Here is a 55140-nt window from a genome sequence, read left to right as displayed (position 1 = left end):
CTGCAACAGCCCGTTGGGATTGGCGAATTGCGCGCGGATGGTCTGCGACCCGGTATTGGGATCGACCGTCACGTCGGCAAAGCGCAGCGTGCCTTCGGGCCCATAGATCGAGCCGTCCTCCAGCTTCAGCTTGACGCGCGCCTGCCCTTCGCTCGCCACCTGGCCCGACAGGATTTGCTGCCTGAGTTTGAGCAGGTCGGCGCTTGATTGCTGGATGTCGACATATATGGGATCGAGCCGCGAGATGGTGGTCAGCGCATCGGCCTGCGACGCGGTGACCAGCGCACCGGTGGTATAGATCGACCGGCCGATCCGCCCGCTGATCGGCGCGCGAATGGTGGTGCGGGCGAGATCGATCGTCGCGCTGCGCAGTGCCGCCTGCTGCGCGGCGACATCGGCGCGCGCCTGGGCGGCACTGGTCAGCGCGTTCTCGTAATCCTGGCGCGAAATCGCGTTGATCTTGACGAGTTCGCCGTAACGACGCGAGAGCGCGGCGCTCGAGGCGATCGCCGCTTGCGCCTTGGCCAGCGCCGCGCGGGCATTGGCGACCTGGGCCTGATAGGGCGCCGGGTCGATCCGGTAGAGCGCCTGGCCCTTGCTGACCATGTCGCCTTCCTGGAACAACCGGGCGAGGATGATGCCATTGACCTGCGGCCGCACGTCCGACGTTTCGTAGGCCGTGGTACGGCCAGGAAGCTCGGTGGTCAGCGTCACCGGCTGCTCCTTCACGATCACATATCCGACCGGCGGCGCGCCCTGTCCCGGGGGCTGCTGCGCACCCTGTCCGCAAGCGGCAAGCGACACGAGCGCGATCGCGGGGAGCGCGTTGCGGATTAGTGACATACCGACCCCATTGATATATGCTGTGTGAGTGAACGTTCACTCACAAAAAATGCTGCTACTGCGAACAACTGATGTAAGTCAAGCCGAGGATTGAAGAATGTCGACGATGTTGGACTGCTGGGGCCTGTTGCCCACCGCCACCGCCGGACGGGCGGCGGAGCGCCGGCAACTCATTCTCGACACCTCGCGCCGCTTGTTCATCCAGAACGGATTCCACGGGACCGGCGTGGCGCAGATCGCGGTCGCATCGGGAATCAAGGTCGGCCAGATCTATCGCGATTTCTCCTCGAAGGAGGATATCATCGCCGCGATCGCGTTTCGCGACCTCTCCCAATTCCTCGACGAAGCCACGCTGCAACGCGCGATCGACGCCGGCGACATGGCGGCGATCCGCGAATGGATCCTGGCCTTCGTTTCCTGCGACGAGGACATCGAAGGCTATCGGTTGATGCCGGAGATCATGGCAGAATCGTCGCGCAATCCACGCGTCGCGCGGCTGCAGGAGGACATCAGCGCGAGCGTGAAGAGCGCGCTGACGGCCGCGCTGGCGGCATGGGCACCCGGGGAGGACCGCGAAACGGCCCGGTCCGAACTCGCCGACCTGATCCTGACACTGGGCGGCGGCCTTTGCCAGACGATCGTCATGGAAGCGCAGCGGGGCCGCGATTATCTTCCCCTGTGCGAGCGGTTGCAGGGGATCGTCAGTCGCGAACTCGAACTGGTCCGCGATACGGAGGGTAGCTCCCGCCTGTCGGCCTAACGACGGCCTGCCCATTGCCGATCAGTCAGACCAAGCAATATTACGACTGGCGTCAACGCATCGAATAAAAAATTCCGACGACAGTGTCGATTTTCGCCTGCTTCGCTCGTCGTTCGAATGCCGCTCCCCCAGGGGCGGCATCGACGAGGAGGCAGGACGATGCGTGTAATGAGATTCCCGAACGCCGCCGGCGACAATGGACGCGGCTGGTTAAAGGCGACCGCGAAGAAGATGGCGAGATCGCTGGGCAGGCTCGCGGCCATGCTGACGATCACCGCGCCCGCGTTGTTCGCCGTGTCGGCGGGCACCGCAGCGGATCAGAAAACATCCTATCCCCGCATGGCGCCTGTCGACGCCTACCTCATGGACCGTAATCAGGAGATTGCCCTGGCAAGGAGCGCGGCGCCCGAATCGATTTCCAAGGACGCGACCATCCTGGTCCTGACGCGCTCCGGCTATGAAACCGCAGTCACCGGCTCCAACGGCTTCGTCTGCATGGTATCCCGCAGTTTCAGCGGCGCGCCGGATTGGCCCGAACGTTGGAACCCAAAAATCCGCGCCGCGGAATGCCAGAATCCGCAGGCAGCCCGTTCGATCGCGCCGCTCGCCAAACTCCGTACTGCCATGACGCTCGCCGGCCGGACCGATGCTGAAATCATGGAGCGCATCAAAACCGCACTGCGCACCAAGGAGATCCCGCCGCTGGCGCCGGGCGCGATGTCGTACATGATGTCGAAATCCTCTTACCTGTCCGATGACGGTGACCACGATATGGCGCACGTCATGTTCTTCATCCCCTTCAAGGACGGCGACACTTGGGGCGCCAACGCGCCCGGTTCGCCCGTCTTCGGCGGCAATTACCGGTTCGCGACACCGGACCACGCAGCCGAAACCGCTGCCCTCCCGCCCTTGTCGGTTCTACTGCTGGGAGCCTGCACATGGTCCGACGGCACACCCGCGCCAACGCACCAGATTTAGGCGCGCCTCGGCCGCACGCCGCTCCGGTTGCGGCCCCCTGCCCGCCCCGCTAAGCCCCGCGCATGTCGCATGGCGCCCCACTCACACTCTACAACAGCCTGTCGCGCTCGCTCGAGCGTTTCGAGCCGATCGATCCCGCCAATATCCGCGTCTATTCGTGCGGCCCCACGGTCTATAATTACGCCCATATCGGCAATCTGCGCGCTTATGTGTTCACCGATACGCTGAGCCGCGTGCTGACGTGGAAAGGCTATCCGCTCACCCATGTCATCAACATCACCGATGTCGGCCATCTGACCAGCGACGCCGATGCCGGCGACGACAAGATGGAAGCGGCGGCGCGCAAGAACGCGACCAGCATCTGGGACATCGCGGCGCATTATACCGCGGCGTTCAAACAGAACCTAAAGGACCTCAACGTCCGCGAGCCGTCACGCTGGTCGGTCGCCACCGACCACATCCAGGAGATGATCGCCTTCGGCGAGAAGATCGCGGCGAAACATTGCTATCAACTCGATAGCGGGCTCTATTTCGACGTCTCCACGGTGCCCGATTACGGCCGGCTGGCGGGCGTGCAGGAGGATGTCCGCGAAGGCCGGATCGACACTGTCGAGGGCAAGCGTCATCCGCAGGACTTCGCGATCTGGCGCACGTCGGCGCCGGGCGAGAACCGCCAGATGGAATGGGATTCGCCCTGGGGCCGTGGCGCGCCGGGCTGGCATCTCGAATGCTCGGTGATGAGCGAGAAATATCTCGGCTCGCCGTTCGACATCCATACCGGCGGGATCGACCATCGCGAGATCCACCACCCGAACGAGATCGCGCAGAACCAGGCCTATTGCGATTGTCCCGAGCAACCGGACTTCACCGGCGCGCGCTGGTGGATGCACAACAATTTCCTCGTCGAACGCGCGGGCAAGATGTCCAAGTCGTCGGGCGATTTCCGGACGCTGCAGAAGCTGATCGACGCCGGCGTTCATCCGCTCGCCTATCGCCTGATGTGCCTGTCGGCGCACTACCGGTCGGAGCTCGAGTTCAGCGAGGAGAATCTCGCCGCAGCACTCACCCGGCTGAAGCGCCTGGCGATCACCGTCGCTCAACTCCGCGACCGTCCCCCCGCACCCTCGGCCAAGTCGACGCTGGGCTATCGCGAACGGCTCGACGAAGCGGTGTCGGACGATCTCAACACGCCCAAGGCACTGGTCGTCCTCGACGAGTTGCTCGGCGACAAGTCCATAGCGCCGGCCGATCGCCTCGCCGCACTCGCCGATTTCGATGCGGTATTGGGACTCGATCTCGCTGGCCTCAGGCGCGAGGACCTGCGCGTGCGCCCAGCGGCCGCGACCATCACCGAGGCCGAGATCGCCGCACGGCTCGGCGAACGTCGCGACGCCCGCGCTGCCAAGGACTTTGCCCGCTCCGATGCGATCCGCGACAAGCTCGCCGCTTCGGGGGTAGAGGTCATGGACGGCGACCCGCTCGGCTGGGATTGGCGACCAACGCTCGCTTGAAAGCCCGCGCCAGGCGGCTAATCTCCGCGCCGGACAATCAGAATCGGGGACGGGCGATGCGGGGACGCGTGCTGGGTTGGGATAATTCGGCGAGCCAAGGGCAGATTTCGGGCGAGGATGGGCAGCGTTACACCTTCACACGGCCCGACTGGCGCGAAAGCTATTGGCCGGCGCGCGGCCAAGTCGTCGATTTCGAAGCGACCACCGACCGAGCCGGCAACATCTATGTCCTGCACGGTTCGGGCGTTGCCGGAGTGGCGCCGAAGGACAAGGTCGCGGCGGCCTTGCTCGCCTTTTTCCTCGGCTGTTTCGGCGCGCATAAATTCTACCTCAACAAGACCGGCGCGGCGGTGACGATGCTGTTGTGCGGGACGATCGGTTGGCTGCTCGTGTTGCCCGGCCTGATCACCGCGACCATCGCGTTCATCGAATTCATCATTTACCTCGTGATCGACGATGCCGAGTTCCAGCGGCGCTACGTCCAGGGCAATCAATCGTGGTTCTGAACGCATGAAGGCCGTTCTGCCCGCCTTGGCGCGACCGCTGCTTGAGCCGCAATTGCCGGCCGGCCTCGACGTTGCATGGTTCGCGTCGCCGGCCGAGGCCAATGCGATGATCGCCGATGCCGACATCGCCTGGGTCGACATGCAGCCGACCAGCCTGACCGCGGAAGCGATCCGCCATGGCGAGCGGCTGAAATGGGTGTCGACCATCTATGCCGGGCTCGATGCCTTCCCGCTCGACCGGATGCGCGAGCATGGGACGATGCTGACCAACGGCGTCGGCATCAACGCGCTCGCGGTCGCCGAATATGCGGTGATGGGCGTGCTGGTCGCGGCCAAGCGCTTCGACGAAGTGGTTCGTGCGCAGGACCGTCACGAATGGCCGAAGGACGCGCCGGGCAAGGTCGAGTTGTTCGAGACCAAAGCGCTGATCGTCGGCATGGGCGCGATCGGCACATTGATCGCAGCGCGCCTGGAAGCGTTCGGTGTCGAGGTGACGGGCGTCACACGGTCGGGCCGGGACGGCACGCTGACGCCCGACCAGTGGCAGGAACGGCTAGGTCATTTCGATTGGGTGATCCTCGCCGCGCCCTCGACCGACGAGACCAAGGCGATGGTCGGCCCGGCCGAACTCGCGCGGATGAAGCCGTCGGCCTGGCTGATCAATATCGCGCGCGGCGACATGATCGACGAGGAAGCGCTGCTTGCCGCGCTCCACGGGCGCAATATCGCCGGCGCGTTCCTCGATCCCACGCATCCCGAACCGCTGCCGGCCGATCATCCCTTATGGTCGGCGCCCAATTGTATCATCACGATGCACCTCTCGGGCCGCAGCCAGACCAAGATGTTCCCCCGCGCCGCGGCACTGTTCCTCCGCAACCTGGACGCGTTTCTGAATGATCGGCCGATGGAAAATGTGGTCGACCTGGTGCTGGGCTATTGAGGGTTCAACGTCCCGCTTCGCTGATGAACAGGTCGTAGTCGCGGATGTAGTCGTCGGCGTCATAGGTGTGCGACGCCGCGACCAGCAACACGCCGTCCGGGCTGAAATCGTATTGCGTCCCCCATGTCATCGGCGCGAGGTACAAACCGATTGTCGGATCATCGAGCCGAATCTCGGCGCGGGTCGCACCGTCGTCGATCGACACCGACAGTGCACCGTGCGCCGCGATCATAAACTGTTCGCAGGCGCGATGCGCGTGTTCGCCGCGGATGCTGCTTCCCGGCACGTCGTTGACCAGGAATAGCCGCTGCGGGGTGAACGGGACGCCCTTGCCCGCCTCAAGCGGCACCAAGCTCCCACGCGAATCGACGAAGTGCGGCAAACGCTCGACGAAGCAGCCCTTTACCGGAAGATCGAGCCTCGAGCCCATGGCCTGGCCCAGCACCCCGCCCCGAACCATCCTGTCGGAAGCAGGCCGTACCTCGCCCCGCTTTATCACCCTCGCCGGATTACCGACTACCGTCGCATGGGCGGGAACGTCCCTTGTCACCACCGCGCCCGCCCCGACCATCGCCCCGCGGCCGATGCGGATACCGGGCAGGATCGTCGCATTGGCACCGATCGATGCGCCGTCGCCGATCACTGTTTCGGCGAAAGTCTCGGGATATTGTTTCGATCTCGGGTGAAGGTCGTTGGTGAAGGTCGCGTTTGGGCCGATGAATACGTTGTCGCCGATGCGTAGTCCGTCCCACAATTGAACGCCGCATTTGATTGTCACGGCATCGCCGACGACGACGTCATTCTCGATGAAAACGTGATCGCAGACATTACAGTCGCGACCGATCCGGGCGCCTGGTAATACATGTGCGAACGCCCAGACGCGCGTGCCGCTGCCCACGTGCGTGCTTTCGCACAACCCTGCCGGATGAACGAAAGGAGGTGCGTCGCTGGTCATAGATCTGTCCCGCCACCATCGACGATCCGCGCGACGATGCGCAGCGGACGCCGCTTGGTGTTCTCGAAAGTCCGCCACAGATAGGATCCGATGATCCCCTGCACCGCCAGCACCGCGGACCCGAAGAATGTGATGAGCAGGGCCAGCGTCGTATAGCCCGGCTCGGTGATTTCTCCCGTCAATCGCGCGATCGCCACGCCGATGCCGAACACCAGACTGACCAGCACGCCGATGACGCCGACCCACAGCACCAGGATGATCGGGAGGTCGGTGAACGAGAAGATACTGTCCATCATGTAGCGCAATCGGCGGCCTACTCCCCACGCGCTTGTGCCGATCTCACGCGGGCGGCGCTCGTAGGTGACGAACGACCGACGGAAACCGATCCAGAACAGTTGCGCGATCAACGAACTGTTGGGCTCCTCGATCGCAAGCAGTTCCTCGCGCGCGGCACGATTGCAGGCGAAGATATCCACCCCACCGCGCGGCACGCCCGATATCACCAGCTTGCGATACAGCCACCAGAAGGTGCGCGACAAGGCATCCCGCACCGGTGCATCGTTTCGCTTCACGCGCTGACCGAATACGATATCGCATTCGTCGGCTTCCAGCGCCTCGAAGAACCGAACGATCAACTCGGGCGGCTCCTGCAGATCGGCCGCCATTACGGCGAACAGCCGACCAGACGCATGTTCGAGCCCGGTGCGAATAGCAGTGAATGCTCCGAAATTACGACTGTGAAAGATGACGCGCGCGGGAAACGGCATACTCGCTTGCGCGCGGACGAGAAGTTCACCCGACGCGTCGGGAGAGCCATCGACGACGAAGACGACTTCCAGATCGCGGTCGAGCGCGCGGTGCATTTCGGTGAGGGCCGCCAACAACGAGGGGATATTGTCCTCGTTAAGATAGACCGGAATGACCAACGAGCGCGATGGAGCCGCCATGGGCGTTCTCCGTTCGTCGATAGGCTGCGTACTCATGCCGAATAGGATCCTAATGCGTCGCACACGTGTGCGATCTCGTCGTCGGACATTTCCGGGAAACACGGCACGCTGAGAATGCGTTTCACCGACCTGCGGCTGACGTCGATCCCTGCTGGCCCGATGCGCTGTACCGCGCCCGCCCACCCCGTCTGATCGCAATCGAGGATCGGAAAGTGGATAGCAGTCGCCACGCCCCGTGCGTTCAGATGTTTGGCCAATCGATCGCGGTCGTTGGTAAGGACCACGGCAAGATGGCCGACATTGCCGTGCGGGCTCGACACCCATTCGATGCCGTCTGTGCCCGCCGCGCGATAGGCGTCGATGATCGACAGCCGCCGTTCATTGTCTGCTTCAAGATGCGACAACATTGCCGCTAGGAACGCCGCCTGTAACTCGTCAAGCCGCGAGTTGCGGCCACCGTTTGTTACGACGTCATATTTACCATCCCATCCGTACATCCGCAGGCGGGCGACTTGTGCGGCAAGCGCGGCGTCATTGGTCAAGATCGCGCCGCCGTCGCCCAGCCCGCCAAGATTCTTGGTCGGGTAAAAGCTGAACGTCGCCAGATCGCCAAAGGCCCCAGCTCCGGCCCCACAGCCGCGCAGCCCGTGTGCCTGCGCGCAATCTTCGATGATCGGTACGCCGCTGAATCCCGCGCTGCGCAATGCCGCGCGCAAAGCCGGAACGTCGACCAGTCCGCCGTAAAGATGGGTAACGACGACGGCTCCGGTCGCGGGCCCGACCGCCGCGACCGTTTGATCGATCGCTACCAATTGCGAGGCCTCGACAACATCAACATAGACCGGCGTCAATCCGATCAGCCGGCACGCCGTCGTCGTGTAGCCGCCGGCATTGGCGACCGTCACCACTTCGCGTCGCGCCGGATCGGTGACCACGCAACGCAACGCGATCTCCAGCGCGTCGCTGCCATTGCCAACGCCAATGCAATACGCGACGCTGGTCGCCGCGGCGAATTCTCGGCAGAAAGCGGCGTTGTGGGGTCCGCTGATCCAATTGCCCGAGGCCAGCACATCGCGCGAAATGCGCAACAGGTCGGCCTCGTGACGGAGATAGCGCCGGCGCAGATTGTTCATCGGAATCGATGTCATTGAACGGTGCCCAGCAAGCCGATCACCTCGACCGCCAACCGCGCTTGCCGCACGGAATAGGGTGTGGTGTCGATGCGAACGCCGTTCATCGAAACACCAGAAAGCGCATCAGGACGAAGGTGAGGCTAACGGTTACGGGCAGACATGCGAGCTGCGCTAACAACGGGCCGAGGCCCGCCCCTTCCACCAGCCTCAGCAACATCAGGTTCACAACATAGGTCAGCGCATAAACCGCCACGAACCGCGGCAACCGGGTCGGATCGCGGCTGTCGAATACCAGGCGCCCGAGAGTGAAGAAATTGAACATCACGCCGATCACCATCGCTATCGCCAGCGCAATTCCGCTCGGCAGTCCCGCGAGGATGCCGGCGGCGAAGACTACATATCCGAATGCCGTGTTGAGGACGCCCACCGCGAGGAAGCGGCTCGCCTGCCAGATATCTGCCCTACCGATTGGCAGACGGAACTCACCCCCATCGCGTCTATCTTGTGACATGCTAAATAGGCTCTGCGAAAATTGCGGGCGTGGAGGGGACACGCCAAACTGCCGCGCTAACGCTTCATATCCTCACAGCCAACATTGGAGTCTAACAGCGCGTATCGACCGCTCCAAAATGGCATGTGAATTCGTCCTCCGCCTCATCGGCCAGCCGGCGCCGTTGATCCCCGCAACGCGGGGTAAAGCTAATCCATGTCCCGCGCAACGTCGACAGAGCGGTGCAGCACTCTGGTGTAGCAGGGTCGTCCGCCATCGGCGGATCAACTTGTAACTCCTCACCCACGCAGATATCGCCGGTCATATGAAGGGAATCATTCTCGCGGGGGGATCTGGTTCGCGGCTATTCCCAGCAACGCTCGCGGTGTCGAAACAGATGCTGCCGGTGTTCGACAAGCCGATGATCTATCATCCGATCTCGACGCTGATGATCGGCGGGATCCGCGACATCCTCATCATCTCGACAGCCCGGGATCTGCCTTTGTTCCGGCATTTGCTCGGTGACGGGTCGGCGTTCGGCATCAATCTGGGCTATGCCGAACAACCGCAGCCCAAGGGGTTGGCAGAGGCATTTGTCATCGGTGCCGATTTCGTAGCCGGCGGCCCGGCGGCGTTGATCCTAGGTGACAACATCTTCCATGGCTCGGGACTCGGCGCGCTATGCAAATCCGCGAGCGAACGCGAACGCGGCGCAACCGTGTTCGCCTATCAGGTAGAGGATCCGGAGCGTTACGGCGTGGTGACCTTCAATGCCGCAACCAAACGCGCGATCGGCATTGAGGAGAAGCCGGCCAGGCCGCAATCGCGCTGGGCGGTAACCGGGCTTTATTATTACGACAGCGACATCACCGAGATCGCGCGGTCGATCCGCCCCTCCGCGCGTGGCGAACTCGAGATCACCGACGTCAACACGGTCTATCTCGAACGTGGCGACTTGTCGGTCGTACAACTCGGTCGCGGCTATGCCTGGCTCGATACGGGGACGCACGACAGCCTGCATGACGCCGGGTCGTTCGTGCGGACGATCGAACATCGCCAGGGGATCAAGATCGCCTGTCCTGAAGAGATCGCGTTCGACATGGGCTGGATCGATGCCGACGCAATGCTGAAGCGCGCCGACCTGCTCGGTAAGACTGATTACGCGACCTATCTTCGCCGCCGCGCGAGCACCGATTGGTGAGAACTATCCTCGTCACCGGCGGCGCCGGATTTATCGGGTCGGCTGTGGTGCGGCTGCTGGTCAGCACCGGCACGCGCGTCGTTAACCTCGACAAGCTGACCTATGCCGGCAACCTCGCCTCGCTGTCGTCGGTCGCCGATGCCCCGAATTATCGGTTCGTCCATGGCGATATCGCCGATCGCGACCTGGTCGGCGCCTTGCTTCGCGAGGAGAATGTCGATGGCGTGATGCATCTCGCCGCCGAGAGCCATGTCGACCGCTCGATCGACGGCCCGGAAATCTTCGTCGTCACCAACGTACTCGGGACCGTTCGGCTGCTGGCATCGGTGACGGAATATTGGCAGGGCCTGGCCGCCGATCGACGGGAAACGTTCCGATTCCACCACATCTCGACCGACGAGGTGTTCGGCGACCTTCCCTTCGACAGCGGCGTGTTCACCGAGACTACGCCTTATGCGCCATCCTCGCCCTATTCGGCGTCGAAGGCCGCGTCGGATCATTTCGTCCGTGCCTGGCACGACACCTATGGACTGCCGGTCGTACTGTCGAACTGCTCGAACAATTACGGGCCGTTCCACTTTCCCGAAAAGCTGATCCCGCTCATCATCCTCAACGCGATCGACCGCAAGCCGCTGCCGGTTTACGGCCGGGGCGAGAATGTCCGCGACTGGCTGCACGTCGAGGATCATGCCCGCGCGCTCGAACTGGTGCTGACCAAGGGGCGCATCGGCGAAAGCTACAATATCGGCGGGCGTGAGGAGCGCACCAACCTGCAAGTTGTCGAGGCGATCTGCGACCTGGTCGACGCGCGGCTGAGCATCGACGGACAGCCGCCGCGACGATCGCTGATCACTTTCGTAACCGACCGTCCGGGGCACGACCGCCGCTATGCGATCGACCCGGACAAGGCCGAACGCGATCTGGGCTGGCGCTCTCAACACGATTTCAGCAGCGGGCTGGCACAGACGATCGATTGGTATCTCGGCAATCGCTGGTGGTGGGAGCCGATCCGCAGCGGCCGTTACGCCGGCGAGCGACTAGGGCGCGGCTGACCAGCATCCCCGGCTCAGACCGAAACGGTTTGTCTTGCCACGTCTTCGAATGCGTCGAGGATGGTCGGGATAAGCGCGTCGGGCAGATTATGGCCCATGCCGGGCACCTCGGTGATCCGCGCGCCGGGGATGGTCGCCGCGGTATCGCGTCCGCACTCGACAGGACCAGCGGGTCGTCGGCGCCGTGGATCACCATGGTCGGCGCCTTGATGGTGGCGATCGCCGCGCGACGATCGCCGTTCGCCACCACCGCGGCGAGCTGCCGACCCGGCCCGGCCGGATAATTCATGCGCTCGAAATCGCGTTCGACGCGGGCGCGGATCGTGGCTTCATCGCTCGGATAGGCAGGACTGCCGATAACCAGGTCGGTCCGGACGCCATGCGCGATCACAGCTTCGCGCTCGCCGCTGGTCGGACGCGACATCAGCACCGCCATCGCCTCGGGCTTAGACGGCGGCAGATTGGGATTTCCGGTCGACGACATGATCGACGTCAGCGACAGCACGCGGTCGGGATATTCCGCCGCGACCAATTGCGCGATCATCCCGCCCATCGATGCTCCCATGACGTGCGCGCGCCCGATGTCGAGCGCGTCGAGCAGACCGACCGCGTCCGCCGCCATATCGTTGAGCGTGTAGGGCACGTCCGGATTCTGCCCGGTCATCATCGCGCCGATCAGCGCGGGCAGCTCGGGCACCGGCGCGTTGTCGAACTTGGTCGACAGGCCGATATCGCGATTGTCGTAGCGGATCACGAAATAGCCCCGAGCGGCGAGGTGCTCGACGAACTCCAGCGGCCAGCGCGTCAGCTGCGCGGCCAGGCCCATGATCAGCAGCACCGGCGGGTCGCTCGGCTCGCCGAACGTCTCATACTCGATCTCGATGCCGTTCGCCTGGGCCTTCATCCGGTTTTCCTCTCTGCGTTCGACGTCATCATATGCGCATCGATCACCGCGTCGATCGTCTTGTCGTCGACGTGCAATTGCCCATCGATGATCAACATCGCGAGACCATGTGCCACCGACCAGGATTGCAGCGCGAAGACACGCGGCTCCATCCCGGGCGGCGCGAGCTTCGCAGCGTTCTCCATCAAGAAGCGCATCGCATTGTCGGGAGAGTCGGCGAGCTCGACCACTTTGCCGGTCGGCGGATTGGCGAAAATCAGGCGGAACAAGGCGGTGTGGAGCAGCGCGAAGCGGACATAAGCTGCGCCGGTCGCGTTGAATCCGGCAACCCCGCCGCCCGCGGCGTCATAGGCGGTGTGCTGCACCTGGCTCAACATATCGAGCCCTTGGGCGGCAAGCGCGGCCATCAGCGCCGCCTTGTCGGGAAAGTGGCGGTAGACCGCGGTCGCGCTGACCCCCACGCCCCGCGCCACTTCGCGCAGCGACAAATCCTCGGCATCGCGATCGGCGAGCAGGCGCAATCCCTCAGCGATCAGCGCCGCGCGCAGATCGCCATGATGATAGGAGGTTTTGGCCTTCACCCCCCGCTCCGTCACGTCACGTTCCAAAACATGTTGACACTGTTACCATAGCTTTTATGTTGACGCCATAAACATCGAGTCGGAGACCAGTCATGGCGAGCGTGATCGAAAATGCAATCCGCGGCACCGTCACCAAAGGCATCGGCGTAGTCGCCGAATTCAACCGCAAGCGCATGCCCGATCAGGATCATCCGTTCCTGACCGGCATCCATCGGCCGATGGACAGCGAGATCACGCTAGAGGACCTCACCGTCACCGGAACGATCCCGCCGGAACTCGATGGCCGCTATCTGCGCATCGGGCCCAACCCGGCAAAGCCCGAGGCAAAGGGCTATCACTGGTTCACCGGCGACGGGATGGTCCATGGCATCGCGCTCCGCGACGGCAAGGCGCTGTGGTATCGCAACCGCTGGATCCGATCGAAAACGGTCGAGGCGGACACAGGGATGAAGCACGCCCCCGGGCCGCGTCATGGCGGGTTCGACACGGTCAACACCAATGTGCTCGGCATCGCCGGCCGTACCTGGGCGCTGGTCGAGGCGGGAAGCTATCCGGTCGAACTCTCGGACACGCTGGACGAACAGACCTATAATCCGTTCGACGACACGCTGGCCGGCAGCTTCACCGCGCACCCCCATCTCGACCCGAAGACCGGTGAGCACCATGCCATCTGCTATGAGGCGATGGATCCCGACGCGGTACGGCACGTGGTGCTATCGCCCGAGGGCAAGGTGACCCGCGAACTGAGCATCAAGGTCGAGCACGGCCCGTCGATCCACGATTGCGCGATCACCGATCTTTATGCGCTGATCCTCGACCTGCCGGTCACCTTTTCGATGAAGTCGCTGATCGGCGGACACAGTTTCCCGTATCGCTGGAACCCCGAGCATCAGGCGCGGGTCGGCTTACTGCCGCGCGCCGGCCAGCCGGAAGACATCGTCTGGGTCGATTGCCCGCAGGTCTACATTTTCCACGTCGCCAACGCCTATGACGCGCCGGACGGCAAGGTCGTGATGGACGCCTGCGTCTATGAAACGATGTTCGCCGAGGCGACGGGCGGACCGTCGGGCAAGTCGCTGGGGCTGGAGCGCTGGACGATCGATCCGGTGGCGAAAACGGTCGATCGCCGCACGATCGACGCCGCGCCGCAGGAATTTCCCCGTCCCGACGAGCGCTTTTTCGGCCAGCTCTATCGCTATGCCTATACGATGGCGCTGCCGGAAGGCGACTTCGCGATCAGCGCCACCAGGCTCTACAAGCACGATCTCGAAGCCGGCACCCGCGAGGTCCACGAGTTCGGCGAGGGCCGTTATCCCGGCGAGTTCGTGTTCGTGCCGCGCAGTGACGAGGCCCCGGAAGGCGACGGCTGGATGGTCGGGCTGGTCATCGACCTGCCGCATGAAACCACCGATCTGGTGATCCTGGACGCGACGCGGTTCGCTGAGCCGCCCGTCGCCAGCATTCGCATCCCGCACCGCGTGCCGCCGGGCTTCCATGGCAATTGGGTGGCGAACGGCTAAGGTAACGGGACGTAGAGCCTACCAGCGCAAGCCCAGGGTTAGCGCCGCCGCGCCGACCGTTCTCGCAGCGCGAGTCCATTGGTTGAGATAGCCGATCTCGACGCCGACCCGTTTGGTCAGCGGCACGCCGAACCCCATGAAGTTGCGCGCGCGGTCGTAGCCGCCGCGCTGGCCGGCGCCCCCGCCCAGATTGACGAAGCTTTCGTGGCTGGCGAGCAGGTGCAGTTCGCCGGTGACGGGCAAGGTCAACCGGACGAACGGTCTGATCCGCACGCCCGTCCCGCTCGATCCGTCGCGCCAGCGTTCCTCTACCCGCAGCCGTGCGCCGATGGCGAGCGGACCGATCGCAGCGAGGTGATCGACACTGAAGTCTTGACGCGCACGCTGTTCGATCGCCGCGCCACCGCCACGATAGACGATATCGCGGACATATCCCGCGGCCAGCGTCGCATGCTCGAAGCGAAAGCCGAGCATCGCGCTATTCTCGCTCTCGTAGAGACCGCCTTCGTCGTCGCGGCCGAACCGTTCGATCGTCTCGACGCCAAGTTCCACCCGGCCAGCGACTGGACCGCGGGCGTTGGCGCCGAGCCAAATTTGGCCGTCATCGGCCTGGGCGGCCGAAGGCAGCAGCATGAGCACTAAGGCGCCGATCGCCAGATGACATTTCCATGACATTTTTGTGTCATGGCAGAAGTGATCGCCACATGCATCCCTGCGCGTTGGGCGGTCGCAATCAGGCCGCCGTAGCGATCCTCAAGCCTTGGGCGGAGAAGGACCGGAAAGTGATCGACCACCGCGTCTCATCCATCGGCGCGATGCTGTGTTCCCAATCGTGCCGGACTTCTCCCGCTAAATGATAGAGGCAGCGCGGCTCGAGCAGCACATTGACGCGGCGCCAGCGCTCGCCCGCTTTGCGGCGGAACCGCATTGTCGCAGGAGCACCCAGCGAGATGCCGACGACCTGATCGTAGATGGGCCGGTCGCGATGCCAGCCGATCCCCGCGCCGGCGTCGTAGCGCAGCAGCAGCGCCTGGACGAGCACGTCGGATGCCAGCCCGGCGGCATCCGCGGCACGGTCGCGGATCGGCAGCAGCCAGTCGGGCATCGGCGCACCGCGGCCGAGTTCGCCCGACTGGAAATCATATTGCCAGCCGAAACTGTGGGTTAGGCGCTTGCCGGTCCATTGCTGGAAACGAAACGGTGCCATATCGACGGAGTCGATCGCGGCAATCAGCGCGCGCTCCTCGGATCGTGTGAGGACGTCGGATTGGGCGCCCAAGCCGGGCACGGCGGGTGTATCGAATAGGTCGGCGGTCACTCTTTCGATATGTGAACAATCGGGGAACGTGCAAGAGATGCCGCGATCGACGCACGCTGCAAGGCTTCAGGAAATCGGGCGACTGGGTGCGGGGACGTAGGGCACATCCTTGAGGTAATCGAGCATTTCCCGGATGCGGTCGATGTCTGGACCTTTTTCCGGGTGCTGGGCTTGGAACAGCGAGCCGAGGACTTCTTTAAGCCATGCCATAACGCCTTCTCCATTCGGTACCATCCGGACCTAATCGCGTCGACATGGTTAATGGACGATAACCAGTGGCTCCCCATCTTCCCCATATTGGAAGAGCGGCACAAAGCCGCGCGATCAGCGTGATCGACTTTTCCTTTGTTGCGGCATCGGGCGTTTCGGCGCATGGGACTTGCCCGTTTTACCCGAAAAGAAGTGACGATCATGGCCGCCAAATGGGCCCCCGACAGCTGGACCAATTACGAAGCACGCCAGTTGCCCAAATACCCCGACGCCGCCGCGCTGGCCGCCGCGACCAAGCAATTGGCCAGCTATCCGCCGCTGGTCTTTGCCGGAGAGGCGCGCAATCTGACCACCGACCTTGCCCGCGTGGTCGAGGGCAAGGCGTTCCTGCTTCAGGGTGGCGATTGCGCCGAGAGCTTCGCCGAATTCCATCCCAACAACATCCGCGACACGTTCCGCGTGATCCTGCAGATGGCGGTGGTGCTGACCTTCGCGTCGAAGCTGCCGGTGGTGAAGCTCGGCCGCATGGCGGGGCAGTTTGCCAAGCCGCGATCGGCCGATACCGAGACGATCGATGGCGTCGAGCTGCCAAGCTATCGCGGCGACAACGTCAACGACATCGCCTTCACGCCCGAAAGCCGCATTCCCGATCCGCAGCGCATGATCCAGGGTTATTCGCAGTCGGCGGCGACGCTGAACCTGCTGCGGGCCTTCGCGCAGGGCGGCTATGCGAACCTGCATCAGGTCCATCGCTGGACGCACGATTTCCTCGGCTCGAGCCCTTGGGCCAAGAAATATGCCGAGACCGCCGACCGGATCGGTGAGGCGCTCGAGTTCATGGAGGCGTGCGGGATCAATCCCGATACCGTGCCACAGCTCGGCCAGACCCAATTCTACACCAGCCACGAAGCGCTGCTGCTGCAATACGAGCAGGCGATGACGCGGCAGGACAGCCTGACCGGCGACTGGTACGACACCAGCGCGCATTTCCTGTGGATCGGCGATCGCACGCGGTTCGACGGATCGGCGCATGTCGAGTTCCTGCGCGGCATCGGCAACCCGATCGGCGTCAAATGCGGGCCGAGCCTGGAGCCCGACGTGCTGCTGCGGCTGCTCGACACGCTTAACCCTGGCCGCGTGCCCGGCCGCATGACGCTGATCACGCGCTACGGCCATGACAAGATCGAAGCTGGGCTGCCTAAATTGGTCCGCGCGGTGAAGCGCGAGGGCCATCCGGTGATCTGGAGCTGCGACCCGATGCACGGCAACGTCATCAAGGCCGCCAATGGCTACAAGACGCGCCCGTTCGACCGCATCCTGGCTGAAGTCCGCGGCTTCTTCGCCGTGCACCGCGCGGAGGGCACCTTCGCCGGCGGCATCCATGCCGAGATGACCGGGCAGAACGTCACCGAATGCACCGGCGGCGCGGTCGACGTGACCGAGCAAAGCCTGGCCGATCGCTATCACACGCATTGCGATCCGCGGCTTAACGCCGGGCAGAGCCTGGAACTGGCGTTCCTGCTGGCCGAGATGCTGAACGACGAGCTGAGGCAGCGGCGGGCGGAGGCGGCCTGAGGAGCGTCACTCGCCTGTGCGATAGGCCGCCCAGAACAAACACCGGGCGATAGATCCCGATCCATCTACGATGGATCGACCGTCAATTGCGCGCAATGAGAGTGTCGTAATGTATCAATAAGGCAGGTGAATTGGCCCGCACCTTCTGCCGCTTCGAGCTCAGATGCCACGAGGATTGCAGCGTAGTTTCGCGAAGCGCCGAGTGTCGTGTTGGCGGGAGGAATGTGCTTGGCCACTCGTCCGAAATCTGTTCAGCGTCGCGTGAGTGCGCGCAAGCTCTGGTATGAAATCAACGTCGAACGGCCGACCTTTACGATATCGAGGTCACCGGACCCGATAAGTTCATAGAGTCGCGAACGACTGATGCCGGTGATCCTCACGGCTGTCGAGACACGGACCGTGAGCGGCTCCAGTTCGGCGCACTCTGCAGGCGGGCGAGCTGTCATGACCGCGTCGCCCGCCGCTTAGCAAAGGCGCGGTCGCTTTCGAGAAACGCCTGCAGCATGAATGGGATCAGGTCGGGGACCGTCTCGGACCGGCCGTAGGTTTCCTTATAAGCTTCGGCGTAATCGCCGAGCGCATCGTTGAGGTGGGGCGATACCGCAATCGCCAGTTTGATCGGCGTGCGATCCGGCAGCTGCGCTAGCTTGAGTTCGGTCATTGTCCTTCCTTCCACGGCGCGAGTACGAGGTCGCGATGAACGAGCAACCGGACTTCAGCACCCGGGCGGATGGTGATGGTCGGCTGTATCTGCAGGTTTCTCATCGTCAGTTGATCGCCGGCGCGGGAGACATTCTGTTGCGACGATTGGCGTAAGGCCTGGATGAGGTCAGTGTCGCCGCTGAACTGCAATTGGGTGCCGACACCGAGTACCGTCGAAAGCGCGATACCCTTCAGTAGCGACCATGTGTGAAAATCGACCTTGTCCTCAAGGCCCGCATAGCCCGCGGGATCAGTCGCAGGCGCATTGTCGATCCGGATCGAACTGCCATCCGGGAAGATGATGCGCTGCCAGATGATCAAGGCCCGCTTCTGCCCAAAAGCTGCGACCGAGTCGTAGCTCCCGATAAGCCTGGCTCCTTGCGGAATGAGGAGAATTCGGCCGGTCGCCGAATCGTAGATCCGTTCGGTCACCTGTGCCGTCACCAATCCAGGCAGATCGGAACGCAGCCCGGTGATCAGGCTGGCCGCAATGACGCTGCCCGCGGACAACAGGTACGGGGACGGCGACCGAGTCACCCGATGTGGATTGACGTCGCCGCGCGGATCGAGCTCCGACACGAAATCGGCCTTGCGCTGCTGGTCGTTGGGATCACTGGCCGGATCGAGCGCCAGTTTTGCAGCCGATGCCGCTGTGGCACTGGTCGGGGCGGGTGAAGGCACGGCCGCAGCTAGGTTAGGCGCTTGCGATTGCGTGGCCAAGAGGCCCGACTCCCGCGCTGCCCTTCGCTCAGCCAGCAGTCGCTCGCGCTCAGCAGCTGCGGCCTGCGCCGCTGGGTCAGCGCCCGGAGCCGGGCCTTCCATAGCCAATTGACGCTCGCGCTCAAGAATAGGTCGACCGAGGTCACCCGGAAGCGGCGGCCCCAGTTTGGGCACATCGCCATAGCTCGACGGCAAACCGGCCAAAGCATCCGGCGGAGCCGTGTTGCTTGGTTGGGACAGGTCCTCTTCCTGTGCGAGGTGTCGAAAAACAGTCGGCTTCAAGGCCATCAAGGTCACGGCGGTTACGCTGATCGAGCCAAACGCCGCGGCGGCAATGATGACGCCGCGTCGAAAACGGATGGCCCGCTGCGGCCGCGCGTGGATCGCGAACGACTCCGGATCGGCCTTCGGCATGGCCGTGGGGGCCTCGGGTTCGCCGGTCACGACCGCTTCCCCTCGCTGCCGGCGGTAGGCGCGTGTTCGATGCGAACCACGTTTGGATGCTTGAGGCCGAGGCGGAGTTCGGCTGCATCGAACAGCCGATCGACGACATAGAATCGGCCCTGCAGCCGGTAGTTCACCAGTTGCACCTGTCCTTTCGCATCGACCACGAACAGCGGCGGTGCTTCGCCGACGGCGAGGCTGGTGGGAAACTGGATGAACGTCTGACGGCCGTCGTCAAAGGCGCGCAAGGGCCGCCATGCCGGGCGATCGCCGATGATCGCATAGTCGAAATGGAGCTGGTCGGGGGAGATTCCCGTCGCCACCGGAACTGCCTTTTGCCGTTCCGCCTCCGCCCGCTTGAGCGCGATCAACGCATCCTGCGGATAGGTCCAGGACAATGCCACCATCGCGGTCGCCGAGGTGCTGGCGAGTGCCAGATGATAGGTTCGGCGGTCGGACGTGATGACGAGATTGGTCGAAAGCCCTGCCGAAAACGGCTTGATCAGGATGTGGGTGCGCTTGTCCGAACCACTGCCGCTGCTGGTGTCACCGATCACCCAGCGCACGGTGTCCCCGGCAGCAACTGAGATGAGAGCCTCGCCCGGTTGCATGGCGATGTCGGTGACGCGCTCCGGCGCCGCATAGACCTGATAGAGCGAACCGTCTGCGAAGGGATAGACCTGTACGGCATTGACGAACCCAGGCGCTGCCGGCTGGAGCGTTGCCGCCCGGTTGGCGAGCGCCACGCTCGTCTCCGCCGCATTCGCCCGATGCGTGTGCCGTGCGGGACGGGAAGCGGGAGGCGCCACCGTCGTCGTCGTCGTGACGGGCGGTGCTTTCACATCGGCTATGGTTGCCGGTTTCACTATCTCGGCCGATTTGATCTGCGCACTGGGTTCGGCCGCGGCGCAAAGCGCGACCAGGCACAAGCCGCATAGCGGCGCGACGTTGAGGCGTTTCATTGCTGGTTCTCCAGGCTCGTCGGGGTCGTAGGCGCGGTCGCTAGCCCCGAGTCGAGCGGCGAGCCGGTTGGAACAGTGCGATCGGGTGGCGGCGTCGAGGCGGGCGGCGACGACGACGACGTCGGCACGTCGAGCTCGCGACTCCAGTCAACGGCATCGACATAGATGCCGAGCGGATTCTTTCGCAGGACCTCGACGTTCGCGGGCGTCTTGGTCACGATGGTTAGGATGGCGGTCCAATTGGAGCGACCGACAACCGAACCACGTTCGAACGCAGACTCGGTCCATTTGACCTGAAAGGATTTGTTCGAGGCACGAACGACGCTCGTCACCTGGACGGTGACGGTGCGCTCGCCGATCCTCGCGAAAGGGTTCGCGCTACGAGCATAGTCGCCAAGAAACTGGCTGCCGCGCTGGGTCGCGAAGGCATAGGCGTCGAGCCAGTCCTCCTTCATCACGACGGGATCGAGCGAGATGCCGCGAACATCGCGAATGAAGCGTGCGAGATGCCAGGCGATCTGCGGATCGGTCGGGTGGTACGCTGCCTCCGCCTCGGTCACCGCCCGCGCTTCGCCGAGCCGGTCAACCTCGACGACATAGGGCACGACCCTGCTCTGCAGCGATTGCCAAAGAACACCGCCCCCGAGACCGGCGGCGAGGGATAGACAGCCAAAGGCCATCAACCGCCAGTTGCGTGCCTGGACGCGTGCGCTTCCGATCCGCTCGTCCCACAATTGGCCGGCCCGTTGATATGGCGTCACCGCCGCAGGCGTTCGTCCGTAGCGCTGGACCGCGCGTTTGAAGATCATCACTCGTCCCTTTCCTTGATGTCGGGCGTGGCAGAAGCGCCGCCGCGATCGCCCTGCTGGAGGGCATGAACCGCGACTTGCTGATGGTGTTGTGCCGCCTGCTCGGCGCGGAGCGACTGCGCCCAGGCTGGCGCATTGTCCGCGCCGGCGCCGTTCGACGCCGGCTTGCTCGTCTCGTTGAGTGCGTGCCAGGCAGCTTGCCGGCCGCTGCGGGCGGCGTCGCGAAGACCGAGGGCGGTCGACATTCGCATCCGAGCGGCGTTGCCGGCGGCGCGAGCGACGCCGCCTAGGCCTGCGCCCATTGTCGGCGAGGCGGCCGTTTCCTTACCGAGCGTGTAGGCAGTCGATGCTGCCGACCCCATGCTCGTGGCCGCACGTACCGCACCAAGCGCCGCCCCTCCCACGGCGCCCGCCGCGCCGACGGCGGCGCCGCCCGCCAACATCGTGACGCCAGCGGCGCCGGCCACCGTGCCTAGCGCCGCTCCGGCACCGAGTTGCGGCGCACCCGACACAAGGCCGCTGGCGATGCCAGGGCCGAAAATGCCAAGACCGAACAGCGTGAGCGCGCCGAGCGCCAAGCTCATCGCAGAGGCAAGATCGACGTCCTGCCCCTGCATCGAGGTCGTAAACTCGGTGAAGAAATTGGAGCCGATCCCGACGATCACGGCGAGGACCATCACCTTGACGCCGGAACTCACGACATTGCCGAGCACACGCTCGGCAAGAAAGCTGGTGCGGTTCCACAAGGCGAACGGCACCAGCACGAACCCTGTGAGGCTGGTCAGCTTGAACTCGATGATCGTGACGAACATCTGCACGGCGAGGATGAAGAAAGCGAGGATCACGATCGCCCAGGCGAGCAGCAGCACCGCGATCGTCAGGTAATTGTCGAAGAAGCTGACGAACCCGGTCAAGTTGGCGAGTTGCTGGAGCAGTGGCCAGGCAGCGGAAAAGCCGGTCGACGCGACCTTGCCGGGGCGAAGGAGATCGTCTGCCGACAGCATGCCCCCGCCCGCCGTCAGGCCGGCCTGGGCGAACGACTTGAAAATGATGTCGGCGAGCGTCGAAAAGCTGTTCAGGATGAACGCGAACGCGCCGACATAGAGGATTTTCTTGATCAGGCGCCCGAGCACATTGTCCTCGCCGCCCATCGCCCAGAACAGCCCGGCCAGCGTGATGTCGATGCCGATCAGCGTGACGGTGAGGAAATGGATATCACCGCCTAGCAGGCCGAACCCGCTATCGATGTAGCGGGTGAAGGCCTGCATGAAGCGATCGATCACGCCGAGGTCGTTCACTGCCAGGTTTCCTCATCGCTTGAAGGCATGCCACGGGGCGCGGACGTGGGGAGCATGGCCCGCGCCCCGCGGCGACGACGGAGCGCACCGCCGCCAAGCCGGCCACGCCTAGTGGGGTGTGTAGGCGGTGCCGGAACCGAGGAATTTCTGGGTACGGCCTCTGGCATCGAGTTCGGATTGCGCGTGCCGGGCGGCATCGGTCGTCTCGGCGCGGTATTGCGCAGCCATCAGGTTCTGGATCTGGAACTGCTGTTTCGCGACTAGTGCGAGCAACTGGTTAGTTGCCTGCTGCGCTTGAAGCGCGCCTTCCGCGCCCTGGCTTCTTGCCGCCAGCAAGGTGAGCGCGGATTGGTCGGCGGCGACGTTTTCCACCACCTGGGACTGGACCGACATCGTCTGCCGAAACGCCGCCATCGCGGCGTCAAAGCGCGCCTTCGCGTTCAGCGCCTGCTGGCCGCCGGTGAGCGCGGCATTGTACTGCTGCGGATAGAGGTTGCGAAATTGCTGATCGAGGCCGGTGACACGGAAATCGATTCCCTGCGCCTGCCCCATCAGCCGGTCGATCTGCTGCAACGTTGCGGTCAACTGATGCAGCTCCGGAAAGTCGATCCGCGTCAGGTTTTTCGCCTGATTGGTGAGCATCTGCGCTTCGTTCTGGAGCGACTGGATCTGGTTGTTGATCTGCTGGAGCGAGCGGGCTGCCGTGAGCAGATTCTGGCTGTAGTTGGTTGGGTCGAACACCGTGAACTGAGCGCGCGCGGGCGTAGCGGTGATCAGCGCGCCACCCAACGATCCCATGGCGCCCGCGCCGAGAACGGCGGCGACCAGATATTTGCGATGGCGATAGCGAGCTACGAGACGTGGCATGAGACGATTCCTTGAAGCCGATGAAGCGCTTTCAAGAATGGCAAGTTGGCGAAATTCCGTGAGTCCGCGTCTGGTGCCTCAGCCAACCAATATGGGGACGGCTAGATTCTCGTTGTTTGAAGTAGGCCGCCCAGCAGGACTTGTGACCGCGTCCAGAATCCTCGGCACGGCACTTTTGGGCGGTTTCCAGACTGGCCGCTTTAGAGGCGAAGGGCTCGATTGCCGCCGTTCGGATCGCTTTTGCGGCCGTCAAACGACCTAACGCAAACGCCATTCACGCGTCAGGGAGCACGCCGACGCTCCGGCACCAACCCTCCAGACTGTGCGCGACGGCCTCCTCGACCCGGGCGCCGCGCATGAACGCCCACCAGATGAGCGCACCCTGCCAAATGCTCGCCATTTGCCATCCCAGGCGTTGCGCCTCGGAATGTTCATCGGCAAGGCGTCGCCCGAGCGCCGTCGCGAGCGATTTTCCCCAAGCGGCCCCACGCGCGCGCAGCACCGTGTTGCGGAGGTCCTCGCGCAACAGCATCAGGCCGTCGTCAACGGCATAGTCCGCTTCGTCTCCGGGGAGCAGCTGCAGCAGCAGTTCGATGGCCCCTTGTGGCGTCGACGGCAGCTCCGCGTCGAGCGTCGCTGTCTTCGCGATCAGGCTGTCCCAAGCATGCCCCAGCACAGCGACGATCATGGCCTCCCGCGTTCCAAAGCGCTGGACGAGGCTTGCGGCCGCCAGCCCCACCGCGTTCGACGCCTTTGCAAAGGTCAGCCCCGCCGGCCCGCCGTTCCGCAATACCGGCAGCAGTAGGTCAAGCAGGGCGACATCCGAAACAGTCTTGCTTCTTCCCATATTAAATTTATAAATGATCGTTCGTTTATATTCAAGGAGTTGCTGGGTGGCGAGGATCTTGGGTTATATAGCAGCCAGCCTCGATGGATATATTGCGACCGTGGACGATCGGCTCGACTGGCTGTTCGCGCACGAGGGGCTCGACCTCGGCGAGCACGATTATCGCGTCTTTCTTCAGCGTATCAGGACCGTGGTCATGGGCCGCAGCACCTACGACTTCCTTGAGAAAGACGGCACGCCATGGGCGTATGGAGACCAGCGTGTGCTCGTGGTCACATCGCGACCCATTGTGACGCCGAAGGGCCCGCTCACAGTTCGAACCGACGTGGACGCGCTTGTCGAAGAACTCCGGGCATTGAGTGACGGCGACGTCTGGATCCTCGGTGGCGGGCAATTGCAGATGGCTTTTATTGAGCGAGGCGCGCTGGACGAGATCGAGATCTACGTTATGCCGGACCTGATTGGCGGCGGGCGCCCTTTATTCCCCGCCACCGGGGTCCGAGCGCACCCGCGGCTGCTGTCCGCCGAGGCGCTCGATCGCGGCTGCGTGCGCCTGCATTATGCCTTTGATCGAAACATCGTTCCTGCCACCCTTTGAACCCGCCACCGATTAGCGCACATCCTTGATCGGTCGGTCCAATGGCCGCTTTTGGGGTCGGTCGAGCGCGCAGCGGGCCACCGGAATTGGGGCGCGACGCGGACATCCCAACCTCGCTGGCGCCCAATTCGAACGACGATGGGACGATGTGTTATAACGCACGCGGCAGTTTCAACCTCTGACAAAGGGTGCTGCTTCGAGAAGTGGAGCGGCCCATGGGTGATCAGTCGCCACAAGGAACCGGGCAGCAAAATCGTCCACTGCTCCATTAGCCAACAAACCATCGATCATGGTTTGCGAAGCCGGGTCCGACGCGCCGCACAGCGCCAGGCCAATCTGTCCCAGCCCCAGCTCGAACAGGCGATTACCGCGCGCGGATTGCAGATAGTAATGCCGCTTGGGCGCCGCCCTGCTGATCAACTCGATCTGCCGCTCGTTGAGCCCGAACCGCGCGTAGGCCTCACGGCTCTGCGGCTCGATCGCGCGGTCGTTGGGCAGTAGGATGCGTTGCGGGCAGCTTTCGATGATTGCCGGCGCGATACCGCTCGACGCTATGTCGGCCAAACTCTGGGTCGCGAACAGGACCGAGACGTTCTTCTTGCGCAGAACCTTAAGCCATTCGCGGATGCGTGCCGCAAAGAGCGGGTGGTCGAGGAAGACCCAGGCCTCGTCAAGGATCAGCAGCGTCGGACGCCCGTCGAACCGCTCCTCAAGCCGATGGAACAGATAGGTCAGCACCGGCGCGACCACGCCGGTCTGGCCCATCAACGCCTCGGTCTCGAAACACTGAACGTCGGCAAAGGCGAGGTTCTGCTCGGCGGCGTCGAGTAGCCGACCATAAGGACCATCGAGCGTATAGGCGCCGAGCGCGACTCGCAGAGCGTTCGACTGGAGCAACAAGGCCAGCCCGGTCAGCGTCCGCTCCTCGCCGGGCGCTGACGCAAGGCTGTTGAGCGCGGACCAGACCGCATCCTTGACCTCGGGCGTCACCGCGACCTTTTCGTGCGCCAGCAATGCGGCAACCCATTCCGCCGCCCAACTGCGCTCGGTCGGATCGTCGATCCGCCGGAGCGGTTGGAACGCGAGCGTGTCGCCGGCATCGCCGCCAAGCCCTAGCGAGTGATGGGCACCGTCCATCGCCAGCACTGCGGCGCGCGCCGAGAAGCCCTTGTCGAAGATATAGACCTGGGAACGCGCATAGCGCCGGAACTGCAGCGCGATCAGCGCCAGGAGCACCGACTTACCGGCGCCCGTCGGCCCCACCACGAGCATATGACCGACGTCGCCGACGTGCGTCGAGAGCCGGAACGGCGTGGAACCGGAGGTGCTCGCGTAGAGCAAAGGCGGTCCGTCGAGATGCGCGTTGCGCTCAGGGCCGGCCCAGACGCTCGACAGCGGCATGAGATGGGCAAGGTTAAGCGTATGGACTAGCGGTTGTCGGACGTTCGCATAGAGATGCCCCGGCAGCGATGACAGCCACGCTTCGACCGCGTTCACGCTTTCGCGCTTTGTGGTGAAGCCGAGCCCGTTGACGATCCGCTCGACCGCACGGACCTTGTCCTCGACACGCTGGCGATCGTCGTCCGCCACCGTGATAGTCGTGGTGAGATAGCCGAAGCCAACATGATCGCCGCCCAATTCCTGCAGCGCGAGATCGGCATCGACCACTTTGTTGTCGGCGTCGCTGTCCATCAATTGGACCGGCTGGTTGTAGAGGACCTCGCGGAGCAGCGCGGTAACCGATTTGCGCTTGTTGAACCATTGCCGCCTGAGCTTGGTCAGCACCTTGACCGCGTCGCTCTTGTCGAGCGGCAGGAATCTGGTGACCCAGCGATACCCGAAATCCTGATGGTTGAGCGTATCGAGGATGCCCGGGCGGCTGACATTGGGGAAACCCATCACGGTAAGCGTGCGGATATGCTTCCCGCCCAGTTTCGGTTCGAGACCGCCGACCAGCGGCGTATCTGCCAGCAGTCCGTCGAGGTACATCGGAATATCGGGCACGGCGACCGGATGGTGCCGCTCCGAGATGGTCGAATGCAGATAAGTCAGCGTTTCCGCATCGTCGAGCGCGCGTATTTCGGGCATGAATCCCGACAGCAAGTCGAGCGCGCGATCGGTTTCCGCGACGAAGCTAGCCAGCGTGGCATGCCAGTCGCGCCCCTGCTCTCCATCCGGCCGCTCCACCAAAGAGCGGCCGGCGGCGTCCACCTTGTCCATCGGCGGCAACCAGGCGAGGGTCAGCCGATAAAGGCTTTCGAAATGAGCCCCCTCGGCGAGGAAGCCGGCACGGCGCTCGCGATCGACCAGCCAGCTCGCCGCGTCGGGAAAATCGCTTTCGGGATAGGTCGCTGCTTCGCGCCGCTCGGCATCGAAGAAAAAGGCCCAACCGCTCCCGAACCGCCGCAATACGTTGTTCGCTCGCGCGCATGTTGAGATCAGCTCGGCTTCGGTCGCGGATTCAAGATCGGGCCCGCGGAAAGCGAAGGAGCGCTGGAAACTGCCATCCTTGTTGAGGATCACACCGGGCGAGACCAGAGCGGCCCAAGGCAGATGGTCGGCCAACCGATCGGCACGGCTGCGATATTCGGCGAGGTTCAACACGCAAGATACCCTTTCTGACGGAGGTGGCGGAGCAGCACGGCCGCGAAGTCGGGATCGCGCCGCGCGGCGAACACCGCGCCGCTGTGGCCGATCGCCCAGAGCGCGATCCCTACCAGCCATTGCTGCAGGCCAAGACCGACTGCCGCGGCGATGGTGCCGTTGACGATAGCGATCCCGCGCGGCGCGCCGCCCAGCAGGATCGGCGAGCCGAGGCTCGCATGGATGGGCACCTCGAACCCGGCCATATGCGATCTCGTGCCAGTCACGAGATCAGCGCTCCGCCACCAAAGCTGAAGAAGCTGAGGAAGAAGCTCGAGGCGGCAAAAGCGATCGACAGCCCGAAAACGATCTGGATGAGCCGACGGAAGCCGCCCGCTGTCTCGCCGAATGCGAGCGTCAGGCCGGTCACGATGATGATCATCACCGCAATGATCTTGGCAACCGGCCCTTGCACCGATTCCAATACCTGCTGGAGCGGTTGTTCCCACGGCATGCCCGAGCCGGCGGCCTGAGCCTTCTGGACCAGGGCAACCGCGATCGTGATGAGCAGGACCGAGGCGCGCGCAAGAGCCAAAGCGAGCCGCATGCGGGCGGAGCGGACGACCCAATGATGGGGAAGGCGATAAGAGCGCATGATCATTCTCCTTGAGAGGCGGAAGGATTGAGAAGGTCGGCGAGCCCGTAGCCGCCGTCCGGATCGATGCCGGTGACGCGCGCGATGCGCGTGACGCGCCGGTGCACGCCGCGGCCGGAAATGAAGACGATGATGTCGATCGCCTCGACGATCAGCCGGCGCGGCACAGTGACTACGGCTTCCTGGACGAGTTGCTCGACGCGGTAGAGCGCGGCCATCGCGCTGTTGGCGTGGACCGTGGCGATTCCGCCCGGGTGGCCGGTATTCCATGCTTTGAGCATGTCGAGCGCTTCCGGTCCGCGCACTTCGCCGACGATGATACGATCGGGGCGCAACCGGAGGGTTGAACGGACCAGATCCGAAATGCTGACGATGCCCGGCCGGGTGCGCAGCGCAACGGTATCGGGGGCCGGGCTCTGCAGCTCGCGCGTGTCCTCGATCAGGATCACGCGTTCGTCGACCCAGGCCATCTCGGCGAGCAGCGCATTGGCGAGCGTGGTCTTGCCCGAGCTGGTGCCTCCGGCGACGAGGATATTGAAGCGCTGGGTAACCGCTGACTTCAGCCGGTCCGCGGCCGCTTCGGTCATGATCCCGTCGGCCACATAATCGTCGAGTCCGTAAAGCCGTTCGGCGGGCTTGCGGATCGAAAAGCACGGACCGGTCGAGACCGGCGGCAGGACGCCTTCGAACCGCTCGCCCGCCCGCCCGTCGATATGCGGGGGCAGTTCGGCCGAGACGATCGGCGCCTCGCCATGGACTTCGGCCCGGGCATGGCTCGCGACCAGCCGGATGATCCGTTCGACCTGGGCCGCCTCGAGCCGGACGTCGGTGTCCACCCTGCCCTCGCCGAGAATATCGACGCGCAGCTTGCCATCGGGATTGACCATGATCTCGACGACCCGGCTGTCGGCCATCGCCGCGGCGATCGCCGGTCCCATGGCCGTGCGCAGCATCGCCCGATGGCGTTCGGCGGAGAGTGAGCCGTTCATCGCCCGTCCTCCGCGTCGGCGATGGTGCGACGCCCTGCGGCGATCTGGCGACCGACCTGCTCGACAAAGGCCTCGAACCGCTGCCGCGCCATCGCGCGGCCGGCCTGATCGTTCTCGGCGAGCGGCGGGTGAATTGCGAGTTCGTATCGGACGAACAAGGCCAAAGTCTCGAGCAGGACATGGCCATGGCGCTCGATCCGCCCCAGCGTGGCGGTCATCCGATCAAGACGGACAGCGAAGCTCGCCTCGAGTTCGGAAACGGCGCGGCGATTGAGCCAGGCCGTCACCGCGTCGGCGAGGATCGCCGATTTGGAGGCGCCGGGCTTGGACGCCAGCGCTTCGAGCCGGTCGCTCAGCGGCTTGTCGAGGAACAATTGGTGGCGGACTTTCCCGACCATCGTCAGAAGTCCAGCTGCAGGTCGTTGGGACGGATGGCCCCGGTATCGATGGCGTAGACGGTCCGTGCCGTGCCGAGCGCGCGCGCCTGATCCATCGCCCGCTTGTCGCCGGCCGCATCTGGCTCGTCATCGCCGAGCCCGAGCGGGTCGAGGACCGGCGCCTCAACCGCCGGCGCGGGCAATTCCTGTCCCGGATGGCGCGCCTGTTCGAGCCCGCCGGACGGCCCGCCCTTGTCGGCGTGTTCGTCCTCGCCCGCCAGGCGCGCGTCCGCCGCCGCCAGGCACCCGCGCCAGTCGTCTCTCCGTGGCTCAGGACGATCGGCATAGTCGCCGGCGGCCAAAGCGGGCGGCGGCAGCACACGCCGGTTGAAATTGGCGTCTTCGAAATAGCGCAGCTTTTGCGCACGGATCGGCGGCATGCCGGAGACCAGGACCAGTTCTTCGGCAGACGGGAGCTGCATCACTTCGCCTGGCGTCAGCAGGGCCCGCGCCGTCTCCTGACGGCTGACCATTACGTGTGCGAGCCACGGCGCGAGACGATGGCCGGCATAGTTGCGCATCGCACGCTGCTCGGTCGCGGTACCAAGAGCTTCCGAGATGCGCTTGGCGGTGCGCTCATCATTAGTCGCGAACGCGACGCGCACATGACAATTGTCGAGGATCGAGTTATGCTCGCCATACGCTTTCTCGATCTGGTTGAGGCTTTGTGCGATGAGGAAGGCGCGGACACCGTAGCCGGCCATGAAGGCGAGGCTGGTCTCGAAGAAATCAAGCCGGCCGAGCGCCGGAAACTCGTCGAGCATCATGAGCAGCTTGTGACGGCGCAAACCGCGTTCCGCATGCAGTTGCTCGGTCAGGCGCCGGCCGATCTGGTTGAGCACGAGCCGCACCAGTGGCTTGGTACGGCTGATGTCCGAGGGCGGCACGACGAGGTAGAGCGAAACGGGCGCCCGCCCCTCGACAAGATCGGCAATCCGCCAATCGCAGCGCGAGGTAACCTCGGCAACGGTCGGGTCGCGATAAAGGCCGAGGAAGCTCATTGCAGTCGACAGCACGCCCGAGCGCTCATTCTCCGACTTGTTGAGCACTTCGCGCGCCGCCGAGGCGACCACCGGATGGACGACTGGCGCGTCCGGCGTGCCGAGATGATTGGTTTCCATCATCCGCCGGAGCGTGGCGGTGAACGGGCGCTGCGGATCGGACAGGAAGGTCGCGACGCGCGCCAGCGTCTTCTCCTCTTCCGCGTACAGAACGTGGAGGATCGCGCCTACCAGCAACGAATGGCTGGTCTTTTCCCAATGGTTGCGCCGTTCGAGCGCACCTTCGGGATCGACCAGGATATCGGCGATGTTCTGTACGTCGCGCACCTCATGCTCGCCGCGGCGAACCTCGAGCAGCGGGTTGTACCGCGCCGACCGAGCGTCGGTCGGATCGAATAGCAGGCAATGTGAAAATCGCGACCGCCAGCCGGCGGTCAGGGACCAGTTCTCGCCTTTGATGTCGTGAATGACCGCCGAGCCGGTCCAGCCGAGCAGAGTCGGCACGACAAGGCCCACGCCCTTGCCCGATCGGGTCGGAGCGAATGCCATGACATGCTGGGGACCGTCGTGACGAAGATAGCGTCGACCGGTCGACCCGAGGAAGACGCCTCGCAGGTCGAATAGTCGAGCGCGCCGGATTTCGGCCTCTGTCGCCCAGCGTGCGGACCCGTAGGTCGTGACGTCGCGACGTTGGCGCGCGCGCCAGAGCGAGCCAAACACCGCAGAGCCGCAGCCAACGAAGCCGCTGGTAGCGGCAATCAACCCGGCGTCATTGAATACCTTCGGCGCATAAGCATCGTAATGAAACCACCAGCCAAACAGCGCCCAAGGACAGTATACCGGACGGCCGAAGGCGTGGAACCATGGCGAGCCTAGTTCAGATTGATAGGCCAACGCTCCGGCTGCCCATTGCGTCGCGAACCAGATGCCCGCCAGCACGATGGCGAAGACAATAACGGTCTGGCCGATAAGGAGTTTGGTAGGGGTCATGCGGATCTCCCGCCGGCACAAAATCGAGGTGCGAACGCGAGAACCAAAATCGCCTGTTTAACCCGCTTGCGCGAGAGCATCGCTAATGCCGCGCGCGACGCTTCTGGGGACTTCGGTACGACTCAATGGCTGGATTACGCCCCCATTTTGTTGAAGGAGGCCCAATCGGCGACGATTTATCTGGGGCTTGGATTGGCTGGCGAGCGGCTTCCGGCTTTGGATCAGGCGAGTGCAAGCCTTCGCATCGGTGTCATCTTCGTCATTTTCCGGAGGTCCTGCGGGGTGACGAGGTGGACCTTGTATCGTGTTCCATTCGGCCCGAGTAGGCGCGAGCGATCGAGTTTGAGGGTGCGCTTGACGTGAGCGGACAACATTTTCGACGTTTTCCGCTGGCGGCAGGATATAGGGTAGGCGTCGCTGGCAGCGAAATTACCGAAATTACCTAAATTACCGACCGTGTCGCAGGGGCCCCGATGGATCGAGCGGGGTCACCTCGCACGCAGGGATCTTCGACGTGAAACAATGTGGCACGGTGCAGCTCTGGCAATCCTGCAGAGCGGATCGGCCCATCTTTGTCGATCTGGTCGCGCGGCAATCCGCGAAGCGCGCTATGTCACCTTAAACAAAACAGGTACCCAGCCCCTCTCCGGGAGATTCGGATGATTGTCTTCGATCCCTCGCTGCCGCTCGCCTTGGCAACGCTCATCGGTGGCCTGTAGTCGCTGGTCTGGGCGTTCCGACGGAAGAAATAGCAAAATGTCGGCTGGCGGCCCAAAGGGCAGACGAAGAGCATGCCTATCTCCGTATCGGGTCCGCGACGCGACCAGAGCGCCGATAACACCTAATCTGCAGAAAAGGTGCCGGGTCAGGATCTTGGCGGTTAAGAGCCGAGCTCATTATTGCTTGCCGATCGGGATGTTTCTGTATCCGACTGCTGCATCCCACGCCGCGCCGAGCTTCTTGGCCAGCCGATGCGAAGGTTTCTCGACAAGCCGGTAGAAAGTGAAGGTCGCGATGCTAATCGCAATTGCTTGGAAACCATAGGATAGAATAGTCGACCGGCACGTGAGGTGGTCCGCAAAAAAGGTGAGCGCAAAGCGGTGTGTCAAGTACATCGAATAAGCCGCGAGTCCGAGCCGTTCGAGCTGCTCGCTGACACCATGACTGGTGAGGCGCTGCAGTTCGACAGCCAACCATAAATAGCCTGCCGGCACAAATGCGACGACCGACCAAGTCAATGGAACGCGGATCGGCGCATGATAAAAGAGGAACGTCGCTGCCACTGCGCAGACCGGCAAGGCGGCCCTGAGCAGCCACACTGAGGGCAACTTAGCGACGAACAGAGATCCGTCCCGGTAGCGCTCGGCCAAATGGGCGCCGAGGAGCCACAGCGGCGCGCAGAACAGAAAAGTAAGGATGCCGAAATCCGACGGGCGGGCTGCTAACGGTCGCAAGGCAAGGACCAAGGCGCTGATCATCATGCTCACCGCGGTCGCCCGGAGCATCCGCCGATGGATCACCCCGAAAAGCAGCGGGTAGAGTGCGTAATAGGCGAGTTCGCAATAGACGCTCCATAGGACCGCATCTAACCCGTCGACATACTGCGAGCCCGCGGCGTGAGCGAGCGCGATCACGGCGAGGAGCGGCACGCAGATTCGGACGAATCGCTTGATCAGGAACGATCCGACCGGCACCTTCTCCTTGCCGATATTCGGGTAGTGGATGCAGAAGCCGGAGATGAAGAAGAACACACATACCGCAAGTGTGCCATTCGGCAGGCTATTCCAGATGCCGGCAACGCCCTTCAGCGGGCCGTGAACCGCACCGAAAATTCTGTCGAACGGAATCCAACCGCCGTGGCTGGCGGCGACCACGCTTGCGGCGATGAACCGGAAACTATCGAGCCCCCGTACGAAATGCGGAGAGATAGCCGCCCTCGCCTCGGGGTTTGTCGCGCGCTCGCTCACCGGCATCTCCGCTTAAATTGGTTTTATGCTGGTCGCCGCTAGGCCAACGGCCTTCCCAGCTTCGCCGCTCAAGGCCTACAGGCCTGTAGGCTGCTGGAGCCCAGCGATGTGATGAGCGTCCTCGCGCGGAGTGCGATCGCGGCCGCGATCCAGACGACCGCAATTTAGTTTTCGCCGATCCCATTGCAGTCGATTAGCGCACCAGACACCATGCGGCAATTACCCCCGCCTTGCGCCCAAGTAATGGTAGGTGCCGTTTGGCGCTCGCGCCACCGAGGCGAAGGCTGTTTTTGACCAACGAAGTGGAATCTCCGTCCTTGGATACGGCTCCTGGCATACAATTTGGCTGTGAGGGCGCCGAGGCGCCCAACGAGCTCGCCGTTTGCCGTCACAATGATGACGCCTGCGGCTCACGTCAAACCGCGAAACGGGGCAACCGGATGCCGATTGGTGTGATTGGTCGGGCCGCGGAGTTGATGCCGTTGCGGTCGGCCAAATCAACGACGACGGTCGCGTCGATTTCGCCACCAACCTCTCGTCAATATCTTCGAGAAACGGCGGGCGTCGCGGCGCGGCGTATCACCGCAAGCACACGAACCGGACAGTAGGTCGCGTTGCGAAAGGCATGCGTGCCGGCGGCGCGCAGGAAAGCAGAAGTCACCGGGACTGGCTTGAATCACGCCGCGGGACCCGCGAGCGTCGCCGGGCGCAAGCTTATCCATCGCAGCGTTGGATTCGCCTATCTGGCCAGATCGCCGATCGTATTTTTGAACCGTATCCGCGTGCCCCGTCAGGAGGCCGACGCAAGCCGTCTGGAGGCGCTACATCGGGCGGCGACGGATTTGCCCGACAATCCCGCTTGTCACGTTCCTGCGACTCTGCGCGCGGAACTAGACTGGCGTTTAAAACCGCCCGCGCGGATCAGCGGCAAACAGGCCGGAGAGTTAACATGCGCAAGGGGACACTCTGAATATCACCGATCAGTTTTTCCGCCGCTAAGACCGCGCATCTACGCGCTGGCCTTTGCCGCCCCAGCCATACGTACGCACCATGTTGGTCTTCACCCATGTTTCGTCGATGAAGACCAGTCGCTCAGCGGCGATCCGACCCCGATACCGCTGCCAACTCGCTCGCCTGCGCGCGACGTCGCGCCTGGCTTGCTCGGATGGTAGCAGCGTTTTTTTTGAGCCGATTCCTCACGCTGGCAGCACAGCCAGATCCCACTGATGCCGGCCGAGAGCCCATGTTCCGCCAGCAGCCGCTCAAGCATATCGGCCAGCGTCAGCCCGGTGTCTTGGCAGCCACTGGCAATGCGCATGAAGCGGTGAGCGTCTCCGACCACGGGATGATCCCGTTGACACATCCCCCCGCTTATAGCGCGCCACCCATTTGATCACTGGAATCTGCGCCACGCCAAAGCGCAACGCCTCCGCGCGACATGGCGCTCCGCCGTCCACCGCCGTCACCACGCGTTCGCGCAAATCGTTCGCACAGGCCTTGCCCATAATCGCTGTCCTCCTGTCCACCGGGCAGGTTGACTCAGAAAATCGCACCCCCTGAGTCAGAAAACGATTCAGATCCGATCAAAACCGCTATAGCAGCCTGCCCCACGTCACAGGAGCCGCACTGCTTTTGAGGTTGGAATTTAAACAGTGTCAAGCTGCCTTGTCGGGCCACCACGCCGGCACGTCCCTCACGCTTCGCGAAGCCGCTCCATACCGATGCGGCCAAGCTGGCTGCCCCTTTCGCGGCCAAGCTCGCCGGTGGAATCAACCCTTAGCCAGCGTACGACGCCCTATACAAATCGCTGGACTCGTTCAATCCTGTGGAACGGCGACAACTTCCTCTATATCGGTCAGACTGGATAATGGCGTCATCGCATCATCGGCCGTGAACATTCGGTAGCCATGGCGTGTGAACTGATTTGCTACCTCCTCGCGTGTTCCAAGCCGTACCTCCATGCAGACAGTCGGTCGCGCCTCGGTCAACAGCCTCTGGGCACCCCTGAGCATCATCGCCTCGGCACCCTCGATATCGCATTTGATGAAGGTCGGTGCAGGGTAGTTATCAAGGCATGCGTCGGCGGTGGTCATTTCAACTCGCATCGATTCGCGCAAGCCGCCCGACATATATCCCATCGGTATTTCACCAATTGAGGAAACGCTTCGGCTGCGAGAAGGGATATTAAGCACGGTCTCGCCCGCCGCCTCCGATAGGGCTTTTGGTACTAGCTGGATCGCGCTCTGAGGATTGGCTCCTATCGTGCGGCGGATCAGCGAAATGTTGAATGGGTCCGGCTCGAAAGCAACTACGGCCTTTGCCTTGCTGGACGCGAGCATCGAAAATACTCCGCCATTCGCGCCGATATCCCACACCACAGAATTTGATTTGACGAAATTATCGGCGAGCCACAGCAAGAAGGGATCGAATTTCCCATCCCCTGGCTTCAGGAATTTCAGTGCGTTGGCGGGCGAGACATAGATTGGAAGGCGCCCGTATCGCCTAGGAAGATGCAACTTCCAGATCAGCCGCCGCGTCGCCACTTCGGCGATGTGTCGGAGCATCGAAACCGGGGTTTCACTTTTTAATACCTGGACCATGTCATTGCTGCTCCAAGAACCACGTCCAGACTATAGTCCCTACGATGGCCACAACCGGCAGTAATGCGAACAGGTATAACTTTTCGATCGTGTCCGAGCGCATCTTCACCGCCACCTGTCTCCTTATCAGATAGTGTCGTAGAAACACAGGGATGCAGCAAGATCAAGCCGTCTTGCATGCATTCTAGCGCAGCCGGAGGCAATTACTCCAAAAGCCGCCCGTCCGGACCCGGCCAACTCCGTTCATGAAATTTCGGGGCCAGTTCGTTGGCGACCGAAGCTCCAACTGATTCCATCCGCGCGCACAATACCGCCGACTTCATGACCTAGCTGGTTTTGCAGAGTGGGCCGCCACGGCACCAACGTAAATTCGTGTCTTTTCTCGACGAGCGCGAACCTCCCGCTGATCAGATCAAGACGACGGACCAGCCGGCCCTCGATCTTGTCTCCGCTTTTAGCCTCGGCAAAGCTCTTCCCAAGTTCGTCGGAAAGCTTTCCCGCGACGCGAAGCAATTCCCGACGTTGGAGTGTGGCTAAGGCGCTCGTCCGAAGCCGGCCGCTACCCCTCTCGCTCTCGGCGAGCTGCTGGTCGACCAACAATTGTCGACGCGCCGCCAGCGCATCGCGCACCTCGCGGCCGAAGCCGGCGTCACGGATTGGCGTGGGATTGCTCGACGCCAGCTCGCGATCGAGCCAGGTGACGGCATCGGCGCGGTGCAACTGGTCGAGTGGCAACGCCGACAGCGTTTCTACTTTCACCGGCCGATCGCGATGCCGACGTGCCTCGTAAGCAGCAGCACGATCGACATGGTCGGCGGCGATCGACCATGTGCCGTCCGGTTCTCGTTCAACACCTGCCCGGGCGCGCCACAATGCTTCCAGCCGCCGAACATGCATCTCGGCTAACGCCTGAGTCGCAGATGGATTATGTCGTAAATGCCGATCGATCGAATAGCGTCCGGCATTGGCCGCGGCAACCTCAGCCACTACTCGGTCAGTGTGGCGAACGGCAACGGTGCGTGCTGTCACCCGGACTATAGCGTTCTCAGGAATCGGGTCGACCATGTCGCCCCTGCCAATGTCCACGTAATGAGCGTGCCCATCCAGGCCATCTATCAGCAGATAGTGGCGGTCATGATATTCGTCAGCGCGCCCGCGCGTGATGACGCGCCCGACGACTAGTTCAGGATCGGCCTCCCCAGTGCTGATTGCGCTGCGTCCGATCCACGGTCGCTCTAACCTCCGCACTGTCAGCTCGCGTTGCATTGTGCGGATGATGTCGCCGCGCTCGCCGATCTCGCGAAGCGTCTTCCCCAGATCATCGGCAAGCCGCCAATTTCCGCCGCCGACATTTTCGGCGAGTCCCATGCTCGCCAGCTTCTGCAGACGGCCGGCGCGCAGCGACTGCTGGGATGGATCGCGGTCGGCCGAGCTGACGATGCGACCTGCGTCCATCGAGCTGATCAGCTGGCGATCGATCGCGGTCAAGCGCTCCTCGCCGAAATCGTGGCGCAGCCATGCTTCGATTTCCTGCCGGGTGCGAGGGCCGAGATCGAGCGTCACTAGCTCGGCGGCACGCTCGCGGATGCCATGCGCGATATATTCCCTGGCGATGATCAGATTCTTGCCGCGATCATCGACACCGCGCAGCATAATGTGGCTGTGTGGATGGGCGGTGTTGAAATGATCCGCCGCGACCCAGTCGAGCCTGGTGCCGAGATCCTCCTCCATCTTGCCCATCAGCCGGCGGATGAAAGGCTTGAGGTCGGAATATTCCGGCCCGTCCTCGGCTGAGACGATGAAGCGGAACTGATGGCGGTCGCCGTAGCAACGTTCGAGATACGCCCTGCCGTCGGCGTCGTCGCGCCCAGCCGAATAGAGCTGACCGGGCGCGCCCTCGCGAGTAACCCCATCACGCTGGATGTAACGCAGATGCGCCCGCGCGGCGGCTAGGCCCTTGCCCCCAAGCCGCACCAGCCTGGTCTTGACGATCGCGCGCCGCGCGCGGAACGCAGCCAGCCGATCGCGGCTGGAGAGCAGCCGACCGATGCTCGCGCCGCGACCGATGCGGCTGCCATCAAATCGGCAATTGCGGATCGCCCCCTTCTCCGCCGATCGGACGGCGGCGGCAGCCACGGTGGCGAGATAGCGGCGTGCGCGTTTGCCGCCACCAAGGCTGCGTTGCTTGCCGAGCCGGGGGGTGAAGTCGTCATCCTCGTTCATGACGCCCGCCCAACGCCAGGAATCTCGTAATTCCCGAAGATAAATGGCGCATTTCCGCCATTTTGCACCGCCGTGTCTCGAGGTCCGAAAGCCATGTCTCGCGAAAAAACGATGCGCAGACAATCACATAGCAATGCCCTCGAGGCATTGCCTTTCTCTTGCATTCCCTTCTCCTCTTCCGTCCCCTCCCCTCGGCCCAAAAGGAAAGCTGGGACACCATGCCTGTCCGGAACCGCATCCCAGCCTGAACGGACGCGACAGTCACGCATCCGCGAATGCCCTGAACGCATCCCCGCGCCGCCCGAACCTGCGCTTGCCCATCATGCCGTGCGCGTTGCCGTCGCCATCGACGATCATCACCGCGACAAACCAGCGGCCATCCAACCGTCCGACGATCCGCGCCTGATCGAGCTCGATTTCATCGTCGTCCATGCCCACGTAGCTGCCGATCCAGCGCTCCTGAACTCTCGCATCCCAGTGAAAATCCACCTCTTCCGCTTCCAGAAAACGATGCGCCAATGCCTCACCGGCGCCGCGGCCGAACTCGATCTCGAGCCCCGCAACCAGAGTGGCCATCACGCGCTCGGCGGCGGTCGAAACAGGCTGAAAACAGGTCATGATGATGTCCTTTGCTATCGTCCTCCCGATTGAGGACCACAGTCGAAAGACGGGCGGCGGAGCGGCTGTCAGGGCCGCCGAAGCGCCAGCGCAGGCGCCGCGAAGCGGCCGTGGGGGGAGCCGATTTGCGCAGCAAATTGGGGGGCACCCGCGGGCCTTGATAGCCGCTTCGCCGCCCGTCATGCTCGGACTGACGAGACGAGCCCCTTCCCTCCCCATCGTCATTCCGCCCCGCGCCGGATCGCAAAGAGCGAGCCGGCAGATGCAGGCAGCGGAGCCCCAGCGGCGGGCCGATCGTCCCCGCTGTTCCGCGCGACGAACAAGCCCGGCGGGGCGATCCGAGGCTCGGACGACGGACCTTCAGTCAACACCGAGCCGACGCTCCCAAGATAGGCGATCGTCTCACGCGGCAATGATTGGCGCCCGGAGAGCGCGGCCGCGTAGCGGCCCGGTCCGGCATTATAAGCGGCAAAGCAGCCTGGATAGCCGAACCGGTCGTACATCTGCCGCAGATAGAAAGTGCCAGCGAGGATATTGTCGCGCGGGTCGTCGGGATCGCTCCCGAGACCGAGTGTCGATCGCACCGATGCCCAGGTCGCCGGCATCAACTGCATCAATCCCATCGCACCTTTCAGACTGCGGATGGGCCGCCCGTTCAGCCGGTCATAACCGCCGCTCTCGGCGCGGATGACGCGTTCGATCCAGCTCACTGGCACGCTGAACCGGGCGGATGCTTCGGCAATATAGGGCTGCCACGCATCGACGGCATCGGCCCGTACAGGCGCCGCGACGAAGAGGGCGGCGATCGCCGCAAAATGGATCAGCCGCGCCATAACAGCCTCGCCCGGCCGATCAGGTCAGCACCATCGGTCACCCCGAAATATCGCCCATCGAACGAGTCCGGCGCGGGCGTGAGCAGCAGCACCTGGCGTCCGGACAGGCGGTGACATCCCGTCCACCACGGCAGAGTCCGCCCGTGCACGTCATGGCCGAGCCGTGTGGCGACGCGCCGCCTATTGACGAATATCGCATCGTCGCGAGCGCAGACGGTGCTGCCGGCGACGGCGGCCACACGCTTCACCAAGGGCACGTTGGCAGGCAGATAATGCCGCACTGATGCGAATTCGCGCCATGGTGCGGTGAGGCGCGCAACCACCATATCGCCGAGGCCGACCGACACGTCAGGCGCGACCCAATAAAGGCCGGTCGGCGCGCTGGCGCTGGCATTCCACACTAGCCGCGGCGTCGGCGGAACGATGGCCGTCGCGATCAGCGCGCCGGCACCGAACGCGAAGCCGGTGACCGATCGGCGAACCCGGGCCCGGCGTTGGGCAGCGCGCAGCGCGTCACCCCAGGCGAAAAGCGGCGTATCGCCGGACGAGGTCCGGCGCGTATTCATCGCGCTATTCCGCGAGCGCTATGCTCACGGCTCCACGCGTCGAGATCGTCGATATGATATTGGACGAAGCGGCAGTGGCGCCGGAAAACCGGCCCCTCGCCCGTCACCCGGAGGCGCTTTAGCAACCGGCTTGAGATCTTGAGATAGGCGGCCGCCTGGTCGGTGTTGAGGAAGGGCGAGCCACGCTTGGCGCGGTTCGCCCGTTCGATATCGTGGGGACTGTCCATGAAGGTCGGCTCCGCGTCGGAGACGACCCGATGCCGCCTCACGCGGCACTTCATCTGTCGCAGTGGTCACCGCGCCGGGAGGGTCGAAAACGCCTATAGGCGAATTCGACCTCTTTTCCCCATTTTACAAACAGGAGCCGGTCATTTTGTGGTGCTGAGGAGCTTCATCGCAGCGGCCAGGGCGGCGTCCGACACAGGCGAGGGCTTAGCGTTCTTCTGGATAGCGATCAGCATGGCTGCAGCGGCATTCGCGATCTTCTTGAGCTGCAGGGCCCGAAAGTCGCGAGGGTTCGGATCTTCAAAATCGATGTCATCCAAGCCCACGGCAAAGACCCGTATCCAGGGAAATTCAGTCCAGATTCGTAGCCGGTATATTTAGGTGTCAACTGGCTGCGTACGAGCCCGTCGTTGCGGATCGTGAAGGTGTGGAGCTTGCCAGATGCGTTGATCCATCGGCGCAGCAGAAATTGGGGAACGTAGTGGTGCCTCACGTCGGGTCAGCGGCGAGTCGCTTTTTCCGCGATCGCCTTCACCGCCGCCTGGAGCAATTCGACGCGCTCGACGATCCAGTCGAGCTCTTCGCGTGTGATCTTGTAGTGCGGCGAATAGCGAGCGTTGACATAGGCCTGCTGCAGCAATTCGAAGCAGCGCCGCGCGAACTTGGTGTCGCGCGGCCAGACCGGAATGAGATCGCGCGCGACGTCCTCGGCCTGGTCGCGCAGGAAATTGAGCTTGTGCGATTTGGGGCTGTAGAGCGTCAGCACGAGCAGGATCGTGTGGTAGGAATGCTCCGCAGCTTGGTGCAGCTGGAAGGCGGCGTTGTTGTGCTTACCTTGGGAAATCGCGAATTTCGCCACACCCAGAAACGTACTTGCACTTTCGAACCACTGATCAAAATGCGTCTGCGCCTCGGCGCGCGCGGCAGCCTCATCGAGTGGCTGAGGCCTGTCGAACGGATGGCCGTCCAGCTCATAAAGCGCGATCCCGTCGCGCACGAGATCGACGAAGAACGGCCGCCCGCGGGCGAGCTGGTCGTTCACGTCCTTCAGGCTGTGGACGATGAAATTGACCGGCGCCGAGAGTCGTTTGGCGATGCCATATTCGCGGCGGAGATGATCGTCGGCCTTGGCCCAATAATCGAGCGTATCGGTCAGCCGCTCGTCGCTGACGACGACGAGCAGATCATAGTCCGAGAAATAGCCGCCGACCGGATCGGCGACCCAATCGCCGCGCGCATAGGAACCGTAGAGGATCACCTTGAGGATCCGGCCCTGCTTCTTCCATTTTTGGGTGGCGAGGCTGGTCGCGTCCTCGAACTCGGCGAACAGGATCTCAACGATGCGATCGAGGTCGCGGCGTTTGCGGTCGGGCAGATGGTCGAGGTCGGTTTTCATTCGCGTGAATCCTAACGGGGTTGTGCCTGAGCACAACCGGCGGATCGATCGAAAATGGTGGGACCCCGCGCCCGACGGCGCGGGGTCTGCGGCGATCAGTCGACCGGGTTCCAGATGATGGCGAAAGTGTCGTCGTCATCCTGGCCGGCGGCGCGCCCAAGATTGGCGTAGAGCCGGCGTGGCCCGAATTCGGGCGCGGCGAGGCTCAGCGACACATAGTCCTTACCCGAGGTCTCGGAGCGCCGGACCCAGCCGGCGCCGACCTCAACGCCGCCCGAGGTGACGCGATAGTCGGGCTGGTTTTCGCCGGATTTGCTGGCATTGGGCACGATCAGGACCTCGGCCCGGATCGAGAGGGTCTTGAGCTCGCCCTTGAAGCCTTTGCCCTCGCGGGCGACGTAGCCGATGGCGGCCATGGTAGTTCTCCTTCTTGCCTCGTCCCAGCGGAATGCCGGGCGATGGGCCGACCGAAAGGGACGGGAACAGCGGAACGGCGAACCCGGAGGGCCGCAGCGATCAGCGGAGGATCGGCGCCAGAGGCTTATTTGAGAGCGCAGCGGCCGCGAGGAGGCCGGCGCAGCCTGGCGGGGAAATAAGCGTCGCCAGCGATGGTTTCGACCGGGCCGCGACCGGCCCAGGTCACCAGCCCAAGGAGCCGGCTATTCCGGTGGGTAGCAGGGAGGAGAAGCCAGCCGCACGTCGTTCCCACCCGCCGACGGGAACGCCAGCAGGGCGGGCTCAATCCTTACTGGGAGCGGGACGCTCCGGATCGGACCTACATTCAAGATCAGAGTGACGGCAGCGGGAATCGTGTGCCCGGCCAGGCGATGAGTCACTCCGCCTCGTCCGGCGCGGTGAGATCGCCGGTGACGCGATGTTACACTGGCCAGCCGAAGTCGAGCCCGGTCTCGCCCGTCACTGCGCCATCCGCCGAATAGCGGCGTTCGATGATCTCGCCGCGCCCCTCGACGTCGATTGCCACCACAGTGCTGCACCGCGTTCCATAAACGGGTTGGCGGATGAAGACCGGCGATAGAAGCGGCTCCAGCGGCGCATCCGATGGCGATGCCGGCGCAAGTCCCGCGTCGGGTAGCCGGTCTTCGACGAGCCGATCGAGCAGTACGGCCGGGCGCGTCGCCCCGGCGACGATCCAGTCGAGCAGCATCTCCTTGACGCGTAAAGTCTTGGGCCAAGGTTCGTCGAGTGCGCCGTTGGACAGACCATAGAGGCCCGGCGCGAGCGGACTACGGACCGGCTCGGGCCGGTTCGACAGGAACCACGCGCGGTCGCGGTCGGCAACGATCAAATTGAACGGATTGAAATCGGCAAGGTCGGCAGCATCGGCATCGGCGTAGCGTCCCTCACCGGCGAGGAGATGGGTCACCAGGCTCCCGCGCGACACACGATTGGGCTGCGGGGCACCGTAGCCGCGCAGATTGGTGACGACGGCGAACCGGCCCTGTTCGGATATGCCCGCCCAGGTGCCGCCCGACAGCAAGTCTCGCCCCGCTATCAGATGGTCCGGCTGCGCCCAGCGTGCGAGCGGCGCGGCGGGCCGCTCATGCAATTCGTCACGGTTGCCCATCATGACAAGCTGCCAGCGCGGATGCGCTTTCCAGGCGAGAGCAAGGACACACATGGCCGCCGCTATTACCAATCGCCGCGCGGCAGGCGAGCGATATCAGGCGTCGAGTCCACCAGCTTGACCGGGGCGCGGCGGACGACCATCGGACGAGCGATGTCCGATGCCGTCCGCAAGCTGATCGAGCGCCTCGCTCCCGACCCCGTCTGCGACGATTGCATCGCCGACCGGCTGGAGCTGGCAGATCGCCAGGACGCCGGCATCGCTGCGAACGAACTCGCGGGCACCAGCCAGTTCGAGCGACGACGCGACGCCTGCGTCCTGTGCGGCATCACGAAACCGACAACACGTCGATCGATCTAGGGATTTCGGACCAGCCGCAACCGCTGATGAGTTCGGCGGACCAAGGGCCCACAGGCGACGATCTTACGGACAGGATAATGGCGCGTAGCGGCGGACAGCGAACCCGCCCGCGACCTGGGCGCAGGACAGATCGCGGCCGCGCACCGAGCAACGCGCGACGGTGCGGCCGTAGCGATCGGTGTCGGTCTGGCGGCAGGTCATCACCGCGCCGCTGACCAGCGCGCGGAGATTGTCGGTGCTGGCGAACGGATCGCCCGGCGTACAAGCCCGGCCGCGCGCGCAATGGCCGGGCAGTTCGGGCGCATCGATCCCCGACAGGCGAATGCGGGTCTTACCACAACGTAGCGTGTCGCCATCGACGACGCGCGGATCGGTGCAGCCGACGTCATCGCTCGACGTGGCGGCCGACAGCAGGCCGGCTGGAACCCGGATCAGCCCCAGCCCCAAGGTAGCGCCGGCCAACAGGCCGATCGCGGTTACCGGGCCGTAGCGCCGGATCATGGCCGGCTGGCGGACGCGCGGACGAAGAAACAAGATATTGGATCGGTGTGGCATGGATTTATCGAACAGCCTATTTCCTGAAATCGCATGAATGTCGATGGCACCGCGCTATCGAGGACGGATGACGTGGCGCCGGACGCCGACGCGATCTTGCGGCCCAGGCGATCCGGGCGCAGTCTTCCGCCCTCACCGGAGAGGAGTCGCTCATGTACCGTTTCGCCTTCGCCCTGGCCGCCAGCGCGATGCTCGCAGCACCCGTGAGCGCCGCGACCCATTGCCGCGACGCCAAGGGCAAGTTCATCAAATGTCCGCCCGCACCAAAGAAGGTCGTCCGCTGCAAGACCGCCAACGGCAAGTTCGCGAAATGCGGCACGCCGGGCGCCAAGCCGGTCTGAGCGACCAGTCCGGGCCGGGGCGCGAGCGCCGGCCCGACCACGGCACGCGACAGCCTCATACGGCCAACGCTCCCGGCGGCAAGGTCAGCATGACCTCGTCCACATTGATCCTCCACGCACCTGCCAGCGCCGCAAGCTCGCTCCGCGATACGCTCGCACCGAGATAGATCTGGTCGAGACGATGCTCGGGAATGCCGGTTTGGCGCGACAGCAGCCGGTAGGACGTGGTCGATTGCAGCGTCCAGGCAAGGATCCACGGCTCGCCTGCTGCGATCGCCTGGGCGACGGCCTGCAGGGGATTCCAGTGCGGGCGTTCGGGCCGGAACATCAGGCCAAGAACAACGCGAGCTGCTCGCGGCTGGCCGCGAGGATGCCTTTTGCCCGGAGCGCAGCATCGACCGCCTGGCGGTAATGGACCGTGCGAGCGCGTTCGGCCTCGTCGAAGCCGACCGGCGCCCAATCCTCACCCGGATGACAGGCATCGTAAATCGCACGCGCCGCCGCGCGCAGCAGCGCATCATGCCGCACAAGTCTCTCCATAATTGTCGAATCGCCGCCCGAACGGCGAAGAACGAGTTAGAACAAAAAGGGAACATATGGCAAGAGTCGCTGGCGACATCGTGCGACGCCGGTTGCCGCGCCGGCCCCAGCCGCTGCCTTTCCTGCTTGCCGCGCAGCGGCCGCCGCGCGCCCGATGCCCGCGCCAGCGGCAAGGGCGCGCGGCCGAATTTTTCGACCCCTAAAAAAGAGACAAGACCCCGCGCGGAGAGGCACTTCCCCCTCCGCGCGGGGCCGGCTGCCCGCGATCAGGCGGCGAGCTGATCGGGCAGCGCACCCTCGTCCTCGCCCGGCGCGCCCGCATCGGGCGAAATCGCCTCGTCTTCCCACCCTGCTCACCGGACGCGGACACGTCCTCGCCGTCCGGTAGCGGCACCGGATCGGGCGCGGGCCGCGCACGCTCGGCGAGCACGAACGCGACCCGCGCATGGGCGGCTACCGACCCCACCCCGCCGCGATCGGTATAAGCAGCGGGCGGGAAGGCCAGCCATCGCGGCACCCAGCACTCGACCTTGGCGCGGCCCTCGGCGCCGGCCAGATGGTCGGTGACGATCTTCTTCAAGGCCGCCCCCTTTTCCTTCGCATTGGCCTCGGCGACCTCGGGTCCGGCGACCTCGGCGACCATCGCGGCGAGCACCTGCTTGTCGCGGATCAGGTCGAACAAGGCGGCATCGGACCGCCACCAATCGGCCATCTCGATACCAAGAGTCAGCCCGAGCGCGTCGACCGCCGGGCTGCCGACCGCGAGCGCTTCGCCGATCACCGCCGCCACCACAGCGAGCACGGCCGCATCGGACAGGTCCATGAGGCGCAGGAAGATCGCGGTCAGCCGGTCGCCCTGCCGCCCGAAATCGTCGCCGCACCGGCCAGCGACGGTGGTTTCCTCGCAGCCAAAGGCGAGCAGGTCGAGCACCGCGCGGCGATGCCCCTCGAACACGGTTTCGGCGAGCGACGCCGCGACGCGCTCGCGGGTCGCATCGTCGCGCGCGGAGTGCGGCTCGACGCGCACCGACCAGAGCGGCGATCCGGCGATAACGTGCGCGACCATCAGCCGGAGCGCGACCCCCGGCTCAGCGGTGAGCGCCGCGCGCGCGGCGGCATGGCGGTGGAGGTCGATATAGGCGCCGAGCGCGCCGGTCACTTCGGGCCGGGCGGGCTTGGCCTGCCCGGCCGCATCGGCCGACAGCCGCGCAACGCGCTCCCGCTCGCGGCGGCATCGTCGCCCTCGTCGAGGATCGCGCAGGGCAGCAGGCAGCCTTCGGGATCGGGGTCCGGGCTTGGGCCGTCATTGGCGGCGCGGCGCTCGGCGTCGGCGATTCCGGCCGCGCGAAAGCGGCGGCTGCCGGCGACGATACCGAACCGGTCGTCATCGGCGGGCCGGACGAGCAACGGCTGCAGCACGCCACGCTTGCGGATCGTGGGCAGGATATCGGACACGTCCGGGGCCGTCTTGCCTGCACGCATGTTGGTCTTGTCGACGAACAGCTTGTCGAGGGGCAGAAATTCGAGTTTCATGGGTCTTGCTCCTTTGCGAGTGCCGGTCCCACTCCACTTCCATTGCGACGGGGCCGGCTTTGGTGATGCGGGCGAGACGCGCCCGCTGCGTCAGCCGTCCGGCGGGCCGGGCGGAAGCTTTCGGGACAGGTGCTCGCGGGCGATGCGGAGCGCTTGGGCTGCCCCCATGATCGAGCCGGTACGGCGCGCGACCTCGACCCAGAGCGACAGCGGCACGTCGCTCGAAAAGTTGAGATCGCGCTCGATGCGGAGGTCGAACGGCAACCGCACGGCGGCCAGTTCGCCAAGCGAGAAGCTGCCGAGTTCCGGGCATCCGAAGCCGAGATCGGCCAGCCCGAACAGGGTGTCGCCATCGGGCTCGAGTTCGGTCGCCAGCCACATCGCCGCGCTGATCGGTGAGAAGAATTTGACGACCGGCGCGGGGTCAGGTTCGCGAGCACCGGTGCGCTGTGCTTCCTTGGTCGCCTGCGCGTTGGCGACGAGCGCGGCGCGCAATTCGGGCGTGAGCAAGTCCATGGCTATCGATCCTCGGGAAGGCGCGGCGCGGCATCGTCGCGCGGCGCGGGGGTGAACAGGTCGAGCTGATTGCGGGCATTCATGTCGAACAGGCCGAGGTCGCACGGGCGCTGCGGCCTTTTCGGTTGGAGTGGTGCTGCGGCGCGCGCGGCCAGCCGGTCGGACGGCGTGATCGGCGCGACGCCCGGGACAAGGCATTGCAGGCCGATGCTGGTCGGCTCTGCCGCGAAGGGGTGGCGCGCCTCGGTCACTGCGCCAACTCATCGGACGACGCGACAGGTGATGCGGCCGGTACGCGTGCGAGCAGCCAGTCGGCGGCACGCGAGGCTGCCGACGCGGCACGGAAGATCGCGCGGGCATCGCCGCGCAGCAGGTCGAGCCAATGCCCAAGATAATCGGCATGGCGCACGGTGGGCACGATGCCGAGCGCTGCGCACAGGAACGCCGATCCCATTTCGGCGATCAGTTCCTCGCGGGCATAGCCTGGCGTGCCGAAGCCGTTCGACAGGTCGCGGCCCAGCCGCGCGGAATGACCGGTGGCGTGGGTCAGTTCGTGGAGACAGGTCCGGTAATAATTGATCGGCTCGAAGAACGCGGCTTGCGGCGGCACGACCACCATGTCGCGTGCCGGACTGTAAAAGGCCTCGTCGCCGCCGACCCGGAACGTGACCCCGCTGACGGCGATCACTTGTTCGGCGGCGGGTACCTGTTGGGACAGATCGACCGGCGCGGGCGGCAGCGACAAAGCAGGGTCGAGCCCGTCGCACTGCGCCACATTGAACAGGGTGAAGCGCTTGAGGAACGGGACGGTGCCAGGCGCGTCGCCCTCCGCCTCGGCGCGCGCTTTCTCGGCCTCAGGCGTGAACCGGTCGGCATAGACGGCGGTGACGCCATGCTCGCCGCGCCGGACCATCCCGCCCAACGTCGCGGCCTGGCGGAACGTCAGCCAGCGCTGTGCGGGATAGCCGCGCGCGATCACCGCGCTCCACAGGATGAGGATATTGACCCCCGAATAAGCGCGCCCGGTCGCGGCGTTGACGGGCAGACCGGCGGTCGCCGCCCCGCTTCCCCATGGCTGCACCCATGGCAATCGTCCGGCCTCGAGTTCGGCGATGATCCGCCCGGTTACTGCTTCATAGAGCGACGCGCGCGGCGCCGCCGTCCCGTGGCGGGCCTGTCCGAACCGCCCCGACGCGCGCGCGCCGTGCGCCTCGGGGGTCTTGGCGCACCTGCCTTTCCCGGTTGACTTGATCGCCTGGCCTGGGTCGATCGGCTTGATCGACCGGGTCGACCTGGTCGCAATCCCGGACTGGCCCCGGGCGGAACGGCGGTTGGCAGGCATGACGCGTGACTCCTTTCCCGCCCCGCTCATGGCCTCCCCGCAAAAAGCGGGGGTGGGCGGCACCGAGCGACCGGAGAGGCGCGGCAACGAGCGAGGCCCGCACCCAAGTCCGGGGTCCCCGTCGCCTCCGCGCGACGGGGTGGCGCAGGGCCGGAACGCGAGTGGAGGAGCCGCGGCACGCGGCTTGCGGACCTCGCGGCCGCGCCTAGCAGGAAGCGCCGCCCATTCCCGCTTGACCGGGAGAGGCCACCAACAGCGCCGCCGCGCAGCCGCGCGGCGTCCGCGTATAACCGCGCCGGCGGCCCGCCGCCGGCGCTACAAATACGGTACTCCGCAACGAGCCGGACGGATCAGCGGCGTCGAACCGGGCTTTCGAGATCCGGACGGGGCATGGCGTCCGGCTCGAAAACCGGGCGCGCCGCCCGGCCGCGAGGCGGTGTGCCGCGGGGCCGCTATCAAGCGCCGCACCCTGTCCGGTCGCATAGCGATCCGGCAGTGTGCGTCGTCAGCCCCGCACCGCCAGGGTCAGCGACCGCTGACCCGCGCCAGTCCGATCGTCACCGCTAGGCCGAGACCCGTCCGGGGCTCGGGGGCGAGGGCCTGGCCCGAGCCATAGAGCGGCGGTCGCGCGGGCAACCTCCCGCGCGAGGCGCCGCCTTTCGTAAGATCAACCACCACAATCGAGCGCGCTTACCAGCGTATACGCCATCCAAAGAACCGGAATTTCCGGCCGCCATCCGTTGGCGGGAAACGCTGCCTCCTGCCCTGTCGGCCCGCCTTCTTGCACCGCGCCTTCCACAGCCCTGGCGCCGGTTGCCTGGCGACGAGGCGGGCGATCCGCGATGCTTTACGTGAGCGATCTGCCCGATCGAAAACCTGGCGCCCTTGAAAGCTCTGCTCATATGAGCCACATAAATGCTCAAAGGAACCGCAAATGCCACAACCCGCTATCGCGCAGCGCAAGCCGCAGGAGGAAACCGCTCCCGCGTTCGTGTATGTGGACATCTACCGCTCCTCTCCCAGCGACCGGATCGACGTCATCAAGGCCGGTGTCCCTGCCGCCAAAGCCAAGCTGCTGATCAGCGAGCTGCATTTCGACCAGCGGGTCCTGCTCGATGCGCTCAACCTCAAGACCGCGACGGTGAACAAGAAGGCGGCGCGCAACGAGCTGCTGTCGACCGAGGACAGCGAACGGGTGATCGGCCTGGCCAAGCTGGTCGGCCAACTCGAAGCGATGATCGAGGAGTCCGGATCGGCCGAAGGCTTCGATGCCCCCGAATGGCTGTCGCGCTGGCTGCGCGAACCGCTGCCGGCGCTCGGCGGCGGCAAGCCGATCGACCTGCTCGACACGATGGAAGGTCAGGCCCTGGTCGCCCAGGCGCTCGCCCAGATCCAGAGCGGAGCCTATGCGTGAGCTTGTCGGTCTGGCGGATCGCCACCGACACAAAGGACTATGAGGCCGACGACCTGTCCGGCACCGGTGCCCGAAACACGGGCGGCCGCTGGAACGACAAGGGCGTGGCGATGGTCTATGGCGCGACGAGCCGCGCGCTCGCCTGCCTCGAGACGATCGTCCATCTGAATGCCGGCGGCCTGCCGCTCAACCGCTACCTGGTCGAGATCACGATCCCCGACCCCGTCTGGGCGGCGGCACAGGTCGCAACCGCTAGCTCGCTCGCGGTGGGCTGGGACGCCGAGCCGTGCGGCCGGGTCAGCATCGCATTCGGCTCCGCCTGGGCCGCTGCCAAAAGTTCGGCACTGCTGCTGGTCCCTTCGGTGATCGTACCCGAGGAGCACAACGTCCTGATCAACCCCGCCCACCCCGATGCGGTCGGCATCGCCGCGTGCAAGGTGCGCAAATGGCTCTACGATCCGCGGCTCGAGCGAGCGCCCTGAAAGGTCGAGTCGCCGGGCTGGGGCAAATCGGCCGGGAGGTTTTCCGCCGCGCGATGTGCTAGGTCCTGACAATTGCCAAGATCGTGCGGAGGTCCAGGCATGGCAGACCTGATCGAATCGTTGGTCGACAGCCAACCTGCGTTACTGTCGGCGCTGCTCGACCAGACCCATGACTGCATCGAGCTGCTCGATGGCGAAGGACGCATCCTGTTCGTTAATCGCGAGAGCCTCCGGACGATGGAGTTGAGTGCCCCCGCAGCGCTGGTCGGTCAACGCTGGATCGACCGCTGGCCGGCCGATCGCCGCGCAGATCTCGAAGACGCGCTCGGTACGGCGCGCGCTGGGACAGCGGTACGCTTTACCGCGCCGCGCCGGGGACCCGATGACGAAACGCGCTGGTGGGACGTGACGCTGGCCCCGATCGCTTCCGCCGGTGCCGCCGCCTTCCTGACGGTTGCGCGGGACATCACCGCGGAAACCACCGAACGCGAACGCGCCGCCGCGATCGGCGCCGAGATGCGCCACCGGCTGCGCAACGCGATGACCATCGCTGCCGGGATCGTGACGATGGCCGCACGGTCGCAGCCCGAGCATCGGCTCTTCGCGCGTGCGGTCGCTGAGCGGTTCGCGCAGCTTGGCCAGGTCCAGGACCTGCTGCTTGACCCGGCGCGCGAGAACCGTCTTCCCGACATTGTCCCGCTCCTCGCCAAGGCCTATGGCGACGAGGCGTTGCTGCGCTTCGGCACGGTTCCGGACGTCCGGCTCGCCCAGGTCCCGATGCAGGCGCTCGCGCTCGCCTTTGGTGAGCTCGCCACCAACAGCCTCAAATATGGCGCGCTCAAGCATGGTAAGCCGGTCGGGATCGACGGCGTAACCGAAAACAATATGCTTCGCCTGATCTGGCGCGAACCAACCCGGCTAGGCGCTTCACGCGACGGCAGCCAGGGCCTTGGCCTGATCGACCGGCTGATCGCGGTCTCGGGCGGTACGGTCGACTATGCGGATGATAATAATGGCGATTTGGTCGTACGGATCGCGCTGCCCTGTTTCTGACGGAGGCGGGCCGGCATCGCCTATACGCTCTGACCTCTGCGCCGCATCAAGAGCCGGTAACCGCCGCGCGCTAGTCGCCGAGCCTCGCCCGCCAGGCGCCGGACCCGCGAGCGGAGCGAGTCCGAGGCCCCGTCCCACTCCGCCGTCACGCGCTCGATGCCATAGAGCGCCTCGCCGATCTCGCGCTGGCTGGCGCCAGCCGTCAAACCGTCATGGACCTGCAGCGCGGTCAGCCAGCGCGCGATACGTGGATCGGGCGGATAGAGCGAACGCCGGAACTGGCGGTGCAGCGAAAATTCCACCAGCCGCCTGAGCGGCAACAATTTGGGCCGCGCCGAAAGGCTGCCCTCGATCCGATAGTGCAATATCACCGGGCCGGCCGACAAGGTGCCTGCCTCGACATCGAAGCGGATGTGGCGCCAGCCATCGCTGATCACTGCATGTTCGCAGCCATCCTTATCGGCGACGGCGATCAACCAGACGCGCAGCTTCGCAGGGTCGATCGCGTTTGGGTCACCCCGCGCGGCGGGCCGGGCCTCGACCGCCAACGTGCCGGGATCGAGATCGGCATGCCAGATCAGCCGCGCCTGGGGGGCGGCGATCGCCGGATCCTCGGCGAAAGTGAAGCCCCCAGGCCAGCGCGCCGCGCGGAAGTGCGTCAACGCCGCGAGTGACCTCGCTGGCACGCGCATACCAGGCAATATAGCCGGGATCGCGGCGCAGCCATTCCCACATCAGCCCGGCACGATCGACGCCCGCCAGCGGGCGATAGCGCGCAGCATCTCGCCAGCCATTCTCGCCCGCTTCGTGCGCCATTATCCGCGAACGCTGCACAAAGTGCGGCGAAACCCGCCAATTAGGTCCGAAGCGGATTTGATTGCCTCCAGAGAATCGATAAAATGTCCCCGCTTTTCAACCGCGTCCTTCCGCCGTTGCGAGAACCGGCAGATTGGGCGCGCGGTCAGGGAAAGGACGGCGTCGGGGACGAAGGCGGCTTGAGACGCCTCCCGACGCTGGTGTGCCTCATGGGCATAGGAAACGCATTGGCCCGGTTTATCGAGTTCGTCACGGGCGCGAACAGTCCAGCCGATCTGGAAGCGATACTCGGCGAGATCACGGCATCGTTGGGCTATGAATATTTCGCGCTCACTCATCATGTCGACCTCAGGGCGGCGGCCGGCTCGACGATACGGCTGCACAATTATCCTGATCGCTGGGTCGACTATTTCGATCGCGAAGGCCTGGCCGCCGCCGACCCGATCCACCGCGCCAGCCAGCAGACAGCGCTCGGCTTTTCCTGGCACAACGTCCCGCTGATGATCCCGCTGACGCCGCGGGATCGTGGAATCCTCGCACGGGCCAAGGACCATGGGATCGGCACGGGAGTCACGATCCCGGCGAACGTGCCCGGCGAGGCGACCGGATCGTGTTCGTTCGCGATGGCGGCCGACCGGCGCGCGCCGCCGGACAATCTTGCGCTCACGCAATTGGTCGGCGCCTTCGCCTTCGAGGCGGCGCGCCGCGTCTGGCAGGTGCGCCCGTCGGCGCGCAGCAGCAGGCCCGGCGCGGGGTCGCGGCTGACCGACCGGCAGCGTGATTGCCTGATCTGGGCAGCGCGCGGCAAAAGCGACTGGGAGATCAGCGTGATCCTGGGGATCAGCGAGGAGACCGTCGCACAACATATCAGGCAGGCCTGTGAGCGGTACGGCGTACAGAAGCGAACATCGCTCATCATCCACGCTTTATTCGACGGGACGATCAGCTTCGCCGACATCGCCCGGCGCTGACATCCCCCTTTTCCGGGATAGCGGGACCGGCGCCCGGCGCGCCACGCTTTGCGAACCTTTGACGGAGGTTCGTGATGCTCACCGTGATAGAGAGCGCCTGCCCCGGGCCCGACGATGCGCTGCTGCGTGGCATGTTCGAGGCACGAAAGCGGGTCTTCATCGATCTGCTCGGCTGGGACCTGCCGGTCCTCGCCGGGCGCTTCGAGCTCGACCAGTTCGACACGCCTGAGGCAATCTATCTGATCCTGGCGGACGAGCATGGCGCCCATCGCGCCTCGGCGCGGCTGCTTCCGACGACGAAGCCCCATCTGCTCGACACCCTGTTCGCCGACCTGTGCGACGGACCGGTACCGTCAGGCGAGACGGTGTTCGAGATCACTCGATTCTGCCTCGATCGCTCGTTGGGCGCGCGGGGCCGGCGTGCGGCGCGCGACGAACTGGTCCACGCGCTCGCCCGATACGGATTGGACCATGGGATCACATTGTATACGGGCGTCGCCGAACCCGGCTGGCTCGACCAGGTCCTCGCCTTTGGCTGGCATTGCCGGCTGCTCGGCACGCTGCGAGAGATCCAAGGGTCCCGGCTCGGGGCGATCGCCATCGACATCGATGCCGGAACGCCGAGGTTGCTCGAGCGAGCCGGCATTCGCGGCTCCGCGCCGCTCGCGGAGGTGTCGCATGCGGCATGACCCGATACCCGCGGCGGGATGCGACCTCGCCGGCACGCTTCGCAAGCAAGGCTATTGCATCGTCCGCAATGCCTTGCCTGCCGCAGAGGTGGACGCGCTCGACCGGGTGCTCGCGCCTGTGTTCGACGCGACGCCGTTCTGCGAGGGCGGCTTCTACGGCGAACGGACCAAGCGCTTCGGACGTCTGCTTGCGCGTGCCGGCGATGCCGAACGCTTCGTGCGCCATCCCGAGATCCTCGCCGCGGCACAGGAAATATTGTCGCCATGGTGCGACACGATCCAGCTCAACCTCGCCCAGGCAATCGCGCTTCACCCGGACGCGCTGGCGCAATTGCCGCATCGCGACCAGGACATGTGGCGCGGGACCGTCGGCGAGGTCGAATATCTCGTCAACGTCATGTGGCCGTTCACCGACTATCGGGCGGACAATGGCGCGACCGTGATCTGGCCAGGCAGCCATGGCCCGAACGCGCTCGCCAAAGAGCCGCCGCATCGCCCGGTCGTCGCCGAGATGGACCCCGGCGACGCGCTCGTCTTTCTCGGCTCGACCCTGCATGGTGCCGGCGGCAACGTATCCGGCCGCGTTCGGCGCGGGATGGTCGTCAGCTACTGCCTGGGCTGGCTCAAGCCCTATGAGAATCAGTGGCTCGCCTATCCGCCGGCGATCGCGCGCGGTTTCTCGCGCGAGCTGGCGCAGCTGGTCGGCTATCAGCAGCATCGCCCCAATCTCGGCAATTACGAGGGCCGCTGCCCGTCGGTGCTGCTCGAAGCGCCTGTGACGGAACATCTCGCGGCGATCGACGCCTTGCGGCCGGACCAGGCGGCGATGGTGGCCGATTATGTCGCCGAGCAACGCCGAACGCCATGAATCCGGGCGCGACATCGGAGCGCGTGTTCGACGCCCTCAAGCATGACATCCTCTCGGGCGAACTGCCGCCAGGCACGAAGCTCGAACCGGCAGCGCTCGCCGATCGGCTCAACAGCAGCGTGACGCCGGTGCGGGACGCGCTGCATCGGCTGGCGGGCGCTCTGCTCGTCGAGATGCGGGCGAGCGAAGGCTTTTACCTTCCCTTCGTGACCGAACCGGGCCTCAGGGATCTCTACGCCTGGAACGCCGAACTCGTGCGAACGCTGGTCCGCGCCTGGCCCGATCGGCGGGCGCCGCTCAAAGCCGACGCTCTGCCCGCCG

At 64.6% G+C, this 55140-nt stretch carries 64 protein-coding genes and 1 pseudogene (1 of these 65 only partly in view); 19 read left to right on the top strand and 46 right to left on the bottom strand.

The window, feature by feature from the left end:
- A protein-coding gene (locus tag SPR01S_RS02675; protein WP_066584527.1) for an efflux RND transporter periplasmic adaptor subunit crosses the window boundary here: on the bottom strand, window positions 1-843 show its 5' portion. It extends 327 nt beyond the left edge of the window; the window shows 843 of its 1170 coding nt (coding positions 1-843); it begins with the start codon at window positions 841-843; its stop codon lies off the left edge, out of view.
- A 97-nt stretch (window positions 844-940) separates the two neighbouring features.
- Here SPR01S_RS02675 and SPR01S_RS02670 point away from each other — a divergent pair, with 97 nt between their 5' ends.
- The 5 genes from SPR01S_RS02670 to SPR01S_RS02650 all read left to right on the top strand — a co-directional run bounded on the left by SPR01S_RS02670 (window position 941) and on the right by SPR01S_RS02650 (window position 5538).
- Window positions 941-1603 carry a TetR/AcrR family transcriptional regulator gene (locus SPR01S_RS02670; RefSeq protein WP_066584526.1) on the top strand — a complete coding sequence of 221 codons (663 nt, stop codon included), beginning with the start codon at window positions 941-943 and terminating at the stop codon, window positions 1601-1603.
- A gap of 168 nt (window positions 1604-1771) precedes the next feature.
- On the top strand, window positions 1772-2581 hold the full coding sequence (locus SPR01S_RS02665; protein WP_066584523.1) for a hypothetical protein: 810 nt from the start codon (window positions 1772-1774) through the stop codon (window positions 2579-2581).
- A 62-nt stretch (window positions 2582-2643) separates the two neighbouring features.
- On the top strand, window positions 2644-4092 hold the full coding sequence (gene cysS / locus SPR01S_RS02660) for a cysteine--tRNA ligase (RefSeq protein WP_066584520.1): 1449 nt from the start codon (window positions 2644-2646) through the stop codon (window positions 4090-4092).
- Between the two features lie 56 nt (window positions 4093-4148).
- The gene (locus SPR01S_RS02655) at window positions 4149-4598 is read left to right on the top strand and encodes a TM2 domain-containing protein (protein ID WP_066584517.1); all 450 of its coding nucleotides are present in this window, start codon (window positions 4149-4151) and stop codon (window positions 4596-4598) included.
- A 4-nt stretch (window positions 4599-4602) separates the two neighbouring features.
- Window positions 4603-5538: a D-2-hydroxyacid dehydrogenase gene (locus SPR01S_RS02650; RefSeq protein ID WP_066584513.1), complete on the top strand. Its 936-nt coding sequence runs from the start codon at window positions 4603-4605 to the stop codon at window positions 5536-5538.
- 4 nt (window positions 5539-5542) lie between these two features.
- Here the strand turns inward: SPR01S_RS02650 and SPR01S_RS22095 are convergent, their stop codons facing one another.
- The 4 genes from SPR01S_RS22095 to SPR01S_RS02630 all read right to left on the bottom strand — a co-directional run bounded on the left by SPR01S_RS22095 (window position 5543) and on the right by SPR01S_RS02630 (window position 9000).
- Window positions 5543-6493, bottom strand: coding sequence for a WxcM-like domain-containing protein (locus tag SPR01S_RS22095; RefSeq protein WP_066584508.1), 951 nt, complete (start codon window positions 6491-6493; stop codon window positions 5543-5545).
- A complete protein-coding gene (locus tag SPR01S_RS02640; protein ID WP_066584505.1) occupies window positions 6490-7440 on the bottom strand; it encodes a glycosyltransferase family 2 protein in 951 nt (316 codons plus the stop codon). Before SPR01S_RS02640 ends, SPR01S_RS22095 begins: the two co-directional genes overlap by 4 nt.
- Before the next feature lie 32 nt (window positions 7441-7472).
- Entirely contained in the window at window positions 7473-8588 is a 1116-nt protein-coding gene (locus tag SPR01S_RS02635) for a DegT/DnrJ/EryC1/StrS family aminotransferase (protein ID WP_066584503.1), read from the bottom strand.
- Window positions 8589-8673: 85 nt separating this feature from the next.
- The gene (locus tag SPR01S_RS02630; RefSeq protein WP_066584502.1) at window positions 8674-9000 is read right to left on the bottom strand and encodes a GtrA family protein; all 327 of its coding nucleotides are present in this window, start codon (window positions 8998-9000) and stop codon (window positions 8674-8676) included.
- Window positions 9001-9388: 388 nt separating this feature from the next.
- Here SPR01S_RS02630 and rfbA point away from each other — a divergent pair, with 388 nt between their 5' ends.
- Both rfbA and rfbB read left to right on the top strand, forming a co-directional pair.
- Window positions 9389-10264, top strand: a complete 876-nt coding sequence (gene rfbA, locus SPR01S_RS02625; protein ID WP_066584500.1) for a glucose-1-phosphate thymidylyltransferase RfbA — start codon at window positions 9389-9391, stop codon at window positions 10262-10264.
- The gene (rfbB, locus tag SPR01S_RS02620) at window positions 10258-11316 is read left to right on the top strand and encodes a dTDP-glucose 4,6-dehydratase (protein WP_369405255.1); all 1059 of its coding nucleotides are present in this window, start codon (window positions 10258-10260) and stop codon (window positions 11314-11316) included. Before rfbA ends, rfbB begins: the two co-directional genes overlap by 7 nt.
- Here the strand turns inward: rfbB and SPR01S_RS02615 are convergent.
- Together SPR01S_RS02615 and SPR01S_RS02610 are read right to left on the bottom strand one after the other, a co-directional pair.
- Entirely contained in the window at window positions 11210-12220 is a 1011-nt protein-coding gene (locus SPR01S_RS02615; protein ID WP_245661840.1) for an alpha/beta fold hydrolase, read from the bottom strand. The genes rfbB and SPR01S_RS02615 overlap by 107 nt on opposite strands.
- Complete coding sequence (locus SPR01S_RS02610) at window positions 12217-12801, bottom strand: TetR/AcrR family transcriptional regulator (protein ID WP_245661839.1); 585 nt, start codon at window positions 12799-12801, stop codon at window positions 12217-12219. Before SPR01S_RS02610 ends, SPR01S_RS02615 begins: the two co-directional genes overlap by 4 nt.
- Before the next feature lie 92 nt (window positions 12802-12893).
- Between SPR01S_RS02610 and SPR01S_RS02605 the strand changes: the two genes are divergently transcribed.
- Entirely contained in the window at window positions 12894-14321 is a 1428-nt protein-coding gene (locus SPR01S_RS02605) for an 8'-apo-carotenoid 13,14-cleaving dioxygenase (RefSeq protein WP_066584496.1), read from the top strand.
- Between the two features lie 18 nt (window positions 14322-14339).
- Here the strand turns inward: SPR01S_RS02605 and SPR01S_RS02600 are convergent, their stop codons facing one another.
- From SPR01S_RS02600 to SPR01S_RS21410, 3 genes are all read right to left on the bottom strand, one after another.
- Entirely contained in the window at window positions 14340-14996 is a 657-nt protein-coding gene (locus tag SPR01S_RS02600; RefSeq protein WP_084250873.1) for a DUF2490 domain-containing protein, read from the bottom strand.
- 58 nt (window positions 14997-15054) lie between these two features.
- Window positions 15055-15639 (bottom strand): alpha-ketoglutarate-dependent dioxygenase AlkB, encoded by a 585-nt coding sequence (locus SPR01S_RS02595; RefSeq protein WP_066584493.1) that lies wholly within the window; start codon window positions 15637-15639, stop codon window positions 15055-15057.
- A 66-nt stretch (window positions 15640-15705) separates the two neighbouring features.
- On the bottom strand, window positions 15706-15849 hold the full coding sequence (locus SPR01S_RS21410; protein WP_157081877.1) for a hypothetical protein: 144 nt from the start codon (window positions 15847-15849) through the stop codon (window positions 15706-15708).
- A 201-nt stretch (window positions 15850-16050) separates the two neighbouring features.
- Between SPR01S_RS21410 and SPR01S_RS02590 the strand changes: the two genes are divergently transcribed.
- Window positions 16051-17424 carry a class II 3-deoxy-7-phosphoheptulonate synthase gene (locus SPR01S_RS02590; RefSeq protein ID WP_066584717.1) on the top strand — a complete coding sequence of 458 codons (1374 nt, stop codon included), beginning with the start codon at window positions 16051-16053 and terminating at the stop codon, window positions 17422-17424.
- A gap of 442 nt (window positions 17425-17866) precedes the next feature.
- Here the strand turns inward: SPR01S_RS02590 and SPR01S_RS02585 are convergent, their stop codons facing one another.
- The 7 genes from SPR01S_RS02585 to SPR01S_RS02555 all read right to left on the bottom strand — a co-directional run bounded on the left by SPR01S_RS02585 (window position 17867) and on the right by SPR01S_RS02555 (window position 24073).
- Window positions 17867-18085 (bottom strand): DUF2274 domain-containing protein, encoded by a 219-nt coding sequence (locus tag SPR01S_RS02585; protein ID WP_066584491.1) that lies wholly within the window; start codon window positions 18083-18085, stop codon window positions 17867-17869.
- The gene (locus SPR01S_RS02580; protein WP_066584488.1) at window positions 18082-19260 is read right to left on the bottom strand and encodes a TraB/TrbI/VirB10 family type IV secretion system protein; all 1179 of its coding nucleotides are present in this window, start codon (window positions 19258-19260) and stop codon (window positions 18082-18084) included. Before SPR01S_RS02580 ends, SPR01S_RS02585 begins: the two co-directional genes overlap by 4 nt.
- A gap of 26 nt (window positions 19261-19286) precedes the next feature.
- Entirely contained in the window at window positions 19287-20252 is a 966-nt protein-coding gene (gene trbG, locus SPR01S_RS02575; protein ID WP_066584486.1) for a P-type conjugative transfer protein TrbG, read from the bottom strand.
- The gene (gene trbF, locus SPR01S_RS02570; protein ID WP_066584483.1) at window positions 20249-21061 is read right to left on the bottom strand and encodes a conjugal transfer protein TrbF; all 813 of its coding nucleotides are present in this window, start codon (window positions 21059-21061) and stop codon (window positions 20249-20251) included. Before trbF ends, trbG begins: the two co-directional genes overlap by 4 nt.
- Window positions 21061-22359, bottom strand: coding sequence for a P-type conjugative transfer protein TrbL (trbL, locus tag SPR01S_RS02565; protein ID WP_066584480.1), 1299 nt, complete (start codon window positions 22357-22359; stop codon window positions 21061-21063). The genes trbF and trbL overlap by 1 nt, the downstream gene beginning before the upstream one ends.
- A gap of 108 nt (window positions 22360-22467) precedes the next feature.
- A complete protein-coding gene (trbJ, locus tag SPR01S_RS02560) occupies window positions 22468-23226 on the bottom strand; it encodes a P-type conjugative transfer protein TrbJ (RefSeq protein ID WP_066584477.1) in 759 nt (252 codons plus the stop codon).
- Between the two features lie 274 nt (window positions 23227-23500).
- On the bottom strand, window positions 23501-24073 hold the full coding sequence (locus SPR01S_RS02555; RefSeq protein ID WP_066584474.1) for a TetR family transcriptional regulator: 573 nt from the start codon (window positions 24071-24073) through the stop codon (window positions 23501-23503).
- 13 nt (window positions 24074-24086) lie between these two features.
- Here SPR01S_RS02555 and SPR01S_RS02550 point away from each other — a divergent pair, with 13 nt between their 5' ends.
- Window positions 24087-24671 (top strand): dihydrofolate reductase family protein, encoded by a 585-nt coding sequence (locus tag SPR01S_RS02550; RefSeq protein ID WP_281178761.1) that lies wholly within the window; start codon window positions 24087-24089, stop codon window positions 24669-24671.
- A 171-nt stretch (window positions 24672-24842) separates the two neighbouring features.
- Here the strand turns inward: SPR01S_RS02550 and trbE are convergent, their stop codons facing one another.
- The 19 genes and pseudogenes from trbE to SPR01S_RS02455 all read right to left on the bottom strand — a co-directional run bounded on the left by trbE (window position 24843) and on the right by SPR01S_RS02455 (window position 43393).
- Window positions 24843-27275: a conjugal transfer protein TrbE gene (trbE, locus tag SPR01S_RS02545; protein WP_066584465.1), complete on the bottom strand. Its 2433-nt coding sequence runs from the start codon at window positions 27273-27275 to the stop codon at window positions 24843-24845.
- Complete coding sequence (locus SPR01S_RS02540; RefSeq protein WP_066584462.1) at window positions 27269-27520, bottom strand: VirB3 family type IV secretion system protein; 252 nt, start codon at window positions 27518-27520, stop codon at window positions 27269-27271. Before SPR01S_RS02540 ends, trbE begins: the two co-directional genes overlap by 7 nt.
- 17 nt (window positions 27521-27537) lie before the next feature.
- Window positions 27538-27861: a TrbC/VirB2 family type IV secretion system protein gene (locus tag SPR01S_RS02535; RefSeq protein ID WP_066584715.1), complete on the bottom strand. Its 324-nt coding sequence runs from the start codon at window positions 27859-27861 to the stop codon at window positions 27538-27540.
- A gap of 50 nt (window positions 27862-27911) precedes the next feature.
- Window positions 27912-28898 carry a P-type conjugative transfer ATPase TrbB gene (gene trbB / locus SPR01S_RS02530; protein WP_066584459.1) on the bottom strand — a complete coding sequence of 329 codons (987 nt, stop codon included), beginning with the start codon at window positions 28896-28898 and terminating at the stop codon, window positions 27912-27914.
- A complete protein-coding gene (locus tag SPR01S_RS02525) occupies window positions 28895-29296 on the bottom strand; it encodes a CopG family transcriptional regulator (RefSeq protein ID WP_066584456.1) in 402 nt (133 codons plus the stop codon). The genes trbB and SPR01S_RS02525 overlap by 4 nt, the downstream gene beginning before the upstream one ends.
- Before the next feature lie 2 nt (window positions 29297-29298).
- Complete coding sequence (locus tag SPR01S_RS02520; RefSeq protein WP_066584453.1) at window positions 29299-31326, bottom strand: conjugal transfer protein TraG; 2028 nt, start codon at window positions 31324-31326, stop codon at window positions 29299-29301.
- Window positions 31327-32222: 896 nt separating this feature from the next.
- Entirely contained in the window at window positions 32223-33293 is a 1071-nt protein-coding gene (locus SPR01S_RS02510; protein ID WP_157081873.1) for an acyltransferase family protein, read from the bottom strand.
- Between the two features lie 1060 nt (window positions 33294-34353).
- Window positions 34354-34635, bottom strand: coding sequence for a hypothetical protein (locus SPR01S_RS02505; protein ID WP_169803354.1), 282 nt, complete (start codon window positions 34633-34635; stop codon window positions 34354-34356).
- Window positions 34636-35110: 475 nt separating this feature from the next.
- Window positions 35111-35893, bottom strand: coding sequence for an FkbM family methyltransferase (locus SPR01S_RS02500; RefSeq protein ID WP_066584445.1), 783 nt, complete (start codon window positions 35891-35893; stop codon window positions 35111-35113).
- Window positions 35894-36136: 243 nt separating this feature from the next.
- Complete coding sequence (rlxS, locus tag SPR01S_RS02495; RefSeq protein ID WP_066584444.1) at window positions 36137-38116, bottom strand: relaxase/mobilization nuclease RlxS; 1980 nt, start codon at window positions 38114-38116, stop codon at window positions 36137-36139.
- 261 nt (window positions 38117-38377) lie between these two features.
- Window positions 38378-38734, bottom strand: coding sequence for a hypothetical protein (locus SPR01S_RS02490; protein ID WP_245661837.1), 357 nt, complete (start codon window positions 38732-38734; stop codon window positions 38378-38380).
- 221 nt (window positions 38735-38955) lie between these two features.
- On the bottom strand, window positions 38956-39567 hold the full coding sequence (locus tag SPR01S_RS02485) for a lytic transglycosylase domain-containing protein (protein ID WP_066584442.1): 612 nt from the start codon (window positions 39565-39567) through the stop codon (window positions 38956-38958).
- Window positions 39555-40133, bottom strand: coding sequence for a S26 family signal peptidase (locus tag SPR01S_RS02480; protein ID WP_066584440.1), 579 nt, complete (start codon window positions 40131-40133; stop codon window positions 39555-39557). The genes SPR01S_RS02485 and SPR01S_RS02480 overlap by 13 nt, the downstream gene beginning before the upstream one ends.
- Complete coding sequence (locus tag SPR01S_RS02475; protein ID WP_066584712.1) at window positions 40130-40360, bottom strand: helix-turn-helix domain-containing protein; 231 nt, start codon at window positions 40358-40360, stop codon at window positions 40130-40132. Before SPR01S_RS02475 ends, SPR01S_RS02480 begins: the two co-directional genes overlap by 4 nt.
- A gap of 141 nt (window positions 40361-40501) precedes the next feature.
- Window positions 40502-40678, bottom strand: coding sequence for a hypothetical protein (locus SPR01S_RS02470; protein WP_157081871.1), 177 nt, complete (start codon window positions 40676-40678; stop codon window positions 40502-40504).
- A gap of 44 nt (window positions 40679-40722) precedes the next feature.
- Window positions 40723-40851 (bottom strand): annotated as a pseudogene (locus SPR01S_RS22160) (DUF4238 domain-containing protein); the annotation flags it as partial.
- A 6-nt stretch (window positions 40852-40857) separates the two neighbouring features.
- Window positions 40858-41754 carry a nucleotidyltransferase and HEPN domain-containing protein gene (locus SPR01S_RS02465; RefSeq protein ID WP_066584435.1) on the bottom strand — a complete coding sequence of 299 codons (897 nt, stop codon included), beginning with the start codon at window positions 41752-41754 and terminating at the stop codon, window positions 40858-40860.
- A gap of 95 nt (window positions 41755-41849) precedes the next feature.
- Window positions 41850-42170 (bottom strand): DUF736 domain-containing protein, encoded by a 321-nt coding sequence (locus tag SPR01S_RS02460; protein WP_066584432.1) that lies wholly within the window; start codon window positions 42168-42170, stop codon window positions 41850-41852.
- A 461-nt stretch (window positions 42171-42631) separates the two neighbouring features.
- On the bottom strand, window positions 42632-43393 hold the full coding sequence (locus tag SPR01S_RS02455) for an NRDE family protein (protein WP_066584429.1): 762 nt from the start codon (window positions 43391-43393) through the stop codon (window positions 42632-42634).
- Window positions 43394-43492: 99 nt separating this feature from the next.
- Here SPR01S_RS02455 and SPR01S_RS02450 point away from each other — a divergent pair, with 99 nt between their 5' ends.
- Entirely contained in the window at window positions 43493-43699 is a 207-nt protein-coding gene (locus SPR01S_RS02450) for a hypothetical protein (RefSeq protein ID WP_066584427.1), read from the top strand.
- A gap of 63 nt (window positions 43700-43762) precedes the next feature.
- Here SPR01S_RS02450 and SPR01S_RS02445 read toward each other — a convergent pair whose 3' ends face one another.
- Window positions 43763-44233: a thermonuclease family protein gene (locus tag SPR01S_RS02445; RefSeq protein ID WP_245661836.1), complete on the bottom strand. Its 471-nt coding sequence runs from the start codon at window positions 44231-44233 to the stop codon at window positions 43763-43765.
- A 173-nt stretch (window positions 44234-44406) separates the two neighbouring features.
- Between SPR01S_RS02445 and SPR01S_RS02440 the strand changes: the two genes are divergently transcribed.
- The gene (locus SPR01S_RS02440; RefSeq protein ID WP_066584419.1) at window positions 44407-44595 is read left to right on the top strand and encodes a hypothetical protein; all 189 of its coding nucleotides are present in this window, start codon (window positions 44407-44409) and stop codon (window positions 44593-44595) included.
- Window positions 44596-44650: 55 nt separating this feature from the next.
- On the opposite strand, the gene SPR01S_RS02435 is transcribed toward SPR01S_RS02440, so the two are convergent.
- The 7 genes from SPR01S_RS02435 to SPR01S_RS02405 all read right to left on the bottom strand — a co-directional run bounded on the left by SPR01S_RS02435 (window position 44651) and on the right by SPR01S_RS02405 (window position 48526).
- Window positions 44651-44923, bottom strand: a complete 273-nt coding sequence (locus SPR01S_RS02435) for a hypothetical protein (RefSeq protein WP_066584417.1) — start codon at window positions 44921-44923, stop codon at window positions 44651-44653.
- A complete protein-coding gene (locus tag SPR01S_RS02430) occupies window positions 44923-45123 on the bottom strand; it encodes a hypothetical protein (protein WP_245661835.1) in 201 nt (66 codons plus the stop codon). Before SPR01S_RS02430 ends, SPR01S_RS02435 begins: the two co-directional genes overlap by 1 nt.
- 211 nt (window positions 45124-45334) lie before the next feature.
- Window positions 45335-46294: a hypothetical protein gene (locus SPR01S_RS02425; protein WP_066584415.1), complete on the bottom strand. Its 960-nt coding sequence runs from the start codon at window positions 46292-46294 to the stop codon at window positions 45335-45337.
- Entirely contained in the window at window positions 46291-46668 is a 378-nt protein-coding gene (locus SPR01S_RS21990; RefSeq protein WP_066584414.1) for a ParB/RepB/Spo0J family partition protein, read from the bottom strand. Before SPR01S_RS21990 ends, SPR01S_RS02425 begins: the two co-directional genes overlap by 4 nt.
- Window positions 46669-46758: 90 nt before the next feature.
- Complete coding sequence (locus SPR01S_RS02415; protein WP_066584413.1) at window positions 46759-47184, bottom strand: DUF2958 domain-containing protein; 426 nt, start codon at window positions 47182-47184, stop codon at window positions 46759-46761.
- A gap of 2 nt (window positions 47185-47186) precedes the next feature.
- Window positions 47187-47435 carry a hypothetical protein gene (locus SPR01S_RS02410; RefSeq protein WP_066584409.1) on the bottom strand — a complete coding sequence of 83 codons (249 nt, stop codon included), beginning with the start codon at window positions 47433-47435 and terminating at the stop codon, window positions 47187-47189.
- Window positions 47432-48526: an ArdC family protein gene (locus tag SPR01S_RS02405; protein ID WP_084250893.1), complete on the bottom strand. Its 1095-nt coding sequence runs from the start codon at window positions 48524-48526 to the stop codon at window positions 47432-47434. The genes SPR01S_RS02410 and SPR01S_RS02405 overlap by 4 nt, the downstream gene beginning before the upstream one ends.
- Window positions 48527-49460: 934 nt before the next feature.
- Between SPR01S_RS02405 and parS the strand changes: the two genes are divergently transcribed.
- The 3 genes from parS to SPR01S_RS02390 all read left to right on the top strand — a co-directional run bounded on the left by parS (window position 49461) and on the right by SPR01S_RS02390 (window position 51475).
- On the top strand, window positions 49461-49940 hold the full coding sequence (parS, locus tag SPR01S_RS02400) for a type II toxin-antitoxin system Prs ADP-ribosylating antitoxin ParS (protein ID WP_066584407.1): 480 nt from the start codon (window positions 49461-49463) through the stop codon (window positions 49938-49940).
- Window positions 49937-50422 (top strand): type II toxin-antitoxin system Prs ADP-ribosylating toxin ParT, encoded by a 486-nt coding sequence (parT, locus tag SPR01S_RS02395; protein ID WP_066584406.1) that lies wholly within the window; start codon window positions 49937-49939, stop codon window positions 50420-50422. Before parS ends, parT begins: the two co-directional genes overlap by 4 nt.
- Window positions 50423-50521: 99 nt before the next feature.
- On the top strand, window positions 50522-51475 hold the full coding sequence (locus tag SPR01S_RS02390) for a PAS domain-containing protein (protein ID WP_066584405.1): 954 nt from the start codon (window positions 50522-50524) through the stop codon (window positions 51473-51475).
- A 20-nt stretch (window positions 51476-51495) separates the two neighbouring features.
- Here SPR01S_RS02390 and SPR01S_RS22155 read toward each other — a convergent pair whose 3' ends face one another.
- A complete protein-coding gene (locus tag SPR01S_RS22155) occupies window positions 51496-51777 on the bottom strand; it encodes a DNA -binding domain-containing protein (protein ID WP_369405257.1) in 282 nt (93 codons plus the stop codon).
- Window positions 51778-51988: 211 nt separating this feature from the next.
- Window positions 51989-52210: a transcriptional regulator domain-containing protein gene (locus tag SPR01S_RS22150; protein ID WP_369405256.1), complete on the bottom strand. Its 222-nt coding sequence runs from the start codon at window positions 52208-52210 to the stop codon at window positions 51989-51991.
- Window positions 52211-52518: 308 nt separating this feature from the next.
- Between SPR01S_RS22150 and SPR01S_RS02380 the strand changes: the two genes are divergently transcribed.
- The 4 genes from SPR01S_RS02380 to SPR01S_RS02365 all read left to right on the top strand — a co-directional run.
- Window positions 52519-53262, top strand: a complete 744-nt coding sequence (locus tag SPR01S_RS02380; RefSeq protein WP_245661834.1) for a LuxR family transcriptional regulator — start codon at window positions 52519-52521, stop codon at window positions 53260-53262.
- Window positions 53263-53336: 74 nt separating this feature from the next.
- Window positions 53337-53951, top strand: coding sequence for an acyl-homoserine-lactone synthase (locus SPR01S_RS02375; protein WP_066584401.1), 615 nt, complete (start codon window positions 53337-53339; stop codon window positions 53949-53951).
- On the top strand, window positions 53941-54819 hold the full coding sequence (locus SPR01S_RS02370) for a phytanoyl-CoA dioxygenase family protein (protein ID WP_066584399.1): 879 nt from the start codon (window positions 53941-53943) through the stop codon (window positions 54817-54819). The genes SPR01S_RS02375 and SPR01S_RS02370 overlap by 11 nt, the downstream gene beginning before the upstream one ends.
- A gap of 23 nt (window positions 54820-54842) precedes the next feature.
- Window positions 54843-55140: GntR family transcriptional regulator (locus tag SPR01S_RS02365; RefSeq protein ID WP_169803353.1), on the top strand; the 298-nt coding region annotated here is incomplete at its 3' end.

The sequence above is a fragment of the Sphingomonas pruni NBRC 15498 genome (assembly GCF_001598455.1).
GTDB lineage: Bacteria > Pseudomonadota > Alphaproteobacteria > Sphingomonadales > Sphingomonadaceae > Sphingomonas > Sphingomonas pruni.
The sequence above is the reverse complement of the archived record's forward strand: the minus strand, read 5'-3'. Positions and strand labels throughout refer to the sequence as shown.

Bases quoted from the DNA above. Each gene is read 5' to 3' on its own strand.
- SPR01S_RS02670 (WP_066584526.1), top strand. From the start codon at position 941: ATGTCGACGATGTTGGACTGCTGGGGCCTGTTGCCCACCGCCACCGCC.
- SPR01S_RS02665 (WP_066584523.1), top strand. From the start codon at position 1,772: ATGAGATTCCCGAACGCCGCCGGCGACAATGGACGCGGCTGGTTAAAG.
- cysS (WP_066584520.1), top strand. From the start codon at position 2,644: ATGTCGCATGGCGCCCCACTCACACTCTACAACAGCCTGTCGCGCTCG.
- SPR01S_RS02655 (WP_066584517.1), top strand. From the start codon at position 4,149: ATGCGGGGACGCGTGCTGGGTTGGGATAATTCGGCGAGCCAAGGGCAG.
- SPR01S_RS02650 (WP_066584513.1), top strand. From the start codon at position 4,603: ATGAAGGCCGTTCTGCCCGCCTTGGCGCGACCGCTGCTTGAGCCGCAA.
- SPR01S_RS22095 (WP_066584508.1), bottom strand. From the start codon at position 6,493: ATGACCAGCGACGCACCTCCTTTCGTTCATCCGGCAGGGTTGTGCGAA.
- SPR01S_RS02640 (WP_066584505.1), bottom strand. From the start codon at position 7,440: ATGGCGGCTCCATCGCGCTCGTTGGTCATTCCGGTCTATCTTAACGAG.
- SPR01S_RS02635 (WP_066584503.1), bottom strand. From the start codon at position 8,588: ATGACATCGATTCCGATGAACAATCTGCGCCGGCGCTATCTCCGTCAC.
- rfbA (WP_066584500.1), top strand. From the start codon at position 9,389: ATGAAGGGAATCATTCTCGCGGGGGGATCTGGTTCGCGGCTATTCCCA.
- SPR01S_RS02615 (WP_245661840.1), bottom strand. From the start codon at position 12,220: ATGAAGGCCCAGGCGAACGGCATCGAGATCGAGTATGAGACGTTCGGC.
- SPR01S_RS02605 (WP_066584496.1), top strand. From the start codon at position 12,894: ATGGCGAGCGTGATCGAAAATGCAATCCGCGGCACCGTCACCAAAGGC.
- SPR01S_RS02600 (WP_084250873.1), bottom strand. From the start codon at position 14,996: ATGTCATGGAAATGTCATCTGGCGATCGGCGCCTTAGTGCTCATGCTG.
- SPR01S_RS21410 (WP_157081877.1), bottom strand. From the start codon at position 15,849: ATGGCATGGCTTAAAGAAGTCCTCGGCTCGCTGTTCCAAGCCCAGCAC.
- SPR01S_RS02590 (WP_066584717.1), top strand. From the start codon at position 16,051: ATGGCCGCCAAATGGGCCCCCGACAGCTGGACCAATTACGAAGCACGC.
- SPR01S_RS02585 (WP_066584491.1), bottom strand. From the start codon at position 18,085: ATGACCGAACTCAAGCTAGCGCAGCTGCCGGATCGCACGCCGATCAAA.
- SPR01S_RS02580 (WP_066584488.1), bottom strand. From the start codon at position 19,260: ATGCCGAAGGCCGATCCGGAGTCGTTCGCGATCCACGCGCGGCCGCAG.
- trbG (WP_066584486.1), bottom strand. From the start codon at position 20,252: ATGAAACGCCTCAACGTCGCGCCGCTATGCGGCTTGTGCCTGGTCGCG.
- trbF (WP_066584483.1), bottom strand. From the start codon at position 21,061: ATGATCTTCAAACGCGCGGTCCAGCGCTACGGACGAACGCCTGCGGCG.
- trbJ (WP_066584477.1), bottom strand. From the start codon at position 23,226: ATGCCACGTCTCGTAGCTCGCTATCGCCATCGCAAATATCTGGTCGCC.
- SPR01S_RS02555 (WP_066584474.1), bottom strand. From the start codon at position 24,073: ATGGGAAGAAGCAAGACTGTTTCGGATGTCGCCCTGCTTGACCTACTG.
- SPR01S_RS02550 (WP_281178761.1), top strand. From the start codon at position 24,087: ATGATCGTTCGTTTATATTCAAGGAGTTGCTGGGTGGCGAGGATCTTG.
- SPR01S_RS02540 (WP_066584462.1), bottom strand. From the start codon at position 27,520: ATGGCCGGGTTCGAGGTGCCCATCCATGCGAGCCTCGGCTCGCCGATC.
- SPR01S_RS02535 (WP_066584715.1), bottom strand. From the start codon at position 27,861: ATGCGGCTCGCTTTGGCTCTTGCGCGCGCCTCGGTCCTGCTCATCACG.
- trbB (WP_066584459.1), bottom strand. From the start codon at position 28,898: ATGAACGGCTCACTCTCCGCCGAACGCCATCGGGCGATGCTGCGCACG.
- SPR01S_RS02525 (WP_066584456.1), bottom strand. From the start codon at position 29,296: ATGGTCGGGAAAGTCCGCCACCAATTGTTCCTCGACAAGCCGCTGAGC.
- SPR01S_RS02520 (WP_066584453.1), bottom strand. From the start codon at position 31,326: ATGACCCCTACCAAACTCCTTATCGGCCAGACCGTTATTGTCTTCGCC.
- SPR01S_RS02500 (WP_066584445.1), bottom strand. From the start codon at position 35,893: ATGGTCCAGGTATTAAAAAGTGAAACCCCGGTTTCGATGCTCCGACAC.
- rlxS (WP_066584444.1), bottom strand. From the start codon at position 38,116: ATGAACGAGGATGACGACTTCACCCCCCGGCTCGGCAAGCAACGCAGC.
- SPR01S_RS02490 (WP_245661837.1), bottom strand. From the start codon at position 38,734: ATGACCTGTTTTCAGCCTGTTTCGACCGCCGCCGAGCGCGTGATGGCC.
- SPR01S_RS02485 (WP_066584442.1), bottom strand. From the start codon at position 39,567: ATGGCGCGGCTGATCCATTTTGCGGCGATCGCCGCCCTCTTCGTCGCG.
- SPR01S_RS02480 (WP_066584440.1), bottom strand. From the start codon at position 40,133: ATGAATACGCGCCGGACCTCGTCCGGCGATACGCCGCTTTTCGCCTGG.
- SPR01S_RS02475 (WP_066584712.1), bottom strand. From the start codon at position 40,360: ATGGACAGTCCCCACGATATCGAACGGGCGAACCGCGCCAAGCGTGGC.
- SPR01S_RS02465 (WP_066584435.1), bottom strand. From the start codon at position 41,754: ATGAAAACCGACCTCGACCATCTGCCCGACCGCAAACGCCGCGACCTC.
- SPR01S_RS02460 (WP_066584432.1), bottom strand. From the start codon at position 42,170: ATGGCCGCCATCGGCTACGTCGCCCGCGAGGGCAAAGGCTTCAAGGGC.
- SPR01S_RS02455 (WP_066584429.1), bottom strand. From the start codon at position 43,393: ATGTGTGTCCTTGCTCTCGCCTGGAAAGCGCATCCGCGCTGGCAGCTT.
- SPR01S_RS02450 (WP_066584427.1), top strand. From the start codon at position 43,493: ATGTCCGATGCCGTCCGCAAGCTGATCGAGCGCCTCGCTCCCGACCCC.
- SPR01S_RS02440 (WP_066584419.1), top strand. From the start codon at position 44,407: ATGTACCGTTTCGCCTTCGCCCTGGCCGCCAGCGCGATGCTCGCAGCA.
- SPR01S_RS02435 (WP_066584417.1), bottom strand. From the start codon at position 44,923: ATGTTCCGGCCCGAACGCCCGCACTGGAATCCCCTGCAGGCCGTCGCC.
- SPR01S_RS21990 (WP_066584414.1), bottom strand. From the start codon at position 46,668: ATGAAACTCGAATTTCTGCCCCTCGACAAGCTGTTCGTCGACAAGACC.
- SPR01S_RS02415 (WP_066584413.1), bottom strand. From the start codon at position 47,184: ATGGACTTGCTCACGCCCGAATTGCGCGCCGCGCTCGTCGCCAACGCG.
- SPR01S_RS02405 (WP_084250893.1), bottom strand. From the start codon at position 48,526: ATGCCTGCCAACCGCCGTTCCGCCCGGGGCCAGTCCGGGATTGCGACC.
- parS (WP_066584407.1), top strand. From the start codon at position 49,461: ATGCCACAACCCGCTATCGCGCAGCGCAAGCCGCAGGAGGAAACCGCT.
- SPR01S_RS02390 (WP_066584405.1), top strand. From the start codon at position 50,522: ATGGCAGACCTGATCGAATCGTTGGTCGACAGCCAACCTGCGTTACTG.
- SPR01S_RS22150 (WP_369405256.1), bottom strand. From the start codon at position 52,210: ATGTGGGAATGGCTGCGCCGCGATCCCGGCTATATTGCCTGGTATGCG.
- SPR01S_RS02375 (WP_066584401.1), top strand. From the start codon at position 53,337: ATGCTCACCGTGATAGAGAGCGCCTGCCCCGGGCCCGACGATGCGCTG.
- SPR01S_RS02370 (WP_066584399.1), top strand. From the start codon at position 53,941: ATGCGGCATGACCCGATACCCGCGGCGGGATGCGACCTCGCCGGCACG.